A 57,671-nucleotide genomic window follows, 5' to 3' on the forward strand; every position below is an offset into this window, starting at 1 on the left:
AACAGTTTGACAATATTTTCTACTGCAGTACCTCTATCATAGTGTAGTACATCTTGTATATTTCTTTGTAGTTCTGAGTTAATATCTTTCATTAGCTAGTCCTTTATTTTTTCTTTCAACTTAATTATAAAGTCGACTAGCTACAGACACAATTTAGTGGACACTACCCTATATATTTCATAGTTTAATTCCTGAGATAATTCATAAAGTTATCATTTTATGATATCAAAAATTATATATTAAAAACAATTCCAAACTTAATGACTATCTAACATGATTTTTAGAAAAATTTTACTGCTTCTTTATAAGTACAGGTAAGTATCCAACTATAAAAATAATAGGAATACATAAAAAGGCCCAATAAAATACAAAGTTTGCTTGATCAAAAATCAGATACAAAACTACGGCAATAACTATTCCAACTATCGTACTTAATACAGCACCTATAAGATTTTTGCTCTTACCATAGAAACCATATATTAGACTAAAAGATAATGCTGCTATAGGTATATTAAAAAGTAGCATCTTATCAAGAATATGATCAATAAAAAATGTTGCTATTAAATAACTTAATATAGCTATAAATAGCACTAAAACTCTATTTGAATTTGTAGTTTCTGTATGATTACTATGAGCAAAAATTACTGAAGCCATAGTATTCCACAAAGCAGCGATAGTTGTTGTAGCAATCAAAAATATCACTATATAAAAATAAATCTGAATAGCCAATGGTAACTTTTTTGCAATAATGCTTGCTAAAGCTAAATCTGGATTTACTAGATCTAACTGCTTAGCAAAACAAGCTGTAATAAAAATAGCTATTACATAAAATAAGCTAACTAATACGGCTGTAACAAGCATTGAATAAAAGGCTACTTTTGATGATTTTGCAGAGAAAATCTTTTGACCATACCATGGTGATAAAATATAAGTAAAACAAGTTAATACGGCTAAAGACAAGGTAAATGAGATTGGTAAGTTAGCATGGCTTTTAATATTTATAACACCTCCTTGCTGACTATATTTGTAAAAATAAAAGCCTAAAAATATAAATAATATCAAACATAAAATAAAACTTATCTTATCAATCTGGATGATTGATTTGAGTCCTGAGTTAATAGTTGCTATAAACATTACCAAACAAGCAATAAAAGTAATTAATGCTTGAGAATATCCTGGAAATATCACTTCTAAACATACAGTTATTGAATGAATAAAATTTGCTCCAAAACCTAACATTGCGATCCATAAACATATAGCTGCAAAAACTCCAAAAGCTTTATTATAGCGATAGCCAAAATACTCTGTGACACTTATTGCATCAAAATTCTTCCATTTTTTTGCTACTGTAATAGCGTAGAAAAATAATCCAAATAAAAACACTAAGCCAAGTGAAATTGCTGAAAAACCATAATTATAGCCAAGACTAGAAAAGCCAATAAGTGTTGAGGTATTTAGCTCAGTCATTACTAAAGTTGCTGTTAGAGCAAAAAAGCCTACCTTTTTACCTGCTGTGTAATAATTTGATACTGGTGAATTATTATTTTTCATAAGTAGGTAGCTGATTTAAATTCCAGTTATAGTTTTGATAGTAAATAGTTTTACTTTTATCTAATATTACTTCTTTTTTAACTTTGCTTGTTAAATATTCAGCAATAAACTGACGCATCTGTTTCTGATCACCAAAATCACTACCATACCAATCAAATATTTTTGATATATAAATATTATTATCTTTTAACTCAAAACCATTGGAGCTATTTATCCAAGTAGTAAAAGACCTGTTTAATTGTGCATTTATTTGATCGCCTTGATAAGCTTGTCTAGATAAGTTTGGACAACTAATAGAAGCACAATTAACAGCGGAGTGAACTCTTGGATCATGCCATATTGGACGAATAATTCGATGTTCGATATCATTTAGAGTTAATTCTTTATCATTAATTTTGACAACATTTTGATCCCATACTTTTGAATATCCAAGCCAACTTTTATCAATATCTGTAATTGATTTAACTGGGTAATGTTGCAAAATAACTCGAATAGTCAACATATTGTACATATTTATCCAATACGCTAACTGTTGGTTTTTATTATATTTTAAAATATCTAGCTTAGAATAAGTATTTATTGCTTTATTAAGTATTTGCTTATCTTTTTTTGAAACAGCACTATAATTAACAAATGTTTGATCCCCCTTCTGTACAACGTATTTATCTAAAAAACTCTGCCACGGTTTAAAATCAATCTTTGCTTTTGATGATGAGTTTGACTTATCCCAATAGCCCCACAACTTCGCATTTGGTGCAGCATTTAAAGATGTAGTTATCAAAGCAAGTATAACTAACAGAAGATATTTGGATATATTTATTTTTCTCATCTTTTAGACCTTTGTTTGATTATAAAACTCATAAACTCTGTAAAAAGTTGTCCATAACACTAAAACAGTAAATAAAATTCCAAGAGGCAATACAGTCGATGGTAATAAAATCATCACAATAAAGAATATAAAAGTCTCGGCTCTTTCCATTAATCCTGGTGAATAGTAAAAGCTTTTTGATGATTGTTGTTGACTAAATATTCCAACAAGTAAAAAACTACTTATACAAACAATTATCGACATCATCATAATTAATCCAACCCAAGCAATTTTTGGCTGATAAATAAAAATAGCGATAATAATAAAAGACTCGACAAAACGATCAGATAAAATATCAAGCATTGTGCCTAATGGTGAATTAGATTTTTGTAATCTTGCAACACTACCATCTAAGACATCTAAATAACCTGAGATTAATAGAAATATCACAGCTAACCATGGTACCCATAAGACTAATATAGCACTTATAAAACCTGTAATAAGAGATAGTATAGTTAAAGTATTTGGCTTTATATTTAAAGCTGATAATGATGTCGCTACAGCATTTATAAAATACTTTTGAAACCAGGGTCTAACACTTTGCTCTAGCATAATGCTCCTAATTAAAATTTTAATAACAAACGTACTATTTTTTTAACTTTCTCACTATAAAGAGACGGTGTAAAATATGATCCAGCTATGCGCTTATTTAATTCACTAAGAGTTGGGTATGGCACAATATGTGAAGCTATTTGCTTGATTTTTAGTTTATTTTTAATAGCCAAAGTCCACTGAGTAATAAGCTCACCAGCCTGCTCTCCGACAATACTAGCTCCTAGAATATAACCTCTTTTATTAACAGCGATTTTAAGCAAGCCATTTGTTGAAAGGTTTGCCTGAGCTCTATCATTACTTTCATATGGTAGTGTTAATATTGTTGCACCATTTTCTTCAGCTTGTTTAATAGTCATACCAGTATGAGATATCTCTGGAGTTGTATATACCGCCCATGGAAAACTTGAGTAATTAACTTTTGCTGGTAGCTTAAATAAAATATTTTGAATAACAATTCCAGCATGATAACCCGCTGTATGAGTAAATTGATATTGACTAGCTAAATCACCAATTGCATATATATTTTTATAATTAGTCCGTAACCTTGTATCAACATCAATCCCTTTAGCAGAATGTTTAATACCAACTTTATCTAAGTTAAGCTTTTCTATATTAGGCTGTCTTCCAGTAGCTACTAATAGATGAGAGCCACTATAATTGCCAACATTAGTTTCTAGCTTTACTTGAGCGTCTTGTTTAGAAGCTTTCGAAACTTTAGCATTTGTAACCACATCTATATCAAGCTTTTTAAACTCATCTAATAGCACCTGTCTGCAATCATTATCAACTGGTCCTAATATAGTTGACTCTGCTTCAAAGATTGTTACTTTCGAGCCTAACAGGGCATGAGCTTGAGCTAACTCAACTCCAATCGGTCCACCACCCATCACAAGTAAATGCTCAGGCAGTTTATCTAAACTAAAAATTGTCTCATTTGTTAGATAATCAATATCTTCTAAACCTTCTATTGGAAATATTTTTGCTCGTGAACCAGTTGCTAAGACTATATATTTTGCTTTGATCTGTATATCGCCAGCTTGGACAGTCTTTTTATCTATAATATGAGCATAATCTTGGATAACATCTACACCCAAAGACTCAAACCTCTCAACAGAATCATGTGGTTCTATCTTTGCTATCACATTAGCAACATGAGCTTGTACTTTTTTGTAGTCCGCTGCAAAACTTTTAATATCAACACCAAACTCTTTAGCTTTATTACAGCTATGTATAATTCTTGAAGCTTCAATCATTGCTTTAGATGGTACACAGCCATAGTTTAAACAATCACCGCCCATCTTCCCACCTTCACAAAGGACAACTTTTGCACCCATTTGCACTGCTCCAGCAGCGACAGATAGGCCACCAGAGCCTCCGCCAATTACACAAATATCTGTTTTTATTTGTTTCATGCCTTGGCTCCTTTGATTTTTTTGTATATGACTGGAACAAGCGATAATATTGCTAATGCAATTATTGGTAGAATAAATTGAGGTGCGAAAATAATACCCATGTCTAACTCTTTACCTTGGCGTAATACAAAGCCTAATCCAGTACCAACCCATGTATAGACTAATGAGCCTGGTATGATTCCCAATAAAGTTGCCCAGAAAAATGTTGATAAGCGAATACCGATAGCTCCACAAGCTATATTTATTGCAAAAAATGGAAATAAAGGTATCAAACGTAGTATTAGTAAGTAGTTAAAAGCATCATTTTCAAAGCCTTTGCGCAACTTCTCAATACTACCTTTTGCCTTAGCCTTTAACGTTTCACCAAAAGCTGTTTTTACAGCTAAGAATAATAGACAAGCCCCAATAGTTGCACCTAGATTTACCCAAATGACTCCTGGGAACAAACCAAATAAGAAACCTCCTAACAAAGTCATAATAGTTGCTCCAGGTATTGAAAATGCTACGACTATAATATACACAACAATAAACATTAATGAGCTAAGCCAAAAATAAGAATTTGTCCAAGCAACTAAATCTTGATAATGTTGCTTTATAACAGCTAAAGATAGATATTTCTGACCGCCTAAAGCAAAAAATATTATTAGACCTAGTATCAAAACTAAAATAGGAATATAACTTTTAAATTTACTCATCTAATATAACCTTAAATATATAAATCATAAGAACTTCATATTCTAAATAGTATACTAAATCAGTCTAAAATATAGTTAAAGTGTAAAATAAATATATGATTATTCAAAATTCACTCATCTGAGACAATTACATATTTAATACTGAAATCTACACCCCATATTTATTTATTCAAAACCCTAAATTTAACAATATGCTAGATAAGAAATAAAATAGAGATATAAATAGATGATATCCTGAACCTAGAGTAAAACGAATAAATATTTTCTAAGAAATTATAAAGGAGAATTATTATGAATAAACTGACTGAATTCTTAGATTTTTCAACTTGTAACTATGCAGATTTCTTAGCTGATAATGCATTTATGAATATAGATATAAGACCATTATGGTCAAATATGCCTAGGTTAGTTGGTAGAGCCTTTACAGTTAAATGTGAAGCTGGTGACAATTTAATGGTACATGCTGCAATTTATAAAGCTCCTCCTGGCTCTATTTTAGTTATTGATGCTGGTGATAGTCGATTTGCTGTTGCAGGTGGCAACGTCTGTGCTACAGCCGCTGAAAGAGGAATACTAGGTTTTATAATTGATGGTGCAATTAGAGATATTGCTGAGATTAGGGAAATGAAGTTTCCTGTATATGCTCGGGGAAATGTACCAAAACCTGGAAAAAAGTTAAAACTTGGAGAGATGGAAACTCCTATCAGATGTGGAGGTGCTAATGTGGATAATGGTGATATTATTATTGCAGATGAGGAAGGAATAGTTGTTGTTAAACCTGAAGATGCTCAAGACTTATTAGATAAAACAAAATCTAAACAAATTAAAGAAACTAAACAATCTCTAAAAGAATGGCAGGCTGAACATTACCAAAAAATCTCATCATTAGTATCAGATTTAGATATTTCAGCATAAATAATATACCTCTAAAAATTACCGATATAGTACACCCTAATCCTTAAAGTCATCCAATCCAAGAATAGGATACTTTATAATTTCAAAAAAAGGTGAGTAATCAAAATCAGAAGGAACAAATAGTCTAGGATTTCTAGTATGCACTTTTAGTTTGCCATCAGTTGTCTTTTCTAACAATGGTAAAATAGGAAACTTTGCTTTAATAAACGCCGTTGCAATTAGTAAAGAACAAGTTAGTTTTGTCGGATTTTGTGCATTATGATTAAATAAACTAGAATGCCACTTTCTTGGTAAAATCCACCAAGGACAGAAGAATCTAGCTAAATCAAATACCTGTTGATTATCATAAGGTAATCCTAATTCAGAGAGTACATACTTAATAATTATATTTTTTTGAGTTCTAGAAATATTTCTTGGTCTACAAATTCTTAAGTGGTCTGATGCATAAATATTTAAACTCTTTATAACAACACCTTCGCCAATATTACTTTCTATAATAAGTGGTCCAGACCCTAACTTGGGATTATATTTTAAAACTAACTCCTGAATATCCTTTGCTAGCTGCTCAAAACTACCTATATATAGTACCGAATGAGTCCAAATACTTCTTGTAATTACACTAATAGCTCTAGCTGCGCGACTTCTACCTTCTACAAGAATTACATCACAGACTTCTAGATGCTTAATTAACCTATTATAATCAGATAACGGTGATATTCTAGGCTCACTGATATTAAATAATAAGAAATTACTAATTTCCTTATATATTAAAGTTTTTACTTTTTTCATAACCCTAGACTACCTAAGGATAGTATGACATAAAAATATCTTAGTAATTATTTAGATTTTTAAACCTTTAGCTATCGCAAAAATAGCAATTGGATTTTAAAGCTTTTTCTTTAGCTGATCTAAATAATCATTTGTTTTTCTTAAGCCTTCTTCTGATTCATGGGATATTTCTGGATGCATATTTTGTTCAACTGCTGCCATTTCTTCATAACAATCTGCCGCATTTTGTTCCAATAATTTAATTTTTTCTTTTATAGAAATATCCATAGAATATATTCTTTCAGCTTCTTTTTTTAGATTCATAATGCACACCTCTAAAATGCCTTGATATATTAAAATTATATCAAAAAGATATTACTTAAGCATATACCCTTGCATGATTATATCAAATAAAAATAGTACTCTATTTCAAACTAGCTAACCCACTATATTTAATTTCGTCATTATTATTTTTAGCTCATTTAATTTATCTTGAGAAAGTGGGGAAATAGGCAAACGTGGGTTTCCTACATTAATTCCCATAAGACTTAATCCACTTTTAATTGTTTTTGATAAACCTCCCTCCTCAATTATAAACTTCAGAAATCTATATTGTTTATTAAAAAGTTCAGAAGCATGAGCTAAATTTTTACTTTTAATAGCTTTATAAAGATCAATATTTAACTCTGGAATAATATTTGCCGCAGCCGTACACCAACCACTTGCTCCGGATATTAGCATATCTATAGCAATAGGATCATAGCCACAATAAATAGGTAATTTATCTTCAGTAAGTAAGCGAATTTCATGCACTCTCTGTATATCACCTGTAGAATCTTTTACCATTTTTACATTTTCTATCTCGTTAAAAAGATGGGCAATAAAGCTAGGTTTCATATCAAAGCCACTATTTGATGGATTATTATAAACAACTATAGGGATATCTATTGCATCTGAAATATACTTATAATGATTAAAAATATCATCTTCAGATAATTTCCAATAAATCATTGGAATCACCATAATAGCATCTGCTCCTACACTTTGAGCATATTTAGCTTTCTCAATACAATTTGCTGTTGTCATATCAGAGGCGCCAACAATAACAGGAACTCGTTTATTCGTAAATTCAACAGTTTTTTGGGTTACACTCTTCCATTCATCTAAACTCAGATAGGCACTTTCACCTGTACTTCCTAAAGGAGAGATTGCATCTACTCCTTTCTTAATCAATCTATCAATAAGAATCTCTAAACTCTTTAAGCTTATTTGATCAGACTTATCAAATGGTGTTGGAATATAAGCAACAATGCCTTCAATATTTATATTTTTCATAATAACCACCTTTACCAAGAATTAATTTAAATCACGATAACCAATTTATGTACTCCTAAGAGAACATATTTGAATTACTAACAAATTCTATACCATGAGGTATATACTCATTATTAGCACAAAAGAATATATAAAATAATAATAAATCTAGCAGATATACAAATTTAAACTTTAATAAGCTTTTTTGACATATATCAGATAGCTGATAAACTAAAAAGAATATTTATCAAATACGAGAAAACTATATTTTATAGAAAGAGTTATTAAGAGGTTTTTTTGAATAATTAAGTGATTCTTTAGCTACTTGATAAGCATTTACATATTTTAATACAAAAAAATCTCTTGTTTGAGATTTTATCACTTTAACTGCTATAGATACGGCTTCACCATTATCAACAAGATCGTGGAATTGCTTAATAAAATTATTCTTTTCTGAGTTACTCATAACCTATACATTTTAAATAAATTTGCACTATTATAATCACTTATTTACTGTAAAAAAATACTGTTTACAGCATTATATTTTGATTATTTAAGTTTTTTGATACCCTGTACCATTTAGAATCATATTCATATAGATTCTCATTATATATAGGTAAAACTTAGATCATAAATCTTTATTTTTTAGATTAAAGTGAGTTACTATTTGTTATGTCCACCTGTCTAAACTTAATGATAATATCTGTATTTTTCTGAATAGACTTAACAACATCTGAATTCTTATCATTTGCGGCTATATTAGCTATTATAGAAGTATTTAACCTAAGGGTTGTATTTTCATTCTGAATAGTATTATATATCAAACCTATCTCGTGGCCTACAGTATTATTTAATCCATACCAAAGATCTTTTATCCTATCTCTAATACAACTTCTATTAACTTAATGTAACACATCTGATAGATAAGATTCAATCATACAATTATACTCACTTGGTTTATAATATTTGTTTATTAAATCTTCTAATTCTTTAACCTCTTTACTATTGGTCAAGACACTGAACCTTCTAGCCATTAAGCTCCTTTTATATTTCTAAATATAAAATAATATATAAACATTAACTCTTATATTCTAGTATGTTTATAGCTTTTAATACTTAATTAATATAATTATTGATTTTATTTGTAAGTTAGAGTAAATTTTTATACCTATTTTCTAAAAAAGTATCCTATATTTAAAAAGACCTATTAAGATAACATATTTATAAATAAATTAGCAATACAATATATATAATATAGTTTTAAAGTCTTAGAGCTATATCTTTTTAGTCAGCTTTAAAATAATTTTTCATAAAAAATTGCAGGTATTGCAAATCCAAAACTTTACTTCATATGAGAATTTGTAATATATTAAACTTAGTAAGCATAATAATAAATTTCCAACTTATACAGCAAAAGTATGTAATGTTTATTAAATATAAAATAAATCAAGGAGGATTTCAGTCACTAAAATGTTCGTTTAAACAAATATAGTAATGGAGAATCATTATGCAGTTAGAAAATAAAGATAAAGTTTTTGAAATTCTAAATAAAATATTAGAAACAGAAATGGCTGGGGTTGTAAGATATACTCACTACTCTCTTATGATAATTGGGCACAATAGAATACCAATCGTAAGCTGGATGCAATCCCAAGCAAGTGAAAGTCTAACACACGCCACAGAAGCAGGTGAAATGATCACTCACTTTGATGGCCACCCTTCTTTAAAAATTGCTGACTTAAGTGAGACATACCAACATAATATTGACAATATCCTTAGAGAAAGTCTCGAACATGAAAATAAAGCAAAAGATTACTACTACGAGCTGCTAAAACTAGTAGAAGGCAAATCAATCCTTCTAGAAGAATATGCTAGAAAACTAATAGTTGAGGAAGAAACTCATATTGGTGAAGTAGAAAAAATGCTTAAAAGGTCCTACTAACAAATCTAATAAAATCATTAGAAAATTATTTTACTTCTTTTCTTAGAATCAAAAAATAATAACTATCCCAGCTATTAATAAGTAGATATAAAATATTACTTGCATAGCACGGATAGGAATTTTCTTTACAAGTTTTAGTCCTAATGGCGGAAAAAGAGCTAATGGAAAAAAATGGTGCCTATTTTAGAATTTTTTACCATTATTTAGCATAAAGAAATCTACTACTTTTTTCTTTAGCTCTTTTGATAGACCTCTATGAACTCTGATTCTATTTTTGAGATCCGAAAACTTTCCACCCTGATGATTTGTAGTATTTGGTATCGATAAATCAGGAAGGTTTTTATACATAAATAAGTAATCCAAATTTGAACACAAACTAGCATACGCTGCTCTGAGTTTGTAGTGGGTATAGGTAGCTTCTCCAGTATCATAATTTACAGTCATTTCATTTAAGAAATCTTCATACTTTGCATACCAGTTGAGTAGTTTATTTTTAAACTTGATTTCTGTTGTTTTGGTAATCCTGTTAAGTATTTTTTGTAACTCTATACTGGCTTCTAATTTTGGATTCTTGGTAATATATCTATCTACTATTTTCTTTGATGAAAATGGCACATCTGTATTGGATACACCTTAAATACTGTGTTTAAGCCTCTCTTGCCATCTATAGTTACAGCATTTATTGTATATCCTAAAGATAATAATTCTTGTAACATTTCTTTGTAATACTTAGACTTTTCTGAGTCTACATGCCTCCAAAGCAAAAGCTCGTCTTCTAGCGTATCATAGAAAGTTACTGTAGCTAACTTGTCTTTTCTCTTACCATAAAACGTAGTATCACACACTAGTGTTACTGCTCTTGGTTTATGAGATTTCTTTGATAATTCATGGCTATGAATTTGAGTGTAAGCCCATCTTTTGGTTTTGTCATATTCAATAGCCAAATCTGTTTAAGTTTGATGTCTAAACACATACTTATAAAATAATATTTCTAGTAGCTTTTTAGGTCTCCTATTTGAACTAAATGATAATCTACAAGCATTACATTTATACCTCTGAACTCCATCTCTTTTCCCTTTTTTCTTAGTGAAATTAGAACTGCAGTTTGGGCATTTTTTAGTCTTTTTTTACTGACATTTGTAAATAATCCTTTTTAAAACCTTATTCTACAATACTTATAGCTATATTTTAGGCACCATTTTTTTCCATTAGCTCAAAAATTATCCTCAAACAACACGCATCCTCATCTTTTGCTATACAATATTTGAACTAAACTAAAATAAAACTTATGATTAAAGTATCATAGTTAAAATAAATCGCTTATGATAGAGATTCTAGACTGGCTACATCTTAAGCGTCGGAAATGGTCTGCTAATGATAGCTACTGGGATCTGAAATTTAAGCTCCGTAAAAACTCTAACTACATATATACTCTACAGCAAAATATAAAAACTGCTCAATATAACTTCTCTCCAGCTAAGAAAGTAAAGAAACCAAATGGACAAACATCTATTCTTTGGGATGCCAAAGACTCTTTAGCTCTTAAATATTTAGCTACAAGTATCCAAGATAAATATAGATTTAATAAATTTTGTTATTCAAATAAAAATCGTGGTGGCGTTCCTAGAGCAAGAAAAGTAGTCAGTCAACTACTAAAAACTCATAAATACATTTACAGGTCTGATATTTTTAAATTTTATAATTCTATTGATCATAATATCTTACTTTCAAAACTCTCTCGCTTTGTCATAGAAAACGAACTTAAACTAATTGCTAATCATCTAGATAGAATCCAATGGCAAGATGGCTACTATACCGAAATCAAAAAAGGGATATCCAAATCTTCCCCTTTATCGCCAGTATTGGGATGCATTTATCTAAATGAGCTAGATCAAACAATGCAAAGACTAAATGTAAAATATCTAAGATATGCTGATGATTGGATTATTTTAGCACAGTCAAAACCTATGCTAAGAAAAGCTGTTAAAATAACCAAGCAAATATTAGCTAAACTAAAATTAAAAGAGCACCCTGATAAAACAGATTATCGCAATTTTAATAATCCAAGTGCAAAACCCTTCACATTTTTAGGACAAGAGTTTGTCCGTAAATAATAGAGATGTTAAGAATAAATATAACATATTAATAATTATAAATATGGCTTTATGAGTCATTCGAACCTATTGAGAAACACATACATTTGGCTGGTCGAGGGCAATCGAGAATCTCCATTGATCCTGAAGTGCACCCGTTTCAACTGAAGTTCCACTATCGATCTGAGATGCAATGACACCTGTGTGATTAACTTTGCAAATGCCCAGCCCCCCATTCGTCTTAACATGAATATCGACACTTCCCTATGTGCAAAATTAAAATCTGATGGATGAGAAAGGTTATTATATTTCTCATAAGCGTCTTTTGAAATAAAGTAATTCCCGGTACATTTAATCACAACTTTATGGTTGACAATGGTTGCAATAGAATGTTTAGGCAAATTGTCCGTATATTCTAAGGTTGGAAGCACAAGCTTATTTTCCAAAATCATTTATATCCATTGATTGCACTCTACCGGTCGGGTTCCAAGAAATCTGATTCCCTAAGAATGCTTACCGTGTCTGAACCTATTGGGTTCCATATTCCTTGATCTGTTTTAATCTTGGCGTTCCAATTCACAGAAATATCATCTTGATCGTTGTTGTGGTAATCGTTTGTAACACTCGGAACGAGAGGATCTGTGGTGCTCACCGACCATGGATTACCTTGTGGATCATCCACAGATAGATTTAAATCTACCTTCGTGACTTGATCATTATTAACTACTACCCCTTTGTCGTTTAATCTCAAATAATTCGTAGTATGTAGCGCACTCCAAACGTCTGATGCCAACTTATAAGTATAATCGTGCTCATCCTTACCATATACTTTTAAGAACGCAGAACTCGGTAGTGCAACGTCTTCTATTGAACCATCGGGGTAGGTTATAACCGCCGAAATATCATCAGAATCGATTGAAAATGAATTAGACCTTTGATCAAGTTGTAATTCTATTGACCTACTACCGTCCTTATCGAATTTATTGAGTACCTTCTTTTTTAAGTTAGATGATAACTTCCAATAAAACTGCGCGTTTCCTAGACCACCGTTTTTATTAAGGGTAAATTGGATCTTTTTACTAGTTGGAGCGCTATAATCGTAAGTAATGACATTATTTAGACCACTCTGACTATTCTCAATCACAGCATCATCTCCAACGGAAATGTCGGAGCTTGAATTTTTTGACTTACTAATATTTCCCTTATCATCTTCAACTACCACACTAATCGCACTCCTAGGAATTATGAACGGTGCCGATAGGCTTGATCCTATAGTTAAAAATAACTGATTAGAGTGATTAGTTTTGTATCTTATAAGCCTCTGTTGGTAATCAGTTAAAGAACTTAAATCGACACTCCATGTGAAACCGGTATCCTTATCAATAGAATTACCGTTAACTGCGTGGGCTTTAGCTGTGAATTGTACAAATCCGCCTAAAGATGAAATTTGTGTATTGTCAGGGTCTACAGATGTTATAACAGGAGCGGAAGCGACACCAAGAACACTCACAACGCTATCAGCGCTCTTCGAATCGCTCACATTCCCCTTATCGTCTTTAGCAACAACATTAATAGCATCGGAAGGTATATTGAATGTTTCTCCGGTATTAGCAGCTATGGTCAATTTAAATTTATTTGTATGATTAGTCGATACATCATCATGATTTATTAACGCTTGCTGATCTGGTGTAAGACTACTCAAATCAACTGTCCATGTATATCCGCTAGTAGCATCTATATTATTATCACCTGTCGCTGTCGCTGTATATGTAACTGTGCCTCCAGAAAGACCTACTTGATTAGGATTCGGAGTAACTGTTGATATCACAGGTTTAGATGAAGCTCCTGCTACACCAACTGCACTATCAGCATTCTTCGAATCACTTTGATAGCCCTTATCATCCTTCGCCACAACACTTATTGCATTTACTGGGATACTAAACTGTTTATCTGTGTTAGCAGCTATAGTTAAATTAAATTTATTTGTATGATTAGTCGATACATCATCATGATTTATTAACGCTTGCTGATCTGGTGTAAGACTACTCAAATCAACTGTCCATGTATATCCGCTAGTAGCATCAACTGTATTGTCACCTCTCATTGTCGCTGTATATGTAACTGTGCCTCCAGAAAGACCTACTTGACTAGGATTCGGAGTAACTGAATCAATAATGGGATAATCTCCTAAAGCAATCACATTTGATTTATCCGAAAGATCTCCATTCTTATCAACAGCTACCATATACAAACTATTATTAGTCAAGCTTCTAAACTTATGATTAAGCTCGCCTTTATTTTTATCATTACTCTTTGTCTGAGCTAATTGCTTACCATCTATATACCATCTATAATCATATGGAGCTTCGCCTGCATTAGGCGCTTTGTCAACCTTAAAACTACAGTCAAGATTATTGTTGTCACACTTGCCAACCATAGATATAACAGGAGCTGCAAGGTCCGCAAACCTTATCTCTTTTGAGAGATTAACAGGATAATCTATACCATTTACTGTAATATCACCCTCGATTGCTATATTTGTGCTTTCTTTTTGGGTATTAAATTTAAAGCCAGTGGGATCACCATATAAAGTACATCTAGACTCTCCATTAGATTTACAATCTTTTAAACCTTTAGCTTCTAACTCATCATTATTCTCAAGCACAGGATTATCTGACTCATTAGGGTACCATTTAATATTACTACTTATCTGGTACTTAGGAATAGGTTTAGAATATAATAATTGATCCTTTATTAAATCTTGCTGATAAACACTATCAAGAGAAGTAATCGCAATACTACATACCTTATCATTACATTCTGAATCAATTTTAAACCTAACTTCATCATGCTTCCCACAAGCAACCAAAAAAAATGCGATAATCACCAACAAACACACAAAAGTGATTTTACTTGACAATCTCTGTCTAACTATTAACTTCAACATTTTCAACACCCATACTTTCCTTTTTTATCGGGACTATTTACACCCATATAATTATTCACTTGATAATTTATGGCCTAGCTCAAAAATTATAAAGGGATTAAGAACTTAATTGGTCATCCAAAATAAATGGTGGCGATCAATTTTAAATACACCCATGTATTTATGATCAACGAATAGACGCTGTCCCAAAGATTGATAAATTGATAAATTGATAAATTGATAGATTGATAGATTGATAGATCAGTTTTACACTTTTTTTGAATTTTCTCCTAAAGACTGTTGCATAAATCCTCTAATTTTCCATGGATAGTAACATTTTTGCTATTTTTAGTAAAAACGTAACCTTAAATTGTCTTTGTTATTGTTGTATATGTCATTTTTGACATATATAGATACACTTGTCCTAATTAAGGCATTAAATTTACTGCTTTTAAAGAGTTAAAACATATAGCTTTCAGTATTGCTTGAGCATTTACTTTAACTGTAGAAAAGTAACTAGCTCTAGCAAAGTTAAACTTTCTCTTTAACGTGCCATAACATTGCTCAACTTTATATCTAACTTTTGATATTAGAATATTTCTTGTCTTCTGCCTCTTCGTTAAAGATTTATTCCTGAGTGCTTTTTTAAGTATACGATTTTTGATATTTTTCTCTTTGAGCATGGCTTGGTTAGCAGTAGTATCGTAAGCTTTATCTGCAAGTACATGTTTACAATCCAAATCTTTTAATATCAGCTCTAGGCGGTGTGCCTCATAAACTTCAGCTGACTCTGTATGTATTGTTTGTATGAAACCATACTCATCATCAACGCTAGTAAACACCTTATAACCATAATGACTTTTATTACCTTTCTTAATCCATTTAGCATTTTTATCTTTACCATAAGATATATCTGGATTAGATGACTCATTTTCATATCTATCTTCAACTGGATTATCTACAAACTTATCAGCTCTACCTGCTGACTCAATCAAAGTAGCATCTATGATTGCTCCTTTGGCTGTATTTATTGATAAACCTAATGATTCTAGCTGACTATTTAGTTCTTTAAACAGCTTCTTTAGTTTCTTCTTTTTTATCAGTAAATTACGGTACTTATTGATAGTACTATAATCTGGCAACTTCGATGTCGGTGTAAAGCCTGTTAAAGTACATAAAGTCGATTCTCAATCTTAAGCTTAAGGCTAATTCTCTATCACTGAGGTTATACCATTGACCTAGTAGCAATAGCTTAAACATCATTACACAATCATACGCAGGTCTGTCTTGACGAGTCATATCTTGAGTATATATACCTTTGGACTTTTACGGAACTTCTCAAAGTCTACTAACTTATTTAATTTAACAAATTTATTATCACTACCTAGCGTCTCTTCTAAGCCTAAAAAGAAAAAATCCATAAAAATTAAAATATCAATATCTGTAACATTTGTATTTTACAAAATATAGCTAGTGAACATCAACTTGCCTCGTATGGTTGTAGTATAAATAGGATCATTCAGACCTATAATACTAACATCTTCACTTACCAAATTATTAATTACTCTTATAAGATGATCGAATATCTTCCATACAATCAATCTTTGCAACAGTGCCATAACTAGTCTACAAAGTGGCTAAAAAATATACTTACCTCCTACTCTAGCTATTAAGTACTTAACTTTAATAACCTCAAAATATCTAGAATCCCCTAAATCCTTTAAATTAGCTCCTATTAATAAATATCCATGCATCTCATTAGTTGCCTTTTTAGGGTTTAAATATCTATCTAAATTATCTACTTGCGATTTTTTATAATCATAATATTCTCCATTCACAGTAATGCCGTTTGTATTCATTATTACTTTATCATTTGGCACAGCAATGATTTTCTTAATAACTGGTTCATAACCATTATCACATGATCCATAAACCATATATCCTCTCATATGTGCAGACTGTGCTAGCTTTGTTGGCAAACATATAATAACCAAATCATTTCTATGATACTTATGGGTTGGAATGATTTGATATAATCCTTCTGGCATTGATGGTGTCAAATTAATACGATATCCATCTGTATATGCAGCTATAAATATAACAAATATCATAATAAATATTAATCCAATTATTTCAGCTAGTAACTTTAACATATTAACTCCTATCTAGTGCTTTATGAGAGCAAAGTTATACAGACACTTAAAGCTATCTAATTGACCTGCAACATTAATTGTTTTATCCCATTCTAAAGTATAAATATTCTTAGCTTCAGATAATTTTATTGGGCGTTTTGTGAATAGTGCATCCAAATATGTTACTCTTGTTGAACTAAAGAAATCATTCATCTTAGATAAATATAAATTCTCACAAGAACTTTTTGCTAGGTTATATTTTTTATATTCCCTATATTCATAACTACCAAGCACTGATATAAAGATAACTATAATTAAAAAAATTTTCTTAAAATGCCAAATTAGCTTCAATACTCCTTTTATAATTTTCATACCAGTTCCAAACAGCTATTTATAGGTTTTTGATATTCATATCAAACAGTTGCAACAGTACCTTCAAGTCTTATCATTTTTGCAGCATGTATCTCATATGATTTACCATTGATAACAATACTACCATCAACTTCTATGGTAGTAGTTTTATTGTGAGTCTGGAACTTAAAAGCTGTAGGATTACTACTTAGCGTACATGTGTGACTAAGGCAATCTGGCAAACCTATGCTTTTCAATTCATTACCATTTATAAGAGTCGCATCATCTACCGTCCACATTATGTTACTTTTTACCTGATCCTCAGGATATGGTTTAGAATAAAGCAACTGATCAGTTATTAAATCCTGCTGATATGTTACCTTCAAAGATTCTAATTTGATATAGCAAACCTCACCCTTACATAATGATTTAATCTGAAACCTTGTCTCATCATGAGTACTACACGATCCCAAAAGCAAAACTAAAAAAAACATTATGAAAAAACCGGCTACTTTACGATAAAAATTACAGCTTAATATATACATCCTAATACCTCATTCTGCATGTAAAAATTAATATTCTACTATTACTTATAAGATATAGTGCAATCCATAATTGACTGAGTACATCAATTTTAGATTGACATTTTTTTACACCAATATGAATAAAATACATATCTTCACATAAAAGTCGAAATCTAATTTAAATGCTAAAATTACGATGCTACAACTGGCTATTATTTTTAATAATGTTCGCGCTTCCATTACAGCTTAGTGCTGCACGGATTATGAGTGGAAATCCTACTAAGCAAAATTGGACATGTTCAGCTGGTAAGAGTGACCAATGGAATTGTCAACGTACAAAAAAACCCAAAAATGTCTTTAATCAAGAGCTTAAAGTTGCTCAGAAAGAAAAAGCTCTAGCAGATGGTTTAGGATGGGTTAGTAAACCTTCAACTATGGAAGGAGGATATTATAATAACGATAATCAATTTACAAAAGCCCTATGTAAATCAAAAGAAACAAAAATATCCAGTGAAAGTTCACAATATGGTCCAGATGCAAATTTGATTACTTCTGGAAATGTTGAATTTCTCGAGTGTGATCAAGAGATTTATGCTGATAATGCTATTATTGGATTTAATAAAGATCTAAGTTCTGTTAAGTCTCTAGTAGCTATTGGCAATGTAAGAGCTAGTCAGCCATCAACAGGTGTTGTCATTCTTACTAAAGATTTGAGCGCAGATCTAACTAATAATACATATAGTGCTGGTCCAACATACTTTAGAATGGCTTTACAAACTCCTCAAACTCGTATGTATAATAGAAAAAACTTTAGTGGATATATGCGCGGTTATGCAAACTCATTTATCAAGAAAAAGAATAACACCCTTTTATCTGATGGTTATATAACGACAGGCGAACCATATGATAATGATTGGAGGTTAACTGGAGATAATATTGACATAGATACTAAAACTAACATGGCATATGTAAGAGACGGTTATTTTGAGATCAAAAATATACCTGTTATGTATATACCATACTACTCTCACCCTCTTGATGATAAAAGAAGATCTGGATTTTTATTCCCTAGCTTTATTCAGAATAGCAACGTTGGTTACGGCATATCTATTCCTTATTATTTTAACCTCGCACCAAATTATGACTTATTATTAGATACAGTGCTTTGGTCACAGAGAGGTTTAATGGAGAACGGTACCTTTAGATATATGTCAGAAAATACTCAAGAAGAGTTTGATGGCTCAATAGTTCCTTATGACCTTGAAACTAAAACTATGCGTGGAGCATTTACTCTAACAAGTCAGGGTGATTTTGGTAATGGCATATCAACAAATTTTGAATATGACTATGTAAGTGATGCTGATTATTACAATGATTTCTCAGTCGGCAACATTGATTTAGTCACAAAAACTCTACTTGATAGAGAGTTTGATTTAGACTATAGAAATAGCTATATTGACTCAAGTATCACAATCCTTGACTATGGCAAGGTAGATCCAACCTTAACAGTTGATAACACCCCATATGCTAAACTACCTGAGGTGAAATTTAATGTCACATCCCAAGGGTATACTCCAGATTATATAACAATCAGTGCCGACACACTTAACACCTTTTTTCAGAAGTCTCCCGGTCCAATATCAGGAGACCCGGGCGCAGCACAGGGAACAAATGTAAATGCCTTTAGAGCTTATGAAGCACCAAAAATTGCTGGAAACTTTACTAGTACTTGGGCATATTTTAAACCATCTCTGGAAGTACCTATTCGTTATTATCAACTAGAAACTAAACCAACAGATACTATTAAATTTGATAAAAATTCTATAACAAGTGTGCTACCAATTTTTAACATTGATGCTGGAGCTTATTTTGATCGTGATGTTACAACTAGCGCAGGCTCATTCACTGAAACGCTGCATCCTAGACTATTCTACACTTACATACCATATCAAGATCAAACTGACATTCCACTATTTGATACAAGCTTGCAAAATGAAAACTATGATCAAATGTTTCAAGTTAACCGTTTTACTGGCGATGATAGGATTAACAATGCCAATCAAGTAACATATGCTTTAGAAACTTCAATAGTAAATAAGGCTAGTGGAAATACTATCGCTACAGCAAAAATAGGACAAATGATGTACTTTGCTAATAGACGAGTAACATTATGTCAAGGTAACTCAAAATGTGATAATCCGGGTATGATGGATGAGTTTTCAAATGACACTTTTTCTCCAATAACAACTTCTTTTGGCTTATATATAACTAAGCATTTATACTTTAATGGTCAAGTAAACTATAGAGCTGACAAAAATGATGTTGATTACCAAGTCTATCAACTAAACTATAAAGACAGTCATGAGAATATCTTTAGTGTTTCATATAATAATATTGCAAATAATTGGGATGCTTTGACACAACAACAAATAGATGATGGTGTTACACCTCAGCCTCAAAGAACAATTACTCTATCTGGAATATTAAATATCACAGATCACTGGGCTATTGCTGCTTTATGGAACTACGATTTTGAGCAGAAACAAATTGCAAATGCTTTTATAGGAGTTCAATACAATACTAAATCATGGGCTGTTAGGTTATTATACCAAAAAAGTGCTTATACTAATCAAGATCCTAACGACCCTACAACATTAGGTGCCCTGTCTGATACTGTACTATTTTCTTTTGAGCTTAAAGGCCTTGGAGACTCTGCAGGTAGCGCAAATGATTTATACTCTCGACTGGAGCAGATACCTGGCTATGAAAATGGTGAATGGGGTGGTGAATAAATAATTTGGAGCTGCCCTAGATAATTCTACTTTAAACTCTCCTTACACCCGTTATACTTCTTTGCAAAGAGGTTTAAAATTAAAATATCCTCTTAATGATGGTCATCTAAAATAAATACTGATACTCAATTTTAGATATTTCTATATTAATCTGTTGCTTAAATATTTATTATACGACTCACTAAATAAATTTGTAAAACATCAAAGGGTTAAAATAGTGAAATCTATAATAAATACAATGGTAGTCGGATCTATGCTATGCGCATCTGTTACAATGTCTTTTGCGACATCCTCAGATAGTAAGATTAATTTTTTATCAAATAAATCTGATATTTATAGCAATGTTCTTATCAAGCCTTTTAAGGTCACCTATGATTCAATAACAAATAAAGACAATAGCTGGGGGTCACAGGATAGATCTGGTCAATGGTATCTAGGTATTGATGCTAACGGTATCGCTATTGGTGGCAACTATGGGTCAAATGCAAAAGGTGGAAGCTCAGGTTGGAACGGTATATTAGGTTATAGTATTAATAAGTACTTAGCTGTACAGTATAATCAATTTGCGACATATAACGGTATGTTTGGAGGCTTAGGCGAAGGTGTCATAAATCTGAGCAATCACACCATGCTCACTCCATATGCTGCTGGTGGTGCTGGTTGGGCTAATCTAGCAGGTGATGCTACAGGTGCATGGGATGTGGGTGGAGGTCTTAAATTTGAACTATCTAAACACTTGCAAGCGAGTGTTGATTATAGATATATACAAACAATGGCTCCTAGTGATATTGTCGGTCATAATGCTAGAGCAGGCATCAACATGATTGGCGCTGGTCTAACATGGTTTTTTAATAAAAATAATTAAAATAATACAAGGTTTATATATGAAAAGTGAAGTAAAATACATCTCAGATGTTTCAAATATGCTTTGCATATCAACAAGGGAAATATATGACCGACTTAGAATGATAGGAGGTTATAGTCATGAACTTGCAAAGGGCTCTGAAAAGGCTACTCTATGTCAAGAGGATGTGGAATATATTATTAATTTTAAAGTATTCGAAAAAATTCATAATAAAGGATATAATGCTCTAGCAGAAAAAATTAGGAGACACCCTTATAAATATAGACTCTTCACCCATAGTCTCTTCTGTAAAGCTTAGAATGCCAATCACAAACATATTAATAAACATGTTTAATAATAAGGTTATTTTTCAATGAGAATATTTTATTTATTTATTTTACTAGGTTTATACTATTTATCAGCATATTCCTATTCAATTTATAGTTATAAATCAGATGCAGAGCTTGCCACAGGTAACGTTATAATAAAAGCAAAGAAAGCAGTAATATATAAGAACAATCAAGGAATGTTAACAGCAGTATTTCCAAAAAATGATAGATCTATAGAATTTAGTGCTAACAAAGTTACAAATCTATATTAACCCCATTACTTTTATAATCAGATATCTATTTCTAGCAATAGATAAAGACCTCATTCTATCCATATCCCTACAAAATATATATCTTGTATTTCTAAACTATTCAAGCCTTATCTTATGATAATTTTCTAAGGTAAAATATCTTGATAATAAACTAAGATCAAGTATCCATGTATTGATTATTATATAAGTGTTAATGCGAGAATACTTTGAATTCGGCAATACACAACCTATACATCATTAAAATACGCTCTTTATACTGAGACAACTACCTAAGAGCCTTCCTTTACTATCCATAAATATCTCCTTATAAATTAAGATTATGCTTCTTTACGAGATTAGTTATGTAATGCTTAAACTATTATAATATCTACGTCATGATCTGATATGGATAGATAATATTCGTACGCTAAACATTAACTAATTATATCTATTTGCGATAAAATCCATCTATGACCTCTCTCTTAATAATGCGCTCCATGACGATACAAGAAATCATGCCTTTATTTCCTTTACCAGAAATATTTACTGAACTACCAAAACATAATTTGTTATATTTTATCGATAGCTCTAAAATAACTTTCTCTCAAAGCTCTCCGGGCTTAATAACAAAACAACTTGTTGAGCGTTTGTCCATAACAAGCTCTTCTGCTCCATAGGGAATATATTTTCTAGCACTATCTTTCCAAGGTAAAATATACATCCTAACAAGATATCTTCTTTATAATGTTTCTCATAAAAAGATAGTATCTCTGAATTTATTTCTGCCAAACTTTTCAGTTGCTCTATTGATGAACATAAAACAACCCCGGGCTTATTCCTGTTGCGGTTTTTTATTTGAAACTTCTTCTCTAAACCAACTCCATCAGTGGCAATAATTACATAGCCCACTTTTGTGGGGCTAACAACTATTTTACCAGGAGTAGTCAATACATTAATTATTTCTTCGCTTACTCATGCTGAATCCCATTCTAATCGTTTACTAAGTATCTAATAACTCCTTGCTTTCTTTACACGTATACAGACATATCAAGTGTGATAGTATTCATATGCTGTCCACCATATAGTTTTTGATACGAATATTCTGGACCAAAAAGAACATTATTATCAAAATATGCACGCTGTGCCGAAACGATAAGTTGTTTTTTTATTCCTGTAGCAGACTCTGGTCCTGATACAGCAGATGCGGATAAAGTCATTGGTATATCAGTAGCATTATATGTTTGTCCATATGAAACACCAAGGTTAGTATTTCTCCCACCTAAGATTAATGAATAGTTGGCTGCGCCATACCATCCGCCAGCAAGGACATCACTCCCATCTCCATTAAAGTTCTCTGAATTAGTAGTTGTTGACCACCCAGCTCCTAAGTTTAGAAAGCCTCCCCATAAACCATAAGTTAAGTTAGCATCGATATTAAATGCTCCTACCTTGGCATTTTCTGAACCTGTGTTATTTAAAAAATCCTGTATTGGGTCATTTCCTGAACCATTCAGATTATAAACATAACCAACATTAAATGAGCCTATTAAATTATTAGTCCAACTATCTGTATAGAACAATCCCGCTGAAAAGTCGGCTGATTGATCATTTGATCCGAAAACACTGATATTAGCATTCCAAACGTCATTTTTATAATTTAAAGAGATATTTGTAACCTTATCTGGAGATAGGAACTTTGTCATCCCATCCGTCCATGGACCACCTCCTCCATAAGCACCCACAGAAAGCTTATTTCTTCCCGCTGTTACAAAAAATGGTGACGTATCTAAGTTACCGAAAATCACAAAAGCATTACCCAAACTAAACTTACCTGATTCATCTGTATCAAAATCAAACTGCGCTGTCACATAGTGCCCAAGGTTTGATAAGAAATACAACTTAGCATTAGTTAAATAGATATTTTGCCCTGTTCCTGACAATCCTTTCCCTGCAGTACTATTACCAAACCATGTTTGAGCATCTGCCTCTATATATCCACCAAAGAAAACCGAATAATCATCAAATTTATCTCTCTGTCCCAGCAAAGTCGATGCAAAAAGGTTTGATGAGATCTGGCCAATAGGAATGCTATTGTTACCGGAATAAGAGCCTAAAAAAGTAATCTGACCTTGTGTTGTGATCGCTGGTGCTCCTCCAACATCAATGGCTCCATTTTGATTAAACACCCCTCCTAAAGACTTATTTTCTAAATTTATTATTGAATTTTTTGAGTTAACATTATCTGCAATATCAATATCTGAAGAGGTAGCTTGACCAACTAAAGCTTGTGTTAGGTCTCCCTCTACTTGAGAAGTATTAGGAGCATTATTATAAACCTTTTTACCATATGTTGTAAATGAAGAGCTGTTCCCAGATGTAGTCATAATAGTACTTTTTTGAGATGCTATCTTTAATAGCTGTGCTTGCAGCTGTTCCACCTGATTTTGTAGTTTTAAAAACTCTTTTTTACTAATGTTTCGGGTACTTGATTCTTGGTTTGGTGATCTCATTATCGTTGAACCACTCGTCACAGTATTATTAAGAGATTGATCACCAATACTCGTCACCCCTAAAGGACCTCCTTGAGAACTAACTTTTGGAAAATTTTCAGAAGAGTACCCATTTCTACAAAATATTAATATACTCCCTATTAAAATGACAGTTTTTATTCCCCGAACCATAATCAACCCTCTTAATACACAACCAAAAGTTTATAAGCCTTTACCATGAGATAGCAGTAACCCCAAAAATAAAGAGATCTCAAAAATGGAATCAATCTAGGAAGTATAATTCAACAAAAAACTTTGATATAAGCTGAAAACTAGCATACTCTACTCTTAGTTTACTAATCTTCACAATATGTAATATCAATTTTCTTCTTATACATGAGTACATCCTAGACCATCTTCTTAAAAAGTCTATAGTCAAAAAAGATAGATGCATATATCGGAAATAAATAGAGTCAGTCAATTTTGAATGCCTCATATACGAGACTTTAAAAGGTAAATATATTAGAGGACTAATATTTGAGCAAGAGTAAATTTATATGCTTAATCTAAAACTACACAACCTTGCCCATACTACAGCATCTAGTAAAAAATACTTTATATTTTCAAATATTTATTATTTAGTTGCTAAATGAAGATATAATGCTTGTATTTTCTGTATTTCAGATCTAATAATTCTTATTAGTTCATCTCTAAAGTCAGAATGTTTATAAACCAGTATAAAATAAGGGTATATAGGGAACTCTATTTCAACATGTTCTATTTTAGTTATATTCTTAAAGTCTTTTAAGATCGTATCATGATAAGAGATAGGCATAAAACCAATTACATTTTCATTTATAATAAGGTTTGCCTTTTGTATTTCATCATCAACAATATATTTTATATTATCAAGGTTAAACTTATAAGTTTTAGATTTATATTTGAATTCAGTAATTCTCTGAGTTAGATTATGACTACTAAAAACAAACGGTGCATCAATAATTTTTTGAGGATCATCATGTATACTTTTTATAGTAGTATCATTTCCATAAAGATATGCTGGTATCTTAATCGCATCTATAGATGCGCAAACTATCCAGTCATCTAAATCTATATATTCAAGGTGCTTAGTAAAGATTTGAATAACACTATATGAATCAAACTGATATTGATGCCCATTTAAATTATCCGCTTGATATGTATTTAAAGTAAAGTTAATAGATTTTTTATTAGCTTTTTGAATTTCTGGTAATATCCGATTCATGAAAATTTTCATGAATAACGGAACCCCGAGAATATTTAATGACTTACGCTCTTTAAACCCTCTTTTTTTTACAGTTTGAAGAATATTTTCTAAATCTTTGACAGTTCTATTGCAAGAGTTATAAAATTTACCCCCCTCTTCTGTTGGAGTAATACGGTTTTGTACATTCTTTATGAGCCTTATACCCAAAAACTCCTCTAAGCTCTCAATCTTATATTTTATAGTATTAACCTCTACTAAGAAATATCTTTTAACGCCCCTATATGAGCCTAGTTCTACTAATTTAAGAAAGTAGCGAGTTGCTTCAATAATATCCCTATGAATAAAGTCCATATCTATAATTAATCCAATCTATCTGTAATGATTTTATCATATTTATATTAGATTCTGGCATAAAATGAAGAAATATTATTTTTAGCTTTAGAACAACCATAATTAAGCCTTTTATTATAAGATTGATTACTATTTATTGAGCCTCTGAATTATTACCAAATCTATTAAGAAGTATAACCTTATTAACAGTACCTTAGCCATTTACAGTTTCCTTAAGAAGGTCACCTTTTTAGAATATAAAAGTCAATACCGTTAGTTACATAATTAAATCAAGTTTTAAACTATGATATATACGGCTGCTATAACCATAGGTATAAAAGTTATTCCAAAACCAAAGGCTCTATATATAGGAAATTTTAAATATCCTAAAATAAAGAGAATCCTACCAATGATAAAAAGTCCAGTCATAACATATAGCATACTTAAATGATTAAGGGGTAAAGCATATGCAAGAGCAAATATCATTCCAAAGAAAATAATAGTATGTTCTATAGAGTTTATTAAAAGAGCTTAATGTATTCTTATCTTATCTGTAACAATACCATCTCTACCATCATCACAGGCATTAAACCTTCTCATCCCTACATTGAGTACTAAACATATAATCAAAATAATAGGGTAGATTGATAAATTGCATACAATCGCTAATCGGTCTGTAGCATCATGATGAGATGATAAATACACCCATGATATAATAAGTATTGGCACAATGGTAATCAGTGAAAATAATGTATGATATTTAATTATTTTTTGTTCATACTCTTTGTTTCTAGTTTGTTGCATAGTTGTTGTTACCTTTCAATTACTATTTATAGCTTCTTTAAGATTTTTACCTGCTTTAAAATGAGCAACTGTTGCCGCTTTAATTTTAATAGTTTCACCAGTCTTTGGATTCCTACCATCTCTAGCAGCTCTTTTTTTAGCTTGAAAGGTACCAAAACCAACAAGAGTTACATCTTCTTTCTTTTTAAGTGAATGTGTTACTGCATTAATAAAAGCTTTTAAGCTTTTCTCTGCATCTGAGATAGTTATATCAGCTTCTTTAGCAATTTTATTTACTAATTCATTTTTATTCATTTAAAATATCCTCTTGTTATTTAAAGTTAGAATACTTAGTTTATAACAATAGTAAAGTTACTAGGAAACCTAAAATAAACTGGGGGAATTAATATTAAACACACCTATATATTTATAATCACTAAAATAGGTACTGTTGCAAACTTTAACTGACTAATTTTATATTCTTTCAATTTTCTTCTGTTTTATGGATGCGTTTAAATATAAGCAATTTAAGGGTGATATAATACTTTGTGTCATAAGATGGTATTTAAAATACGGTACAAGTCATAGAGAATTAGAGGAGATGCCTAAAGAGAGGAGGAAATGTAGATCATACAAACATTTATAGATGGATTACCCAATATTCTCCTGAGTTAAAGAAAAAGCTAAGTTGTATAGAAGTATAATATATTTTAAAATCTTAAAAGTAGATGAGACCTATATAAAATTAAAGACAAATGGGAATATTATAAAGAACTGTAACTAAGGATGGTTATACTGTAGATTTTTATCACATACTAGAAATACTTAAGAAACTTCAAATATGATATCCCAAATTGGAGGATATGATCAAGCATATAACAATACTATATTTGAATTAAAAACTGAGAATTATAACTATAGTCATATTAGAATATAGGAAAATAAAATATTTGAATAATATCATTTAGCAGGATCATGATAAGTTTAAAAGATTCATAAAACTAATGCTTGGTTCTAAATTTATGAAAACAGCTAATGCTACTATTGTAGGTTATGAGTGGATGAGGATATTTAAGAAAGGTCAGTTTGATATTTGAACTAAAATGAGAAATAAGACTGAAGCTAAATTTATTAATGAGTTATTTGATGTATATAGCACTAATTTGTAAAAGTCTAGATCTGATGTGACAGTTACCTATTTTAGATAAGCCTTTACTGTCAGTTCAGATTGAGTTGATCAACCTTCTCCATCCAGGTTTTTTTTACCATCTCTGTGTATTTTAGGCTTTTTATCTTGGCATCACTGACTTTCTTGAACATATTTACATACTGACATTATATCAAATACTATACACATGAGTACAGTATGTAAATTGTCAAGCGATACTATAGTTTCTGATGAGATTTAATGAGACTGCTAACATCCATTAAAGCCTTGATCTTAAAAGATTTTGATATATCTTGAGATAATATAAGAAAAGTTAAATGGTGCCGGAGGCCGGACTCGAACCGGCACTCTGTTGCCAGAACCGGATTTTGAATCCGGCGCGTCTACCAATTTCACCACTCCGGCGTATTATTAGATATCCTCAGGCCAGTTATCTATCGCTGTACCAAGAGATAAGCCTAGCTCTGATAATTTTTGTTTAATCTCTGTTAGAGATTTCTTACCAAAGTTTGGAGCTTTTAGAAGTTCATTTTCAGTTTTTTGTACAAGTTCACCAATAAATCTGATGTTTACTGCTTTTAGACAGTTAGATGATCTAGCTGTTAGATTTAGCTCTTCAACATGTTTTAATAAGATAGGATCAATATCTTTTGTTGGATCTTCTACAAAGATACCTTGATTGATATCTTCAACATCAACAATATTTCTCAATTGATTTTGAATCTTTGTAGCAGCTAGTCTTAAAGCTTCTTCACAAGTGATATTACCATTTGTCTTAATGTTAAAGTTAAGCTTATCAAGGTCCGTACGTCTACCTACACGAGCATCCTTAACCTCAAAATCACAGAAAGTAACAGGTGAAAAAGTAGCATCTAAAAGGAACTCACCATCTTTGAAATTTTCAGATGTTTGTCTATAGCCAACACCTTTTTCAACTTTAGCTTCTATTTTTAGTTTTCTGCCACCATTATAGCTACAGATAAATACTTCTTCTGTTATTTTCAAACCTTCTGATAGTTTAGCTTCCTCAGAGAAAACCTCTTCTTCAGAGCCAGAAAGATCAAAGATTATAGTACCTGTTTCAACATTATCAGCTAATGCTACAGGGAGAGCCTTAACATTTAAGATAATATCAGCAACAGTCTCGTCACATGGAATTACATCTTCTAAAGATGTAATTTTTCCATCATTAATTTTTATACTAGTAACGCATGCACCACCAACAGAATAAAGCATAGTTTGCTTCAAAGCATAACCAAGTGTATAACCAACACCTCTTTCTAGTGCTTCAAAAGAAAACTTAGTCGCATTTTTAGCATAGTCATCAATTTTAATATTAGTAGGATGTAGTAAATTTTCTAGTGCCATAGCAGTTTTAAAACCTAGTTATATTTTATTCGATATAATTTAATTCCAAAGATTATAACATACAAATGCAAAATTTTAATAGCTTTATTATAACTTCTTGATTTTGTTTATACTTTCAAGCTTCACTTTAATCTTACTCTCGAAACCACTGCCTGATGGAGAGTAGAAAGTTTGCTTGATATTTTTAGGTAAATACTGCTGATTAACATATGAGTTTGGATAATTATGTGGATATAAATAGTTGCTATCCTTATAATTTTTTAGATGCTGAGGTACTTCTATATGACCTAAGCCTTTAGTTACTTGCTGTGCTTCTGCTAATGCTTTATAACAAGCATTACTTTTAGGCGCAACAGCTAAATATATGGCAGCTTGAGATAGAACTAACCTACCCTCTGGTAAACCTAGTTTTTCATATGCATTCCAAGCATCTATTGCAACTCTCAAAGCTTGTGGATCAGCATTACCAATATCCTCTGAAGCTATACACAACATTCTTCTAGCAACAACTAATGGATCTACGCCATTATCAAGCATCAAACCAAGCCAAAAGATAGCTGCATCAGGATCAGTACCTCTTACAGATTTATGGAAAGCTGAGAGTTGTTCATAAAATTCTTTACCCTCACGATGAAAATCTCTTGATGCTTCACCTACTGCTTGATCAAATAAATCTTTAGTTAGAACAATATTCTCTGCTTGATTACTAATCAAAAATATTCTCTCAAGCAAGTTTAAAATTTTACGGCAATCGCCCTCACTATAATTATGAATGGCATCATATAAACCCTCACCTATTTCAAAAGTGTGACGTGCTAAAATCTCATCCTGTTTCAATGCTCGTTGAATTAGTTCTTTAGTTCCTGTAATACTTAAACGTTTAAGACGTAGTACAAACAATCTCGAAACTAAAGCATTATTCAGATAATATGTCGGATTTTCTGTAGTTGCTCCAATCAAAATAACCTTGCCAGACTCAACATACGGTAAAAGTAAATCTTGTTGTGATTTATTAAAGCGATGGATTTCATCTAAAAATAGCACAAAGCTATCTAGATCTTTATTATCTGCAATAAGCTTCTTAACTTCTTTAACGCCTGAGTCTACAGCTGATAACTCAAAGAACTCCAGATTCTTAGAACTTGCTATAATTCTTGCTAATGTTGTCTTACCAACCCCTGGTTTGCCACATAAAACCATAGAACAGATACCATCACTAACAAGTATTTTTCTTAACACACCATTTTCGGATAATAGGTGTTCCTGACCTATAATATCATCGATTTTATTGGGTCTTACTCTGGCTGCTAGTGGTATATATTTCATTTACTAAATCTCATTATTTTTTTGATTATCACAGCACATTGCGATTAGCTGTTGCGATATCAATGAAAAGTTGCTACAACTGTCTGAACATGGTGAGTTTTGTAGCAACCATTGATTAGCAACAAAGCGATAGCTAAGTGCTAAGCAGTTTTGCATACTTTTCCTGCTATGAAAAAAGTATGTCGCAATAACTGGCAAAGCCAGTTGCGAAACTATTAACATAAACCTTAGACCTAGTCCATGATTTTCTAATTAATAACAATCTTATACTTACTTTTAACAAGTTCATAAAGCATGCCTTCACGCACTGCGCCATTTGATAACTTCATTTCAGCAATACCCAAACAATCAAATATCGCATACAAGATAGTAACACCTCCAGCAAGGACACTTTCACGATCCTCTCTTAATCCTTCAAAACGTATATTCTCAACTTGTCTTTTATCCATCATCATAGTTATTAGATCATTTAAGAATTTCTGTGTAACAATAGAGTTATTATTAAGCATTTCAGAGATATTTGTAACTGAGATAATTGTACCAGATGAGCCTAAAACATGATTCCAGCCTATTTTTTTATATTTTGATAATATTGGCTCAAGTGTCTGTTTGGCTTTAGCTGTGGCAGCATGAAAGTTTGCAAAATCAAGTTTCTCATTTGTAAAAAAATCTTTTTGCATACCGACACACCCCATATCCAAACTACGCGCTATCAATATCTTATCACCTCGACCAATTACAATTTCTGTTGAGCCGCCACCGATATCAATAACTAATGTCTTTTGCTTTATATCATGATTATCTCTAGCTCCAACATAAACAAGCCTTGCTTCTTCTGGTCCAGAAATAATCTTAATCTTTGCTCCCAAGGCTTTATCTAATTTCCTTTTAAAACCTTTAATATTATTTTTTGCTTTTCTAAGTGTATATGTTCCGACCGCGCGTACATGCTCAACTTTATATTTCTGTATTTCTTGGGCAAAAAACTCTAAGCATTTAATAGCCCTTTCTTGGACATCCTTACTTATAGTTAGGTTATTATTTAAACCTGCTCTTAATTGTACTTTTTGCTTTTGTTTAGATAATGTAACAACCTCTCCATCAGGTTTGATTTCACTAATAAGCATATGAAAACTATTTGAACCTAAATCTACTGTTGCTACTATTTTTGACATATAATCCAAAAGCATGAGTTTTATAACTAGTTCTATTATAAAAAAATATAGCTAAAATAGCTAAAAAAATTTGTCTAAGAAGTTTTTTTGTTTATAATAACTAGCAATTAGTTTAACTTCTTATAAAACATCAAAATACATAGTAGCAAGGCTACTTAATCGATTTTAAAATCAAAATTTAAAGGAAAATCAAAGCATGTCAAAATGTATCGATATATCAGATAGTCAATTCGAAAGTGAAGTTTTAAATAGTGATACTCCTGTATTATTAGATTTCTGGGCACCATGGTGTGGTCCTTGTAAAATGCTTTCTCCTATACTTGAGAAAGTGGCTGATCACTATGGTGATCAAATCAAAGTTTGCAAAATCAATATCGATGACAATGAAGAAACTGCTATGAAATTTGGTGTTCGTGGCGTACCTACTCTTATGGTTTTCAAAGATGGCGAAAACAAAGAAACTAAAGTTGGTGTGGTACAAAAAAGTCAATTAATTTCAATCATAGACAAATATCTATAATTTAGTTATATCAACATATCTTTACAAATAGAGAATCAAATGAATTTAAATGAATTAAAGTATAAATCTGTTAATGAGCTAATGGACATAGCTCAAAGCCTAGATCTTGAATCACTGCGTGCAAGAAAACAAGAACTTATCTTTTCAATCTTAAAATATCATGCTGATAAAGGTGAAGATATTTATGGTGAAGGTATTTTAGAAGTTTTACAAGATGGTTACGGTTTTTTAAGATCTTCAGATAGCTCGTATTTCGCATCTCCTGATGATATATACGTTTCACCAGCTTTTATTAGAAAACTAAACCTGCGTACTGGTGATAGTATTGTTGGTAAGATTCGCCCTCCTCGTGATAATGAAAAATACTTTGCAGTTAAGCACATCGACAGTGTCAACTTTGACTCTCCTGAGCTAGCTAGAAAGAAAATCTTATTTGAAAACTTAACTCCTGAATATGCTAAAGAAAGACTTACAATGGAGATTGGTAATGGTTCAAATGAAGATATTACAGCAAGAGTTATTGATTTAGCTGCGCCATTTGGTAAAGGTCAGCGTGGTTTGATTGTTGCACCTCCTAAAACTGGTAAAACAATTATGATGCAAAATATTGCAACATCAATAGCTAAGAATCACCCTGAATGTAATCTAATCATGCTACTAATTGATGAACGTCCTGAGGAAGTTACAGAAATGCAACGTTCAGTACGTGGTGAAGTTGTTGCTTCAACATTTGATGAGCCTGCTGCTCGTCATGTTCAACTAGCTGAAATCGTAATTGAGAAAGCAAAAAGATTAGTTGAGCATAAACAAGATGTTGTAATCCTATTAGACTCAATCACAAGACTTGCTCGCGCATACAACACAGTCTCTCCTGCTTCTGGTCGTGTACTTTCTGGTGGTGTTGAGGCAAATGCTCTACAAAAACCTAAGAGATTCTTTGGTGCTGCACGTAATACAGCTGAAGGTGGTAGTTTAACAATAATTGCTACTGCTCTTGTAGAAACAGGATCTAAAATGGATGAGGTTATCTTTGAGGAATTTAAAGGTACTGGTAATATGGAGCTTCATCTTGATCGTAAAATTGCTGAGCGTCGTGTTTATCCTGCTATTAGCTTTGATAGATCTGGTACGCGTAGAGAAGAGCTTCTTACATCTCAAGAAGAGCTACAAAAACTTTGGGTTCTACGTAAGATTCTTGGAGGTATGGAAGATGTTCAAGCTATGGAATTCTTAACAGAAAAAATGAAAGGCTCCTTAACAAATGAAGAGTTCTTCCAAACTATGAAAAGAGGCGCCATTTAATTTTTCTATAATTCTAAATATTTACTATCTAACTTATATCTCAAAATTACAATTTCTAAAATAGGTATAAGTCGAGCTTGATTTATTATTTGATAAATTAATATAGTTAAGCCAAATGTCCTTTGTAACTATTTTCTTTATCCTGAACCTACTCATTAAAAATTAGATTTTATTCTCAAGTCGTAGAATGATATATCTTTCGGATTAACTATAATAGAATTTTCAAAAGTTAATTAGCTTTTTATTAGAGAAGTACAGTATTTATTTAACTCTTCCGCAGATTCTTTAGAAGTAGCTTCAGTATAACATCTAAGCTCTGGAGCATTGCCAGAAGGTCTTAAATGTAAAACATCCTGATTCTCCAAAGTTATTCTAACACCATCTGTAGTATCTATATGTTTAATATCGTTCTTACCATTAAAATACTCAGAAACTATCTGATCTAAAAGCTTCGATTCACCTGCTAATATTGTCTTTAATATTTCGTTACTTTTCTCAGTTGCAAAATCATCAACCTTACTACTAGCGGTGTAGCGTGCAGGTAAGTCAAATAATAGTTCAGATATTGTTTTATTTGAAACTATCGATAACATAAGCACAGCTAACATCGGTATCACGGCGTCACGAGTAGGTAATGCTTTTAAAGTAGTATCTTTTAGACAAATATCCCCAGCCTGTAAAAAACCTCCATTAGCCTCATAGCCAACTACACCACTATGACCATCTAAAAGTAATTGATTCATTGCAGCAATTACATATGGCGAACCGATTTTAGTTCTAATAATATTCTTAAAATATCCTATCTTTTCAACTATAGTGTTACTACTAACTGGAGTTGCTACAGACTGTGTCTGTAGATACCTAGCAGTTAAAACACCTAATACATCACCTTTTAGCCAATTACCATACTCATCACTAACTAGAGGTCTATCTGCATCACCATCTGTTGAAACTATACTATCGATCTTGTACTCACTTGCCCACTGGTTTGCAAGTTTGACATCTTCTTGACGGATTGCTTCAGTATCTACTGACACAAACCTTTCAGAGAATCCCAATAAGATAACTTTAGCTCCTAATTTTTCAAGAATTTCTTTAACTATCTTACGTCCCACAGATGAATGCTCATATAGTCCAATAGTCTTACCTTCTAAACAGTTATTAGGAAAAAATTCTGTATATCTATCAACATATTGTGAATGAGCTTGATTACATATCGTAGGAAGTTCTATTTTTTGTAAAAACATTCCATTATAATCAAAATCAGCATCATTAACTTTTATAGCTTGATTAACTATTATCTCTTCATCTTCTTTAAGAACTTCACCATAAGGAGTATTAAACTTAATACCGTTTCTATCTTCTGGAATATGACTACCAGTAACCATAACTGACGGTATCTGATTAGATACCCCATACAGCATAACTGCTGGCGATGGTATTTCCCCACAATATACAGGTTCATAACCACTATCTATAACAGCTTTGACAACTGCTTTTGTTATTCTAGGACTACTATCACGCAAATCATGTGCTATAGCAATTTTTGTACCTTTAGTTATAGAATATTTTTGTTCTAAAAACTGAAGAAAAGCTTTTGTATATAACCAACAAATTTTGTCAGTCATAGCTGATACAAGACCTCTAACACCACTAGTACCAAACTTAACTCCACTAATTTTTATAACATCCTTAATAACTACTTTTTCCACGCTAATCTCCTAGAATAGTTTTAATATTATAAATTTATTTTTTCTTACGATAGTTTAACATTCGCCCTTTTAGTATTTCCAGTAGTTTAACTACATATTTTGTTGAAATACACCAGTAGTTAGCCTTAATGCCATTTATTTTAAGAGCCTTCATTGTCTCTTGATTGATAATCTTTTTACTTTGTAAATTGCTTGTACTAACGCCACCCACTAACATCTTAATTATACATTTATTCAAATAAGTATATGAAAGCCTATTTACAAGTAGAAATCTCACAAAGATTTCATAATCTGCAGCTATTTTAAAATCTAAGCGATACACACCATATTTGTCATAAACAGACTTTTTAACAAAAAGTGTTGGATGTGGTGGCATAATCCCAAATTTAAGTTTGTTTGGAGTAAACCGCTTAGCTGAATAATAACGAAGAATTTTACTACTCTCATTTACAAACATTAAGTCTGCAAAAAGCATATCTTTATCATTTTGCTTAAATTCTTTTACAATGTTATCTATCACACTACTATCACTGTAGCAGTCATCACTATTCAAAATACCAACGATATCTCCAGTAGCTAAAGCAATGCCTTTATTCATAGCATCATATATACCATCATCTGATTCACTTATAATCTTTGAGATTCTAGATTCATATTTTGCTAAGATATCTAAAGTAGTATCATAACTACCTCCATCTACTATAATATACTCAATATCCTGATAAGTTTGTAACAACACTGATTTTATTGTATTTTCAATAGTTTCTGCTGAGTTATAACAAACGGTAATTATCGATACTTTCAAATTATCAACCTTCCAAAATATTTTTATAAATATCTAACTGCTTTGCTATTATATAATCATTTTGATATTGCTTCGCAGTATTTTTTGCATTTTGAGCCATCAAATCATAATTAGCATAATCATATGACTTCTTAATAGTTTCTTGTAAACTATCTTTAGTCGTTAAAAAACCATTTTGTTCATTCTTTATAAAATCTTTACGCGTACCAATATCAAAGCCAATAACTGGAATACCAAAGCTCATAGCCTCTATTATTGTTAAACCAAAAGTTTCATACAATAAAGCTGGCTGAATCAAGTATTTTGACTGAGAAATAAGAGATAAGGTTTCTTCTCTAGAACATTTACCTCTAAAAATAATATTTTTCGATGAGTATTTATTAATTATTTCATCACTATCGGGACTATTACCGACTACCGTCAGCACAAATTTATCATCTAAAGATAACCAAGTATCTAAAAGATCAAATATGCCTTTAGATTCTTCTAGTCTACCTACATATATATAATCTTGCCTATCAACTTTGTTATGTCGCTGTGTTAAAGAAGCTATACTATTAGGCTTTAAAATTATTTTATCTACGGCTATACCAAGTTCTGTAACTTTCTGCTTTTGAAAATCAGTCAGTACAAAAAAATAATCAATGTTTTTAAACATTCTTGAAAGCTTATAAAAACTAAATGCTAACTGAGCCACTAAACTTTGTAATCGTGACTTTCTATAACATTTATTTTTGATGCCAGAAATAGGTAATTTATTTTTAGTGCATAGTTCACATACACCAAACCCATCTCTATATAAAATCCCAGATATACACCATAGCCTATAGTTATGAAGCGTATGTACTACTTTCGCACCTGACTTTTTAGCTGCCTTAAATATACTTGGTGTTAATAGTGGAAAAAAATTATGCACATGGACTATATCAATATTATTATCTTTAACTATTTTTTTAATATTCCTATAGTGCTTAAGTGAAAACCATATCCCAAATAATAGACTAAATTTACTAATATCATCATTAGAAACTTCATATGCTAAGACTTTATCTCTGCCATGTAGCTTTTGTAAAGACTTTAACTCATTATCATAAACTATATCTTCGCCACCGATATTATTTGACTGATAGCGGTTATGGACAATCAAAATTTTCATAAATAAGCCTCAACTTGCTCAATATCCTTTGTATTTAGAGAGAATTTCTCCACACCAGTGATAAGCTCATGATATTTATCTGAGTTAATTGCTTGTATCAATGAGATTAGCTCATCAATATTTTCTGGGTCTATCCAATAACCATTTATATCATTTTTAACAATATCTCTGGCTCCGCAGCTTTGACTAATAACTACAGGCAAACCAAAATAGAATGCCTCTTCAACAACCAGCCCCCATGGCTCAACTAAGCTAGGTAAAATAAAAATATCATGATTAAAAAACTCTTCTTTAAGTTTTTTATTTTCAATAGCATGTTTGAATACAATGTTATTACTAGTAGCAATTTTCTGTAAGTATTCTTTCTGCTCACCTTCACCAATTATAGTTAAATTATAGTCCTCTATACTATTAAATACCTTGACTAATCTCTCCAAATTTTTAACTTCAGATAGTCGACCAACATAAAGAAAATTTCTACGGAACTCTCTAGCTTCTTTATCAAAGCTTGGCTTATTAATAATACCAACACCTTTAGTAACTTTGACATCTCCTTTATATCCAAGCTTAACAAGCAACTCTCGGTGAAGGGTCCCAGAAGCAAAAACTTTAGAAACTCGTGATAAAAATATTTTTTTTATTATTGCTTGAGGACCAGTTGTCTTACTTTCATTGATGGTTGACTCAAGAGCTAAACAGTTCTTACTTTTACTATTAGTAAAAATAACATACCAAAATTCACGCAAATCCCAGCCACTAACTAATATTCTCTTATATTGAAAACTTTTTAAAATACTTCTTAAGAGTCTAATATTTGCAGAAGAATTTCTCTCTTGTAAATTTCCAGGAAATAAAATTTCATATTCGAAGGACACGTCATTTAAGGCAACAAAATCATTAGCCCTCTTTTCATTTGTATTTGCAGCTAAAAAAATAACAAAGATATTTAATTTCTTCGCTAATTGATTATACAGATTAACTTTATAAAAAGCTGGTATGTGAGTAACTATTACGTAATCATACATAAGAATTTATCTTGCCTTTTATCAAATCTATACCTTCATCTATATATGTATATAATATAACAATACAAGCCTTTAGTAACCCCTAAAGTAGCTTCGTAGCTTAACTAATATAGAGATAATATAACTTTTTATTACTGGAATATACGAAAGTCCATAAGATCTATTTATCTGAAACTTTTCTTTTAAAATTTTATTTAGATTCTGTGAGGAGATACCATCAAGATCGTACTTAGAAATAACAATATCTAAATATTTTGATTTTTTGCCAAGTTTAAAATACTGCATCGTAAAATCTTGATCTGCACATATCCTATATTTAAGATTGTATTTTATTGAATCATTTAGCTTATAAAAAGTAGACTGATGACATAGCCTCATTCCTAGTGCCATATCTTTTAAATTTAAATCTGGCTTATATTTTAAGATTTTATGACCAATATCAGTATTTCCATAAACGACATTTATATCTTGCAAAAACTCCTGATCAAACACTTTCTCTAGCACATCATTAGAATAGAAGCGGTCACCTGCGTTCATAAAGTTCAGCCATTTTCCTTTTGCCAACGCTATACCTTTATTCATAGCATCATATATACCATGATCAGGTTCACTTACATATTGATTAATATGATCTTGGTATTTTTTAATTATATCTAAAGTACCATCAGTAGAACCCCCATCAACAATAATATACTCTACATTTTGATATGATTGATTTAATACACTTAAAATAGTCTCTTCTAAAAGTTCTTTAGCATTATATACAACTGTTATAACTGAAACTAATGGATAACTACTTTCTTGAGTTTGAGAATTTGACAAGGATAGCTCCTAAGATTAATTACTCTTTCTACCTAGTTTTTCTCTAAGTTTAAAACCTATATGACGGAATATTCTTACATACTCATTATGTCTTCTAATCATATTGTCAGATGTATATTTGACGTAAAACTTATACATAAAGATATGCCATAAATCAAAAACATTCCTTCTTGGTTTGCCTCCAACAATATCATAAAACTCATTCATATAGCCACTTAAATCATGGCTTTTATTAGTTTCATGATGTCTAAAACCGGAAATATTACTATTACATATATGCAAATTTGCATACTTTGCAAACTCATGCCACATAAAAAAATCACCTGCTAGTTTATATTCAGCAAACTTTTTCATATTCATCTTATCTTGCAGAGATTTTGTCCAAAATGTTGATTCTTGTTGGATAGATGGCAAACTAGTACCATGGATTCCCTTTAGAATTCTTTTTCTTGAAGGTACCAAAGGCAACATAGAATTCTCAATGATACCATCCTTGTTATACCAGGTATTTTTAGCATTGATCCATTGTGCCTTTTCGCCATGTTTTTTCATCTCAGCAGCGATCGCTTTAAAAGCATTTGGTAGATAGAAATCATCTGAATTTATATATGCAACAATATCACCTGTTATTATTGAAAGACCTTTTGATAAAGCATCATACATTCCATCATCAGGCTCACATATAAATTTAATATCTAGATTATTACAGTAAATATCTAGTTCACCCTTATTATGTTTATCAACATATTTTTGAATAATATCACAAGTACGATCCTTTGACTTACCATCTACAAGAATATATTCGATATCAAAATTACCTCTTTGAGTAATTACACTCAAAATAGTTTCTTCAATATACTTCTCAGAATTATATGATACCGTTACTATAGAAAACTTCATTCTTTCTAACCTATTTAGCTTATTTATTAGAATTATTCTTTTTTATTAATACTCGATACAGGTTCTTTACCTACAACTCCAGACTCAAACCTTATTTCAAGCTCATGATCTAATAGACTGGCAGAATAACGCTCATCACTTTTATCTATAATCTCCAGCTTAATTGAATATTTACCTATGAAGACCATATTTTTAAATCTGGTTTTAAATATATATGAAGTGTCTTTATTAACATTATCTATGCAACTTTCATAGACTGAATCTAAGAAATTAAGCTGCTTACCTGTTATATCAGATGCTCTAAGTTTAAGATCAATTTTTTTATAGTCCCTTTTAAATTTAATCAGAGCCTTAACATCATAAAAATATCCTGTCTCTAAAAAACTAGTTTCTGCCCCATCCATATCATAAAGAGTAAACTCATCAACAACAATATTTTCATTATTAATATTTGATAAAACACTCTTTTCTTCAGATGTATATATCAACTCCATAGGAATACCTTTCAATTCAGCTATAGTCCTATCTCTATCATTACTAAATAATATTTTTTGATAATAATGCGCAATCTCTCTTGGAGGTCCATCAAATAAAATCTCTCTATCATATAAGAGAATAGCTCTATTACAAAACTCTATCATTAACGATATATTATGTGATACAAAAACGACTGTTGTTCCACCTTTCAAGAGCTCTCTAATCTTTACAAAACATTTATTTTGAAAAACGACATCTCCGACAGCTAATACCTCATCGACAATCAAGATTTCAGGCCTGGTTGCTGTTGCAATACCAAATCCTAATCTAGCTCCCATCCCACTACTATAGCTTTTGACAGGTTGGTCAAGATGTTCACCAATATCAGCAAAATCAATTATATTTTTAGTTACATCCTTTCTATCATTATCTGGAACCCCATTTAAACTTAAGTTAAAATCTATATTCTGTCTCCCAGTAAGTTCTGGATTCAGACTTCCTGTAAGCTCCAGCATAGCGTTAATATGACCATTAGTTATAACCCTTCCAACCGATGGAGTAACTACACCTGCTATCATTTTTAATAAAGTTGATTTACCAGCTCCATTTAATCCAAAAATTCCTAAAACTTCTCCTTTTTTAATTTCTAAATTAACATTACTTACAGCACAGAAGTTTTTATGGTATTTTTTCCTAAATGGATTAAATGCCTCCTTAACTCTATCTCTAGCTCTGTCATAAATCTTATAGTATTTTGATACATTATCTAACTTTATCGCTATATTTTTTTTCATCAGATCACATCTCCAAAGTGTGGAGTAAGCTTTTTAAAAGCTAGTGCTCCTAAAAATAAAATAAATGATAACATAATAATAAAAATAAGAGTTGCTACACCACGATCCCAGAACCATACTTTATTAATAAGAGAATCTCTAAACCCTTGGATAATATATGCCATAGGATTTAAGTCTAAAATAAATCTAAATCTCTCAGGAATTTTATCTGGTGACCAAAACACTGGAGTAAACCAAAATCCAAATTGAACAATTAGACCGACAACTTCACCTATATCTTTAACAAAAACCTTAATAGCTGAAGTAAGCCAACCTAAGCCCAATAGCAAAATTATACTAAAAAACACATAAAGAGGCAGTTGCAACCAATACAAATTAGGAGAGTATCCATTCAAAAGAACAACAGTTAATACTAATAACAATAATATTAAATGAATTATTAAACAAGATAGAATACTAACAAGAGGCAAAATATTAACACTAAACGCGACTTTTTTCACTAAAAACTCATTCTCAGTTATTGAATTACAACTTTTAACAAGAGCTTCCGAAAAGAAAAACCAAGGTACCATTCCTGTTAATAAGAACAAAATCATATGTGAACTAGTTATTCCAGCACCAGGTTTGATTCCATAGGTAAAAACAAGCCAAATAACAAAAATAAAAGCAGATGGTCTTATAATAGCCCAAACAATACCTAAATATGAACCCAAATATTCTTCCCTAAAATCATTATAAGCCAATATAAGTAAAAGCTTATAGTTATTTTTTAGGTGCTTCATAAATCTATAGAATTCTTTTAAATAAGATACCATTTACTTTAATATTTTATATATTTAGATTTAACAGAATTATAGCAGAAATAAAGTTTAAACACTATTTTATTCAAGTTGAACTTATTAAAAAAAACAGCCATTTCAATCTTACTATTCAATCTCTTATATGATAAACAATTATGTTAATTAAAGCTTTGTTTTTGATGTTTTTCTACTCTTAAACAATATCAGCTCTTTCTTCTTAACAAATCATAAATTCGACTTACTTTTAATAGTTTTATCAACATCGACTTAAAACTATTATCATTCACTTGCTTTTCAAGGAAATTTATATACTCACTACACTCTTTAATAGTTTCATTATCTCTTTTCTTAAATCTTGCAAAGCTTTCCAATACCGTTTTAAAGTCTTTTTCTGAAAATTGATATAAAACTTCCGATACAAAGTTAGATGAATTAATATCTACATTCTCACTAAAGGTATTTACAAATGAATAAAGAAACTTATCTTTGTATTTGTCTCCAAAAATATAGCTAAAAGCTATACAGCCATGCAAAAACATTATAAGTTGAGACTGCTCATTTACACCACTCCAAATACCACCATCATTCATCCTATAAACAGACATAGTTCTATCGATATATTTAATAGGCCCAAACTTTGAGAATACAAGTAACATATAAACATCATTACGCTTAACTGACGAGTATTTCTTTAAATATTCATCAATTTGATGCTTATACTCACAACCATACCTAAAAACTAAAGATGTTGTATGTAAATAAGCTGAGTCTATAAAGTCTTCAAATTCATAACTATTTTTTTTATTGTTTGAATTTACAAATAGTCTATTTGTTAACTCTCCATTTACTAGGAATCTTGTATTATGGCCACACCCCATAAATTCTGAATTCTGCTTCAGAAAGTCAACCTGCTGCTGTAATTTATTAGAGTCTATCCAATAATCATCTCCTTCGCATAAAGCTATATATTTACCCCTAACCTCTGGTAAAATAAAATCTCTAATAGGTAAAGCTCCTTTTGAATACTGATTTTCTTCTTGATAAATCAATCGAATTATATTCGGATACTCTTTGACATAATTTCTTATAATTTCAGCAGTCTGATCTGTTGAACAGTCATCACTTACAATTATTTCAAAAGAGAAATCTGTAATTTGGGATAAAAAACCAGTTAAGGTTTCTTCAATATACTTTTCTTGATTATATGCTGTACAACAAATACTAACCAAAGGCTCATGATTCTTCCAACTTGATAATATTTGATTTTCACTTCTTAATTCAGACATTAGCTATAAAACTAGGATAATCTCCACATGATAAATATTATAATCATAAACAATGCGAGATTAAATAACTCGTTAGTATTACTCTCATACTTTTTATTTTTCATAAAATTTATTTTAAAAATAATCTTTAAAATGTAATAACTCAAATACTATTAAATAAAGAGCTAAGTAGAATAAAAGTAGTTTAGCCCTTTTTCCACCATTAATAAAATCATCAACATGAAGATTCTTTATTATATACAGTTACGTACGAGTAATTATTTTTTTCAACTACATAAGGTATAATTCTTTCTATAGCATGCATATAGCTACCATCATTAGATAGTGGTTCTTGTTGCAATACGCTATCTTTTTCTAAATAAAAAAGATCTCTTATTGCATCAACCCTAGCCCAATACATATTCCCAACAGGGAATAAAGGAGTATTACCAATCTCACTCATTTTTAACATTCTACAAAGTAAATTTATATACTTTTTATTATCTCCAATATCTATATAATTTTTGCTTTCTGGAAAGATTAATCCTACTTTCTCATCATCAAATAAACTTAAAATAGATCTAGCATAATTCCGATTTCTACCTATAAGGTTATTTAACAAATATTTTCTCCATCGATTGCCAACATCTCCCTCAATAGCGACTGATTTTTTACTATGGAAATGACCAATAATTTCATACTGTCCATTCAGTAAAGTATTTTTTAAATCAAACAACATTGGTGCTATGTCCCTACCTATATTTTCAACAACATGAATCGCAATTCTTTTAGCTCCAGAACTACTAAAAATAGCTTTAAGGTGATTAATATCACTGGAATTAACTATAGTAACGTATAAGTCATACTCATAAGGAATATTACTTAAGAAATCACAAAACTCCTCTGCTAACTCAATGTAAAATAAATGAATATGAATGGCTAACTTTCTTTTTACACATTCCTCAATAGCAAATGGAGGAAATAAACAAATATGTGTTGAACATTCCCCTCTGTCCATAGCATCATATAAAGGAATATTTTCTCGAGATTTATGCTCATACACCCATTTAGATGTTGAAAAACCAGGAGCTGGATTAGGACACAACTTATATAAGTTCTTTCTTTGTGTTCTTATATAGAAAAAAGCAGACTCTTCTCTTGAGCTTAATACACCCATATATTTATGATCAAAACACTTTGATTCACATAATACTTTTGATATTTTAATATTCTCTAGGTTAATAGTCTCTACTTCAAATATTTGTTTTTCTAAAAATCTAACATCATTAAAAGAATTCTCAACAATACCTGCTAAAAGAATTTTAGCAGGTAAGTACTCAGCAACAAAATATTCTAGAGAATCACGCATCTCTCCAGAATTTACCGCTATCTTATCAAATAAAATAATAGAGTTAGTCACTTGCTCTTTAGGCACCTGCTTTATACTATAGAGGTCTCTAAGAATCGCAAGGGTTGCTATCCTCAAGGACACCGCGTTATTAATTGCAGGCTCATTCATAATAGAATTAGATATAATAACTTTCAATCGATATTTACTTTTTAGATTAGATAAAATAGCAAAAGATTTTTGTCTGCTGATATCTTTTGCATTTATTATTAAAAAAGAAGATTTTAAAAGTGTTTCACAAACTTCAATATCTAAATCTAAATTTAAATAATAAATAATATTATACTTATCCCCTAAAGAAGATAAAACATCTCCATTGTTAGTTAAACTACCTAAAAAAATAATAGTTTTTTTTTCTTTGTCATATTTTTTATTAGTAAAAATAAAGTTTTTTTTCACCATAGCCCACATGAAGAACCCTAACCTCAAGCGTATCATCAATAAAAAACTTTTTATTCTAATTAGCATCGATAATAACAACCTTTTAATGTAATTAACTTTAATTTATTAGGTTTTGTGTCTTTATTTTAAGAGTTTTTTGATAAGTCGTAGAGGTTTCAACAACTTCCAACCAAAAGACTTATAAATACAATTTAATTGAATCTCATTAGACTGATTTTTATGAAGTAAGTATTCCAATAACCATTCAGCTTGAGATTCTTCAATAAATAGTTCTCCACCATCTTCAATCAACATATCTCCCAAGAGTTCTGATGCCATTTCACTATCAATACTTACTGTTTTATTTAACTGATAACGCTTGACTTTTCCAGTGTAATAAAAATCATATACAATCTTTTGATGCTGTTTTATATCAAAATAGGTCAAGTAATCTTCTAGTATTGTTATAATTTCTTTTGATTTTTCTAACTGACAATTATCAATTGTATATGCATATGCACTATTCAACCAAAGCAACATCATTTTATTAGGTTTTCTATCACTAAAATATCTTTTAAACCACTGATACGTTAATATAGACTGTCTGTATGTGTTTTTATGTACATTGCTATCATGCATCCGGTATCGCACCCCTACCGTATCAAGAAGTTTAAAATTAAGGCTCGGCTCTTTATTTGCAATATATTGATATATTTTTGTTCTAAGTATAATATCATCACCTAATAAATCATTATCAAAACCACCTACAGCATCAATAACACTTCTCTTAAATATTCCACCCTGAATATAAAATGAACCTATTGAATTAAACTCCAACTCTAATAAATCACTGATATTAGATATATTTTTATATTCATCATGCACATAAAACTGATTTAAAATCTGACTAGATTCATCTATAGATTCAACATAAGTATTAAGCACAAAGGCTAAATTTTTATCAGAATCAAAAAAATTTATCTTGGATGTAACAGAATCAACTACAACCTCATCATCACAAGATATAAAAAATAAGAACTCTCCTGAAGACTCACTAATCAACCTATTAAAATTACTACCAACTTTACCCCCTGAATTTTCTTGTGTAAGAACAATAAATTTACATGGGGATTCATATTGACATTGCTTAATAACATCTAAACTATTATCAGGTGATCCATCATCTAAAACAATTATCTCAATTTTTTTATAAGTTTGATTCCATATACTCTCAATACATCTTCGAATATACTTTCCATGGTTATATGATAAACAACAGAAAGATACAACTCCTTTTGAATATCCCATTATATTTCACCATAACTATTTAACACTCTAACAACTTCTTGTATTTCTTTTTCTTTCAAGTGTTGACCAATAGGAAGACTTAAAACCTGCTGATGAATTATCTCTGATATTTGATAATTATCACTATTCCACTCTGCATATGCTTGTTGATGATGTGGCGCAATAGGATAGTGTATAACTGTCTGAATACCTCTATCCAATAGGTATCTTTGCAGCTTGTCTCTATCTTCTGCTCTAATAACAAATACATGCCATACATGGTTTTGATAATTCTGAATGTTTAGTTGCGAATTTTTAATTGGTAAAATAATTTTTTGATTATTTATATTTTTAATATAGTAATTTGCAATCTCTCTTCTTGCTTTAATATCTTGCTCAAGATATTTTAACTTGACTCTCAGCATAGCAGCCTGAATTTCATCGAGACGACTATTAGTACCTTTATATAAATTTTTATACTTCTCATGGCTACCATAATTTGCCAAAGCAGTAATAGTATCAGCTAATACTTTATCATTAGTAGTTACAGCTCCAGCATCTCCTAATGCCCCTAAATTTTTACCTGGATAAAAACTAAAGCCACTAGCATCACCAAGGTTACCTGACTTTTTATCACTGAAATATGCTCCATGTGATTGAGCTGAGTCTTCTATTACCTTTAAATTATATTTACTTGCTAAAGCATTAATTTTATCCATTTGGCATGTCTGTCCATATAAATGTACTGGCATAATCGCAACTGTTCTAGATGTAATAGCCTGCTCAAGCTTATCTACATCAAGCAGATAATCATCAATATTAGGCTCTACTAGTACAGGTACTAAATCATTTGCTGATATAGCCAATATACTTGCTATATAAGTATTTGCAGGCACTATAATCTCATCACCAGTTTCAAAAACTCCTAATTCTTTGTAGGCTCTTATAATAAGAACTAAAGCATCTAAACCGTTAGCAACACCTACTGCATATTTACTACCACAATATTCAGCAAATTCTTGCTCAAACTTTTCACATTCACTACCACGAATATACCAGCCACTATCTATGACTCTTGTACAAGCATCTTTCAGCTCTTGCTGGTATAAACTATTTATTTTTTGCAAATCTAAAAATTTAATCATACACTTTAAACCTTTTTATAAAACCTAGCAGGATTTCCTAACCAAACTTCATTAGCTGGAACATTTCTTGTAACAACACTACCTGCGCCTATCATTGCATTTTCATTAATAGTAATACCTGGTAGAACTGTTGAATTAGCACCTAAAGAAGCTCCTTTCTTTATTATCGTTTTTGGCCACTCTTCAGGATAACATTTTGACCTTGGAACTTTATCATTTGTAAATGTAACATTAGGTCCTATAAAAACATTATCTTCTAACCTAATACCATCCCAAATTTGAACACCGGACTTAATTGTTACATTATCCCCAATAACTACATCATTCTCTATAAGACAATGCGAACATATATTTACATTTTCACCTATTATAGCATCGCCTAAAATCACTACAAACTGCCAGATTTTAGAGTCTTTACCAATATTGGAAGATTGCACATCAGATAACTTATGCACAAAGTAATTAAGCATTATTAATCTCTCTTAAGAATAAGTCATAATCTCTAATATAATCCCTCTCATCATAAAAGTCACTAGCCAAAACCATAAGTACACAATCAGAAGAAAAGTTGTACATTTCTCTCCATACTAATCCAGAGATTAACAGGCCTCTCTTAGGGTCATTTAGTAAAACATTATTCTTATTATTTCCATCATCAATTAAAATCTTACAACTGCCAGATATACAAACCAGAACCTGCTGTAAGTTTTTATGGGCATGAAACCCTCTTCGAACATCCTGTCTTGTATCATATATGTAATAAACTCTCTTTATATCAAAGGGTATATTTTTATTCTGCTCAAGAGATACAAGAGACCCTCTACTATCTCCCATAACTTTAAAATCTAACAAACTTATCATACTAAAAGCTATTCCGTTAAAAATAAATCTTATAACTCAGATTATATACTTTAGACCAATATATTAGAAGTTAAGATTTGTTCTTAAAACTCAATATTGCCCTAACAAACCTTAACGGTTTAGTAATTCTCCATGATAAGCTATTTTCATATGATGCTGTTAAACTTCTAATTTGACTCTCTCTTTCACTTAACAGTTTATCTTTTTCTAAAATAAACTGATCCCAATCACCTTCAGCTATTAAGCTTTCATAATTATTAGAGTAATGTTCATAAAGCTTATCAACTTGCAAGAAATTTATAAAATGAGACGGCAAAGAAACTTCCCTTGTACGAGAGTCTCTCAAAGTATAAGAACTCATAAGTCCTAACAACATCTGCTTAAAATACTTATAAGATTGGTTAAGCATAAAATCACTAATTGTTAAGTCCTTAAAAAAAACATTCATATCACGATACAGCTGTGCTTGCATTAAATCCTTTTTCACATCAGGAAGAGATGTCCATACTCCATCGTGAGTCACTCGATATACTGCCACAATTTCAGCACTGAAATAGCCTGCCCCTTTGCTTAAGTGAAGGAAGTTTCTAAAGCCATCTCCTTCAAAAGATTTTTCAGAGTAAGTATTAACTGCATTATAAAGATCGGCAGGAACACACTCTCTAAATACAACATTTCTAAATACAGTAGATGTTGTATTAGCTAAAATAGCATTCCCCTTTACTAAATCCTCTAGCACAAAAGTTTTTTCACTATGATCCGAATGGATAAACTTTTGTTTCTTTTGTGTTTTTGTATCAAGAACATAACTATTATTACAATATAGCGTGTATTTTGAATTTTGATCTAAAAACTCTATTGCCTTTTTAAAAAAATCATCTTTAATATAATAATCATCTGGATCTAGTACACAAAAATAATCAGTCTTTGTAATTTCATAACCTTTGATAGTTGCAGCAAGTGTCCTCATATTTACATCATTTTTGATAACTGCTATTTTTTCAGGGTACTTTTGTTGATATTCTAAAGCTATTTTCAATGTATTATCTGTGGATTTATCATCAATAATTAATAATTCATATTCAAAATCCACATTCTGCATTAAAACAGACTCAATAGCTTGAGAAATATAATCTTCCACATTATATGCAGGCATTAAAACAGTCAGTTTTTTCATCATTTATCCTTGTATATCAAAGCTTCACTTAGATAAGATTTTCTTTATAATTTTTTTTATGTATTTAACCAAGCTTAAATTTTTATTTTCACTCTCTAAAAGCTTTATATATCTATTACACTCTTCAATCTTCTCAGAATATTCATTGATTTTACTATGATCAGCTGAAATTGATAGCATCAAATATTCAAGTATATTTATAGCATCTTCTTTAGCTAAGCCAGCAGAAAAAGTTTTTGCTATATTATTTATATTACTAGCATCAACTCCATATATTGATAACAATATAAGTCTTAAGAAAACATCTTTATGCTCTTCAAAGATTCTACTATATGCAGTATAGTCCTCTAGTTCTCTAAGATACTTAGTTTTTTTATTAGCTCCACTACAGAAACCTGAATCATGTATTCTATATACCGACATTACTTCATTTATACATTTGATTGGTCCAAATTTTGAAAAAACAAGAAGCAAATACCTATCACCACAATATAGGTTCAAATATTTATCTAATTGCTCCTTAAACTCACAATCATATCTAAAAACATGAGAGCTAGTATGTATATAATTATCTATAATATCTATAAAAGTATATTCTTCCTTAACACTTTCAATCACAAGCTTATCTGTTTCTAAATTATTCTCCAAATATCTTGTATTATGCACACATCCCATAAAATTTGGATTCTGCTCAAGAAAGTCTACTTGCTTTTGTAATTTATGAGAATCTGTCCAATAGTCATCACTCTCACATGTTGCAATATACTTACCCTTTGACTCAGGTATCAAAATATCAATAAATGGTGTTACTCCTTTACAAAATTGATTTTCTGTTTGAAATATTGACTTAATAATATTTGGATATTTAGCTTGATATTCAGAAATTATCTTAGCTGTATTATCTGTTGAGCAATCATCACTTATAATTATTTCAAATGGAAAATCTGTTTTTTGCATTAAGAAACTATCAATAGCTTTGTTTATATATGCTTCATGATTATAAGCTGCACAGCAAACACTTACCAAAGGTTTCTCAGCATTCCAGTTCTTTACAATATCTTTTTCTGCTATTTTCACTACTTTCTCCTAGGAATTCCAACCACCACACGACCTTTCTATTAAAAAAGGATTCATTCTTACTTAATAACTTATATTGGCTAATACTTAACTAGTTTCTAAAATAGCGTAACCAAAGCCTGACTGGCCGAAGCCATTACCATTATAAAACATATATATCCCATATGATGTTTCAACAATGTATGGATATGCTATCATCTTACTATCCCAACCATCATAGCTTACATCAATACCCACCTTTTTATCATCTCTATTCCAAACTTCCAGATCTTTTGACCAAGCATAACCAATTCTATAAGCATCTAAACCATCTCTAAAATCATCTGAACCTCTATAGCAGAACCACATATGATATAAATCATTTTTCTTCAATATTGTAGGTCTTGTAATTGCCTCTCCATCATTCTTAGGGGTAATTAAACTCTTTCCATCCTGTAGAAAATGAACTCCATCCCTTGATGAAGCATATTTAATATCATAAGTATGCTCATAGCGACTGCTTTTCCTTACCCATCCAGTACCAGAACAATAAAACATATTAAACAGTCCATTATCAAAAAACACATATGGACATGTAGCAGAGTACGGTTCATAAATATTTGTACTTAAAATAGGCCCATCACCTATTCTTTCAAATGTCACGCCATCATCATAACTGACCGCAATTCCAGTTAAATTAGTGTAGGGAACACTGGCTCTTTTGCTCCACCCACTATAGTACAGGTAAATCTTATTATCTTTTCTTATCACTCCAGAAGGCATGACACCGTGCTCATCAAAAGTTCCAGCTTTACCATTTTCTAAAATTGGTTTATCATGAATATACAATATTTTTTTAGGATTCTTTATATCCAAATCCAAAAATGTAGTTTTACTTTCTGTTGGGATATATCTTGTAGAAAAATATACTCTTAACCTATCTTTTAAAACCAAAACACTAGGTATCTGTGCATGGGTTTTCATCCAACCAAAATTATCATCTACAGAAAATATCTTTCCTTGTTTTACCCAATTCATTTTTTACTCCCCAAAACTTTTAAGGCCTCTTTCTTCACGATATCATCAAGCCACTTATGCATACTAAGACCTGCTTTTTCTCTAGCTTGCCATGCAAGCTTCTTTGTTTCTTCAGTAACACCTTCGAGCTGCCCATAGTATCTTGTTTTATGCGTACCCCCTCTTATCCCGGGAATTTCAAAGTCAAAATTTGCATAAGGTTCTCCCTCTCCTACCCTAAAGTCAATAAGATAGAAAACTCCCCCTATAATCCACTGACATCTAACTTCTCTAGCATCAACAGGAAGATCTTTAAAAGGAACATCTGCTAAAAATAGTTTATTATAATTTGAAAGTATCTTTCCGAAAAGAGTATTCCTTTGCCAAACAGGTAAACTTTCATCTCCCACAACCACTTTCGCTCCTGTTTTACATACTCTAATTACCTCCTCAAAAAACTTCTTTTTATCAGAAAACTCTCCCACAGCACCAAATGAATAAAAAGCATCAAAATAATTATCAGGATATGGTAAATACATAGCATTAGATCGACAATAATAAACTCTCGAATTTGACTTTTTAAGCTTTTGCTTTGCTCTTGTTAGCATATCTGAAGATATATCAGTCAAATGTAACTCTGCATCTCCAGATAATCGTTGATCAATAAGGACTGAATCACGACCTGTTCCACAAGCTAGTTCTAACACTTTAAAATCTTCTTTAAGCTCAAGTAAGTCAATCATATTACTTCTTACTTCTTTTTCATCTTCATTATAAGTCTGAAAAGTCAAATGTATATATTTATCATAATCATCAGCTATCCCCTCATAAAACAAATCCTCTTCATTTATACTTTGAGGATAAATGAAGTTTGGAATCCCATCAACAATATCAAAATCTAAATTTCCGTCAGACAACACATCTTCTTTAATTTCTAATTTTTTTCCACTATCAGGTGAAATCCACTTATCAAACATTTTAACTCTCCATCTTAATTCAAAATAAACATTCACCACATGTATTTTACAAAACATAGTTATTTAAATACTACTTATACATCATGAAACACATTAATATTATTCTATATATTTCTCAACCTATTACTTGGAACTCTTGATTTTTCAGTTCCTTTAGGAGAATATACGGCATTAGCATTGGTATTAGAAAGAATAACAGAACCAGCTCCTATCACATTACCATCTCCGATCATTACATTATCCCTAACAGTTGAATTCACACCAATAAAACTATAATCGCCTATTGTTACACTGCCGGACACAACAATATGAGAAGCTATAAAACAGTGATTACCTACCTTACTATGGTGTCCAATATGATTACCACTCCACAAAATGCAGTTATCACCAATTTCAGTAAATGGTTGAATAACATTACCCTCTAATATAAAACAATTCTCTCCAATAGGGGTGTCGTAATAGACTGCCTTCGAGCTTATATAACTTATACATTCATAGCCTTTTGCTTTAACATCATAAAACTTTTCAGCCCTAAGCTTATTTACTTTTTTATAACTAATTGGAATAAAAAGCTTAAAATCACTAGGTGGATATTTCTCTAACAACTCTTCATAAGCTACCACAGGCAAATCATGAAAGCTTCGAAAGGATAGGAATTCTTTATCAACAGTAAAAGCAACCACTTGATGTTCACTATCGTTAGTCAAGTAAAAATGTGCTATATCAGCTATCTGACCAACCCCAAAGATTATAACTTTAGCCATAACGCCCCTTATATAAGTTTATAATTATTCAGCATTTCTTTAATATTATTAACATTATTAAACATCAAAATATCTATAATTGAAAGATATGGACAGAATTCTATATCAAATTGCTGATATTCCACAATACAAGGATCTATAAAACTTAGGCTTATATTTTTATCAAAGAATATATCCTTATCATAAAGCTCTCTACCACCAATTGCATTTATATAAACATCTGCACTTAATATCTGACAAATTTGTAATATCTTATCTTGTCCTCTAAGGTTATTATCTTTGTCAAGTTCACTAGACTTTTTAAACTTAGTATTTATACCTATATAGTTAGATATACTTTTAATCAAATTCTCTAAAAATAATGCTAAATTTTTTTCTTCAGTAAGCATAATCCTTTCTAATAAATTATAAACATCATGAAAATATGGAGCTTTTGAATATGCTTGCTTAATTACTTTTAATATCTTTGATCTATTATTACCCAAAGAAATTTCATTAATTAGCTTATTTTGACTGGCTCCTAAAAGTTCCAAAGTAATTTTATGTTGTTTCTTATCAAGTAAAATACTATTTCTGTTTATATAGCCTTTCTTAATAAAATTAACATCATCATATATTACAAAAACGTCTACAGAATTAATAAGCTGCCAATAACCAATATATGGAAAAAAATAAGGCTGCATTATTGCGACTTTCATAAAGTCTCCTTAATAACAGATATTATCTGTTCTTGAACATTTTTTTCAAGACCATAGTAAATAGGTAAACACATTATTCTTTTTGATATATCCCTTGATATTGGCATATACTGTTTAGGTTCGATATAACTAAGAGTATCTAATGAGGGATAGAAATATCTTCTAGGGAAAATTTCCCTACCATTCAAAGCACCCTGAACCCTTTTTAGATGCTCCTCTGATCTAAACAATACAGGGAAGTAACTATAATTCTCAATAGCATTGCAGTTAAACTTTTGAAACTGAACTATATCTTTCAATTCTGCTTTATATTTTTCTGCAACAACCTTCCTAGCGTCATGTATGATAGTTATATCATCTAGCATACACAGTCCCATAGCTGCTTCAAACTCATTCATCTTAGCATTAGTTCCAAGGTGAGGTATATTTTCAGCATCTTTAATACCAAAATTAATAAGAAATCTAGCCTTCTTAGCGAGATCATCATCATTTGTAATAAGAGCCCCACCTTCTATCGTATGAAAAAGTTTGGTAGCATGAAAACTTAGAGTAGATATATCACCATAGTTTAGAATACTCTTACTTTTATACTTCACATCAAAAGCATGTGCTGCATCGTATATAACTTTTAGATTATGTTCCTTAGCGATTGAATCAATTACTTCAACATCACAAGGATTACCAAATACTTGCGTTGCTACTATTGCTGAGGTATTTGGGGTTATTTTATTTACTAATTTATTTGCATCAATATTAAATGTCTTTTCATCGATATCAACAAATATAGGTTTAATGCCATTAGCCACTAAAGAACTAGTTGTAGCAACAAAGGAAAAAGGAGTAGTAATAGCAAAGCCTCTAACTTCTAATGCCCTATAAGCTATCTCCAAAGCTACTGTTCCATTTGACACCAAAACAATATTTTTAACTCCTAAATAATTTGCCAAACGTTGTTCTAACTCTTTAACCAAGGGTCCACTATTAGTAATTTGCCCACAACTATATATTTGATCTACATATTGTTTATATTTTTCAATACTTGGCAGGTATGTTTTAGTTACATTTATCATAAAAAAACTCAAGTTTTACACATTACTCTTACAATAATACAAAGAATTATAGAACATTTAACTACTATTTTAGCATTTATAATTAAATATGACTAATGCTGATGAGTGAAATATTACGTTCACGAAATATCTTAAGCTAAATTGTTCGAGCTATTTCTTAAATAAGTTTAAAACTCTAGACTTTAAAATGCGAATTATACTTTTATTTCTTTCTAACTCTAATGATTCCTTCAAGGTTCTTATGTATTCATTACACTCTTTTATAGTAGATTCTCTAGAATCAATAATTTTATTTATAGGGCCATCACTATCTATTATAACAGTTGCTAACATAGTAATGATTTTTTGAATATCCTTTGATTGATAATTTTCTATCACCAACTTCGAAAATGCTTCTGAACTAATATTTTTAATTGTGTAATAAAACTGTTCATAGAATTTATACTTATACTTTTCATCAAATTTATAAGCATAGTCAACAAGTGCGGCTAAGATTTCTATTGTTTGGTGATCAGCAGAATTTTTACTCCATTCTCCTTTATCGTGTACTCGCCAAACTGACATCACCTCATCAAAATATTTAACAGGTCCTAAAGTCATAAAAGCCAATGTCATATAGACATCTCCTCCACAACCACCATAAAAATAACCATTAATTAAAGATCTGAAATTAGTATCATATCGATAAACCCAAGAACTTGTTTGAAAATAACAGTTTCCTAAATACTCTTCAAATGTATATACATCTTTATTATGAATATTTTGAGACGCCAATTCAGCATTTTGACCATTTCTTAAATATACACTAGCATGTGCAGAACCTACAAACTCAGAGTTTTTTTCAAGAAAGCTTATCTGTTTTTTTAACTTTAATGAATCTGTCCAGTAATCATCTCCATCACAAAGAGCTAAATACTTACTATCCACACCTTTCATAATTCGTGGCAACTCAGAAGGTATTAGCTTAACTCCTTGACTCCACTGATTCTCTAATTCAAATATGGGTTTAATAATGTTGGGATAATTGAGACAATACTTTCGAATAATATCAGACGTAGTATCCGTTGAAGCATCATCTCTAACAATCACCTCAAAAGCAAAGTCTGTTTCTTGCATAAGAAAGCTATCTAACGCCTGGCTTATAAATTGTTCTTGATTATATGTTTGGCATAGAATAGTCACTAAAGGGTTTTTATCAGTATTTTTCCAACCTTTTACAATATCTTCTTCACTTCGTGTAATCAACGTTATATCTCCTAATTATTAAATCTCATTTTCATTATGTTTAACTTAAACTTTAAATTCAATAGCTTAACATTAAGTATACTATTTTAAAATTATTCGTATCTAATAATTAAAAAATAACTTCTTCTGCTCTCAACAAAAAAGAACATTTAATACAAATAACTTTTTGCTATTACATCAGTGGATAGTCTATAATATTACTAAGCTATTACACACATATCATATTATCGTTAGCAGAAATTTGACTTTGTGCGAGTCTTTCTTATTTAAGAAAGATTTTTAAATTTTTTATATAAAACTTATCAAAGAGGTTTAACAATTCTTTATGCAAAAAAATATTATTATTTATGGTAAGGGTGATTTTGCAAAACAAATGTTACACTATTTTAATACAGACTCAAATTACAAAGTCACTGCTTTTTGTGTGGATAATAATTATTTAACAAATAGCACTTTTTGTGACTTGCCTATAGTTTCTTTTAATGATGTTGAACTTAGATATCCTCCTAGCAGATTTTCAGCATTTGTAGCGATAGGTTACTCAAATATGAGAGCAAGAAAAAAGCTATTTGAAAATATTAAAGCAAAAGGCTATAGTTGTATAAATTATATAAGCTCTATGGCGATTATAGACTCTAGTATCCAAATAGGCGAAAACAATGTTATATTACAAAACTCAGTGATCGAGCCTCACGTTAAAATTAGAAATAATAATATAATTTGGTCGTCTTGTAATATATGTCATGATGTTAATATTCATAGCAATTCATTTATAGCTTCTCAAGCTTTAATAGGAGGTTTTTCTATCATTAAAGATAATTGCTTTATAGGTTTTAATAGCACTATTATTCAGAATATTA

Annotated in this window: 59 protein-coding genes, 1 tRNA gene and 1 pseudogene (1 of these 61 running past the window's edge); 10 read left to right on the top strand and 51 right to left on the bottom strand. The window is 30.8% G+C overall.

The features are described 5' to 3' along the window. Window positions 1-291: 291 nt before the first annotated feature. Genes F3D62_RS09480 through F3D62_RS09500 form a run of 5 tightly spaced genes read right to left on the bottom strand, consistent with a single transcriptional unit; the run spans window position 292 to window position 5,081 of the window. Complete coding sequence (locus F3D62_RS09480) at window positions 292-1,551, bottom strand: sodium:solute symporter (RefSeq protein WP_150468011.1); 1,260 nt, start codon at window positions 1,549-1,551, stop codon at window positions 292-294. Further along, complete coding sequence (locus F3D62_RS09485; RefSeq protein ID WP_150468012.1) at window positions 1,541-2,380, bottom strand: DUF547 domain-containing protein; 840 nt, start codon at window positions 2,378-2,380, stop codon at window positions 1,541-1,543. The genes F3D62_RS09480 and F3D62_RS09485 overlap by 11 nt, the downstream gene beginning before the upstream one ends. 3 nt (window positions 2,381-2,383) lie before the next feature. Then, window positions 2,384-2,971: a CDP-alcohol phosphatidyltransferase family protein gene (locus F3D62_RS09490; RefSeq protein ID WP_150468013.1), complete on the bottom strand. Its 588-nt coding sequence runs from the start codon at window positions 2,969-2,971 to the stop codon at window positions 2,384-2,386. A gap of 11 nt (window positions 2,972-2,982) precedes the next feature. Next, window positions 2,983-4,386 (bottom strand): dihydrolipoyl dehydrogenase family protein, encoded by a 1,404-nt coding sequence (locus tag F3D62_RS09495; RefSeq protein ID WP_150468014.1) that lies wholly within the window; start codon window positions 4,384-4,386, stop codon window positions 2,983-2,985. Next, window positions 4,383-5,081, bottom strand: coding sequence for a TVP38/TMEM64 family protein (locus F3D62_RS09500; RefSeq protein ID WP_150468015.1), 699 nt, complete (start codon window positions 5,079-5,081; stop codon window positions 4,383-4,385). Before F3D62_RS09500 ends, F3D62_RS09495 begins: the two co-directional genes overlap by 4 nt. A 291-nt stretch (window positions 5,082-5,372) precedes the next feature. Here F3D62_RS09500 and F3D62_RS09505 point away from each other — a divergent pair, with 291 nt between their 5' ends. Further along, a complete protein-coding gene (locus tag F3D62_RS09505) occupies window positions 5,373-5,996 on the top strand; it encodes an RraA family protein (RefSeq protein ID WP_150468016.1) in 624 nt (207 codons plus the stop codon). Window positions 5,997-6,032: 36 nt separating this feature from the next. Here F3D62_RS09505 and F3D62_RS09510 read toward each other — a convergent pair whose 3' ends face one another. The 5 genes from F3D62_RS09510 to F3D62_RS13055 all read right to left on the bottom strand — a co-directional run bounded on the left by F3D62_RS09510 (window position 6,033) and on the right by F3D62_RS13055 (window position 9,112). Continuing rightward, the gene (locus F3D62_RS09510) at window positions 6,033-6,785 is read right to left on the bottom strand and encodes a YiiX/YebB-like N1pC/P60 family cysteine hydrolase (RefSeq protein WP_150468017.1); all 753 of its coding nucleotides are present in this window, start codon (window positions 6,783-6,785) and stop codon (window positions 6,033-6,035) included. A gap of 96 nt (window positions 6,786-6,881) precedes the next feature. Further along, window positions 6,882-7,088, bottom strand: a complete 207-nt coding sequence (locus F3D62_RS09515) for a hypothetical protein (protein ID WP_150468018.1) — start codon at window positions 7,086-7,088, stop codon at window positions 6,882-6,884. Between the two features lie 114 nt (window positions 7,089-7,202). Further along, window positions 7,203-8,099: a 4-hydroxy-tetrahydrodipicolinate synthase gene (gene dapA / locus F3D62_RS09520; protein ID WP_150468019.1), complete on the bottom strand. Its 897-nt coding sequence runs from the start codon at window positions 8,097-8,099 to the stop codon at window positions 7,203-7,205. Between the two features lie 241 nt (window positions 8,100-8,340). Next, window positions 8,341-8,544, bottom strand: coding sequence for a hypothetical protein (locus F3D62_RS09525; protein ID WP_150468020.1), 204 nt, complete (start codon window positions 8,542-8,544; stop codon window positions 8,341-8,343). Between the two features lie 436 nt (window positions 8,545-8,980). Further along, a complete protein-coding gene (locus F3D62_RS13055; protein ID WP_263478760.1) occupies window positions 8,981-9,112 on the bottom strand; it encodes a hypothetical protein in 132 nt (43 codons plus the stop codon). 473 nt (window positions 9,113-9,585) lie between these two features. Between F3D62_RS13055 and F3D62_RS09530 the strand changes: the two genes are divergently transcribed. Continuing rightward, on the top strand, window positions 9,586-10,020 hold the full coding sequence (locus tag F3D62_RS09530; RefSeq protein ID WP_150468021.1) for a bacterioferritin: 435 nt from the start codon (window positions 9,586-9,588) through the stop codon (window positions 10,018-10,020). Between the two features lie 183 nt (window positions 10,021-10,203). Here the strand turns inward: F3D62_RS09530 and F3D62_RS12775 are convergent, their stop codons facing one another. Next, window positions 10,204-10,635, bottom strand: coding sequence for a hypothetical protein (locus F3D62_RS12775; protein ID WP_191092595.1), 432 nt, complete (start codon window positions 10,633-10,635; stop codon window positions 10,204-10,206). Next, a complete protein-coding gene (locus F3D62_RS09535; RefSeq protein WP_191092596.1) occupies window positions 10,611-10,964 on the bottom strand; it encodes a hypothetical protein in 354 nt (117 codons plus the stop codon). The genes F3D62_RS12775 and F3D62_RS09535 overlap by 25 nt, the downstream gene beginning before the upstream one ends. A 378-nt stretch (window positions 10,965-11,342) precedes the next feature. Here F3D62_RS09535 and F3D62_RS09540 point away from each other — a divergent pair, with 378 nt between their 5' ends. Then, a complete protein-coding gene (locus tag F3D62_RS09540) occupies window positions 11,343-12,134 on the top strand; it encodes a reverse transcriptase/maturase family protein (RefSeq protein WP_150468022.1) in 792 nt (263 codons plus the stop codon). 451 nt (window positions 12,135-12,585) lie between these two features. Here F3D62_RS09540 and F3D62_RS09545 read toward each other — a convergent pair whose 3' ends face one another. The 6 genes from F3D62_RS09545 to F3D62_RS09565 form a co-directional block, all read right to left on the bottom strand. After that, the gene (locus tag F3D62_RS09545) at window positions 12,586-15,060 is read right to left on the bottom strand and encodes a hypothetical protein (RefSeq protein ID WP_150468023.1); all 2,475 of its coding nucleotides are present in this window, start codon (window positions 15,058-15,060) and stop codon (window positions 12,586-12,588) included. 407 nt (window positions 15,061-15,467) lie between these two features. Next, window positions 15,468-16,181, bottom strand: a complete 714-nt coding sequence (locus F3D62_RS09550) for an IS5 family transposase (RefSeq protein ID WP_224732675.1) — start codon at window positions 16,179-16,181, stop codon at window positions 15,468-15,470. Beyond that, window positions 16,168-16,338, bottom strand: coding sequence for a transposase (locus tag F3D62_RS12965; protein ID WP_224732676.1), 171 nt, complete (start codon window positions 16,336-16,338; stop codon window positions 16,168-16,170). The genes F3D62_RS09550 and F3D62_RS12965 overlap by 14 nt, the downstream gene beginning before the upstream one ends. Window positions 16,339-16,676: 338 nt before the next feature. Further along, complete coding sequence (traF, locus tag F3D62_RS09555) at window positions 16,677-17,192, bottom strand: conjugative transfer signal peptidase TraF (RefSeq protein WP_150468024.1); 516 nt, start codon at window positions 17,190-17,192, stop codon at window positions 16,677-16,679. 12 nt (window positions 17,193-17,204) lie between these two features. Beyond that, the gene (locus tag F3D62_RS09560; RefSeq protein ID WP_150468025.1) at window positions 17,205-17,543 is read right to left on the bottom strand and encodes a hypothetical protein; all 339 of its coding nucleotides are present in this window, start codon (window positions 17,541-17,543) and stop codon (window positions 17,205-17,207) included. A 41-nt stretch (window positions 17,544-17,584) separates the two neighbouring features. Beyond that, on the bottom strand, window positions 17,585-18,016 hold the full coding sequence (locus F3D62_RS09565) for a DUF3281 family protein (protein ID WP_191092587.1): 432 nt from the start codon (window positions 18,014-18,016) through the stop codon (window positions 17,585-17,587). A gap of 212 nt (window positions 18,017-18,228) precedes the next feature. On the opposite strand from F3D62_RS09565, the gene F3D62_RS09570 reads away from it, so the two are divergent. The 4 genes and pseudogenes from F3D62_RS09570 to F3D62_RS09585 all read left to right on the top strand — a co-directional run bounded on the left by F3D62_RS09570 (window position 18,229) and on the right by F3D62_RS09585 (window position 22,283). Continuing rightward, a complete protein-coding gene (locus tag F3D62_RS09570) occupies window positions 18,229-20,838 on the top strand; it encodes an LPS-assembly protein LptD (RefSeq protein ID WP_191092588.1) in 2,610 nt (869 codons plus the stop codon). Window positions 20,839-21,076: 238 nt separating this feature from the next. Beyond that, window positions 21,077-21,688, top strand: a pseudogene (locus F3D62_RS09575) (OmpA family protein); the annotation flags it as partial. Between the two features lie 34 nt (window positions 21,689-21,722). After that, on the top strand, window positions 21,723-22,001 hold the full coding sequence (locus F3D62_RS09580; RefSeq protein WP_150468028.1) for a hypothetical protein: 279 nt from the start codon (window positions 21,723-21,725) through the stop codon (window positions 21,999-22,001). A 54-nt stretch (window positions 22,002-22,055) separates the two neighbouring features. Beyond that, a complete protein-coding gene (locus tag F3D62_RS09585) occupies window positions 22,056-22,283 on the top strand; it encodes a hypothetical protein (protein ID WP_150468029.1) in 228 nt (75 codons plus the stop codon). Between the two features lie 567 nt (window positions 22,284-22,850). Here F3D62_RS09585 and F3D62_RS09590 read toward each other — a convergent pair. The 11 genes from F3D62_RS09590 to F3D62_RS09640 all read right to left on the bottom strand — a co-directional run bounded on the left by F3D62_RS09590 (window position 22,851) and on the right by F3D62_RS09640 (window position 32,147). Beyond that, complete coding sequence (locus tag F3D62_RS09590) at window positions 22,851-23,210, bottom strand: Sua5/YciO/YrdC/YwlC family protein (RefSeq protein ID WP_191092589.1); 360 nt, start codon at window positions 23,208-23,210, stop codon at window positions 22,851-22,853. An 80-nt stretch (window positions 23,211-23,290) separates the two neighbouring features. Continuing rightward, window positions 23,291-24,943 (bottom strand): DUF3573 domain-containing protein, encoded by a 1,653-nt coding sequence (locus F3D62_RS09595; protein ID WP_150468031.1) that lies wholly within the window; start codon window positions 24,941-24,943, stop codon window positions 23,291-23,293. Between the two features lie 442 nt (window positions 24,944-25,385). After that, window positions 25,386-26,348 carry a LysR family transcriptional regulator gene (locus F3D62_RS09600; protein WP_150468032.1) on the bottom strand — a complete coding sequence of 321 codons (963 nt, stop codon included), beginning with the start codon at window positions 26,346-26,348 and terminating at the stop codon, window positions 25,386-25,388. A gap of 276 nt (window positions 26,349-26,624) precedes the next feature. Next, window positions 26,625-26,849: an MAPEG family protein gene (locus F3D62_RS13250; RefSeq protein WP_411961321.1), complete on the bottom strand. Its 225-nt coding sequence runs from the start codon at window positions 26,847-26,849 to the stop codon at window positions 26,625-26,627. A 9-nt stretch (window positions 26,850-26,858) separates the two neighbouring features. After that, window positions 26,859-27,131, bottom strand: coding sequence for a hypothetical protein (locus F3D62_RS09610; RefSeq protein WP_150468034.1), 273 nt, complete (start codon window positions 27,129-27,131; stop codon window positions 26,859-26,861). 15 nt (window positions 27,132-27,146) lie between these two features. Continuing rightward, window positions 27,147-27,425, bottom strand: coding sequence for an HU family DNA-binding protein (locus tag F3D62_RS09615; protein WP_150468035.1), 279 nt, complete (start codon window positions 27,423-27,425; stop codon window positions 27,147-27,149). Window positions 27,426-28,596: 1,171 nt separating this feature from the next. Beyond that, window positions 28,597-28,683 (bottom strand) — tRNA-Leu (locus F3D62_RS09620). 6 nt (window positions 28,684-28,689) lie between these two features. Then, window positions 28,690-29,646: a DNA-directed RNA polymerase subunit alpha gene (locus tag F3D62_RS09625; RefSeq protein ID WP_150468036.1), complete on the bottom strand. Its 957-nt coding sequence runs from the start codon at window positions 29,644-29,646 to the stop codon at window positions 28,690-28,692. Between the two features lie 87 nt (window positions 29,647-29,733). Continuing rightward, entirely contained in the window at window positions 29,734-30,972 is a 1,239-nt protein-coding gene (locus F3D62_RS09630; protein ID WP_150468037.1) for a replication-associated recombination protein A, read from the bottom strand. A 3-nt stretch (window positions 30,973-30,975) separates the two neighbouring features. Continuing rightward, window positions 30,976-31,194, bottom strand: a complete 219-nt coding sequence (locus F3D62_RS09635; RefSeq protein WP_150468038.1) for a hypothetical protein — start codon at window positions 31,192-31,194, stop codon at window positions 30,976-30,978. A 26-nt stretch (window positions 31,195-31,220) separates the two neighbouring features. Beyond that, a complete protein-coding gene (locus tag F3D62_RS09640) occupies window positions 31,221-32,147 on the bottom strand; it encodes a Ppx/GppA phosphatase family protein (protein WP_150468039.1) in 927 nt (308 codons plus the stop codon). A gap of 196 nt (window positions 32,148-32,343) precedes the next feature. On the opposite strand from F3D62_RS09640, the gene trxA reads away from it, so the two are divergent. Further along, the gene (gene trxA / locus F3D62_RS09645; protein WP_150468040.1) at window positions 32,344-32,667 is read left to right on the top strand and encodes a thioredoxin; all 324 of its coding nucleotides are present in this window, start codon (window positions 32,344-32,346) and stop codon (window positions 32,665-32,667) included. 39 nt (window positions 32,668-32,706) lie between these two features. Further along, entirely contained in the window at window positions 32,707-33,969 is a 1,263-nt protein-coding gene (gene rho, locus F3D62_RS09650; protein ID WP_150468041.1) for a transcription termination factor Rho, read from the top strand. 233 nt (window positions 33,970-34,202) lie between these two features. Here rho and F3D62_RS09655 read toward each other — a convergent pair whose 3' ends face one another. From F3D62_RS09655 to F3D62_RS09760, 22 genes are all read right to left on the bottom strand, one after another. Beyond that, window positions 34,203-35,681: a phosphomannomutase gene (locus F3D62_RS09655; RefSeq protein ID WP_150468042.1), complete on the bottom strand. Its 1,479-nt coding sequence runs from the start codon at window positions 35,679-35,681 to the stop codon at window positions 34,203-34,205. Window positions 35,682-35,715: 34 nt separating this feature from the next. Next, entirely contained in the window at window positions 35,716-36,486 is a 771-nt protein-coding gene (locus tag F3D62_RS09660) for a glycosyltransferase family 2 protein (RefSeq protein ID WP_150468043.1), read from the bottom strand. Window positions 36,487-36,490: 4 nt separating this feature from the next. After that, complete coding sequence (locus F3D62_RS09665; RefSeq protein ID WP_150468044.1) at window positions 36,491-37,642, bottom strand: glycosyltransferase; 1,152 nt, start codon at window positions 37,640-37,642, stop codon at window positions 36,491-36,493. Continuing rightward, window positions 37,639-38,667 (bottom strand): glycosyltransferase, encoded by a 1,029-nt coding sequence (locus tag F3D62_RS09670; RefSeq protein WP_150468045.1) that lies wholly within the window; start codon window positions 38,665-38,667, stop codon window positions 37,639-37,641. Before F3D62_RS09670 ends, F3D62_RS09665 begins: the two co-directional genes overlap by 4 nt. Before the next feature lie 72 nt (window positions 38,668-38,739). Continuing rightward, window positions 38,740-39,489 carry a glycosyltransferase family 2 protein gene (locus tag F3D62_RS09675; protein WP_150468046.1) on the bottom strand — a complete coding sequence of 250 codons (750 nt, stop codon included), beginning with the start codon at window positions 39,487-39,489 and terminating at the stop codon, window positions 38,740-38,742. A gap of 15 nt (window positions 39,490-39,504) precedes the next feature. After that, window positions 39,505-40,389: a glycosyltransferase gene (locus tag F3D62_RS09680; protein ID WP_150468047.1), complete on the bottom strand. Its 885-nt coding sequence runs from the start codon at window positions 40,387-40,389 to the stop codon at window positions 39,505-39,507. Between the two features lie 32 nt (window positions 40,390-40,421). After that, the gene (locus tag F3D62_RS09685) at window positions 40,422-41,660 is read right to left on the bottom strand and encodes an ABC transporter ATP-binding protein (RefSeq protein ID WP_150468048.1); all 1,239 of its coding nucleotides are present in this window, start codon (window positions 41,658-41,660) and stop codon (window positions 40,422-40,424) included. Further along, window positions 41,660-42,442 carry an ABC transporter permease gene (locus F3D62_RS09690; protein ID WP_224732677.1) on the bottom strand — a complete coding sequence of 261 codons (783 nt, stop codon included), beginning with the start codon at window positions 42,440-42,442 and terminating at the stop codon, window positions 41,660-41,662. The genes F3D62_RS09685 and F3D62_RS09690 overlap by 1 nt, the downstream gene beginning before the upstream one ends. 221 nt (window positions 42,443-42,663) lie before the next feature. Beyond that, window positions 42,664-43,746, bottom strand: coding sequence for a glycosyltransferase family 2 protein (locus F3D62_RS09695; protein WP_150468050.1), 1,083 nt, complete (start codon window positions 43,744-43,746; stop codon window positions 42,664-42,666). Window positions 43,747-43,960: 214 nt separating this feature from the next. Further along, window positions 43,961-45,571 (bottom strand): rhamnan synthesis F family protein, encoded by a 1,611-nt coding sequence (locus F3D62_RS09700; RefSeq protein ID WP_191092590.1) that lies wholly within the window; start codon window positions 45,569-45,571, stop codon window positions 43,961-43,963. Window positions 45,572-45,655: 84 nt separating this feature from the next. Further along, window positions 45,656-46,822 (bottom strand): glycosyltransferase family 2 protein, encoded by a 1,167-nt coding sequence (locus tag F3D62_RS09705; protein WP_150468052.1) that lies wholly within the window; start codon window positions 46,820-46,822, stop codon window positions 45,656-45,658. After that, window positions 46,822-47,946, bottom strand: coding sequence for a DegT/DnrJ/EryC1/StrS family aminotransferase (locus F3D62_RS09710; RefSeq protein WP_150468053.1), 1,125 nt, complete (start codon window positions 47,944-47,946; stop codon window positions 46,822-46,824). Before F3D62_RS09710 ends, F3D62_RS09705 begins: the two co-directional genes overlap by 1 nt. A gap of 5 nt (window positions 47,947-47,951) precedes the next feature. Next, on the bottom strand, window positions 47,952-48,416 hold the full coding sequence (locus F3D62_RS09715) for an acyltransferase (protein ID WP_150468054.1): 465 nt from the start codon (window positions 48,414-48,416) through the stop codon (window positions 47,952-47,954). Beyond that, complete coding sequence (locus F3D62_RS09720; RefSeq protein ID WP_150468055.1) at window positions 48,409-48,807, bottom strand: sugar 3,4-ketoisomerase; 399 nt, start codon at window positions 48,805-48,807, stop codon at window positions 48,409-48,411. Before F3D62_RS09720 ends, F3D62_RS09715 begins: the two co-directional genes overlap by 8 nt. 70 nt (window positions 48,808-48,877) lie before the next feature. Continuing rightward, window positions 48,878-49,984: a glycosyltransferase family 2 protein gene (locus F3D62_RS09725; RefSeq protein WP_191092591.1), complete on the bottom strand. Its 1,107-nt coding sequence runs from the start codon at window positions 49,982-49,984 to the stop codon at window positions 48,878-48,880. 24 nt (window positions 49,985-50,008) lie between these two features. Next, window positions 50,009-51,061, bottom strand: a complete 1,053-nt coding sequence (locus tag F3D62_RS09730) for a glycosyltransferase family 2 protein (protein WP_150468057.1) — start codon at window positions 51,059-51,061, stop codon at window positions 50,009-50,011. 87 nt (window positions 51,062-51,148) lie between these two features. Beyond that, window positions 51,149-52,078: a hypothetical protein gene (locus F3D62_RS09735; protein WP_150468058.1), complete on the bottom strand. Its 930-nt coding sequence runs from the start codon at window positions 52,076-52,078 to the stop codon at window positions 51,149-51,151. Beyond that, window positions 52,075-53,034 (bottom strand): class I SAM-dependent methyltransferase, encoded by a 960-nt coding sequence (locus F3D62_RS09740; protein ID WP_191092592.1) that lies wholly within the window; start codon window positions 53,032-53,034, stop codon window positions 52,075-52,077. The genes F3D62_RS09735 and F3D62_RS09740 overlap by 4 nt, the downstream gene beginning before the upstream one ends. 104 nt (window positions 53,035-53,138) lie before the next feature. Continuing rightward, a complete protein-coding gene (locus F3D62_RS09745) occupies window positions 53,139-53,798 on the bottom strand; it encodes an acetyltransferase (RefSeq protein WP_150468060.1) in 660 nt (219 codons plus the stop codon). 8 nt (window positions 53,799-53,806) lie between these two features. Further along, window positions 53,807-54,496 (bottom strand): WbqC family protein, encoded by a 690-nt coding sequence (locus tag F3D62_RS09750; protein ID WP_150468061.1) that lies wholly within the window; start codon window positions 54,494-54,496, stop codon window positions 53,807-53,809. Further along, window positions 54,493-55,566 (bottom strand): DegT/DnrJ/EryC1/StrS family aminotransferase, encoded by a 1,074-nt coding sequence (locus tag F3D62_RS09755; RefSeq protein ID WP_150468062.1) that lies wholly within the window; start codon window positions 55,564-55,566, stop codon window positions 54,493-54,495. Before F3D62_RS09755 ends, F3D62_RS09750 begins: the two co-directional genes overlap by 4 nt. Window positions 55,567-55,716: 150 nt before the next feature. Beyond that, window positions 55,717-56,811, bottom strand: a complete 1,095-nt coding sequence (locus tag F3D62_RS09760) for a glycosyltransferase family 2 protein (protein WP_191092593.1) — start codon at window positions 56,809-56,811, stop codon at window positions 55,717-55,719. Window positions 56,812-57,136: 325 nt separating this feature from the next. Between F3D62_RS09760 and F3D62_RS09765 the strand changes: the two genes are divergently transcribed. After that, a protein-coding gene (locus F3D62_RS09765) for an acetyltransferase (RefSeq protein ID WP_150468064.1) crosses the window boundary here: on the top strand, window positions 57,137-57,671 show its 5' portion. The gene runs 131 nt beyond the window's last position; the window shows 535 of its 666 coding nt (coding positions 1-535); its start codon is at window positions 57,137-57,139; its stop codon lies off the right edge, out of view.

It is taken from the genome of Francisella sp. SYW-9 (assembly GCF_008711465.1).
Lineage (GTDB): Bacteria > Pseudomonadota > Gammaproteobacteria > Francisellales > Francisellaceae > Francisella.

Bases quoted from the DNA above. Each gene is read 5' to 3' on its own strand.
- F3D62_RS09480 (WP_150468011.1), bottom strand. From the start codon at position 1,551: ATGAAAAATAATAATTCACCAGTATCAAATTATTACACAGCAGGTAAA.
- F3D62_RS09485 (WP_150468012.1), bottom strand. From the start codon at position 2,380: ATGAGAAAAATAAATATATCCAAATATCTTCTGTTAGTTATACTTGCT.
- F3D62_RS09490 (WP_150468013.1), bottom strand. From the start codon at position 2,971: ATGCTAGAGCAAAGTGTTAGACCCTGGTTTCAAAAGTATTTTATAAAT.
- F3D62_RS09495 (WP_150468014.1), bottom strand. From the start codon at position 4,386: ATGAAACAAATAAAAACAGATATTTGTGTAATTGGCGGAGGCTCTGGT.
- F3D62_RS09500 (WP_150468015.1), bottom strand. From the start codon at position 5,081: ATGAGTAAATTTAAAAGTTATATTCCTATTTTAGTTTTGATACTAGGT.
- F3D62_RS09505 (WP_150468016.1), top strand. From the start codon at position 5,373: ATGAATAAACTGACTGAATTCTTAGATTTTTCAACTTGTAACTATGCA.
- F3D62_RS09510 (WP_150468017.1), bottom strand. From the start codon at position 6,785: ATGAAAAAAGTAAAAACTTTAATATATAAGGAAATTAGTAATTTCTTA.
- F3D62_RS09515 (WP_150468018.1), bottom strand. From the start codon at position 7,088: ATGAATCTAAAAAAAGAAGCTGAAAGAATATATTCTATGGATATTTCT.
- dapA (WP_150468019.1), bottom strand. From the start codon at position 8,099: ATGAAAAATATAAATATTGAAGGCATTGTTGCTTATATTCCAACACCA.
- F3D62_RS09525 (WP_150468020.1), bottom strand. From the start codon at position 8,544: ATGAGTAACTCAGAAAAGAATAATTTTATTAAGCAATTCCACGATCTT.
- F3D62_RS13055 (WP_263478760.1), bottom strand. From the start codon at position 9,112: ATGGCTAGAAGGTTCAGTGTCTTGACCAATAGTAAAGAGGTTAAAGAA.
- F3D62_RS09530 (WP_150468021.1), top strand. From the start codon at position 9,586: ATGCAGTTAGAAAATAAAGATAAAGTTTTTGAAATTCTAAATAAAATA.
- F3D62_RS09540 (WP_150468022.1), top strand. From the start codon at position 11,343: ATGATAGAGATTCTAGACTGGCTACATCTTAAGCGTCGGAAATGGTCT.
- F3D62_RS09545 (WP_150468023.1), bottom strand. From the start codon at position 15,060: ATGTTGAAGTTAATAGTTAGACAGAGATTGTCAAGTAAAATCACTTTT.
- F3D62_RS12965 (WP_224732676.1), bottom strand. From the start codon at position 16,338: ATGACTCGTCAAGACAGACCTGCGTATGATTGTGTAATGATGTTTAAG.
- traF (WP_150468024.1), bottom strand. From the start codon at position 17,192: ATGTTAAAGTTACTAGCTGAAATAATTGGATTAATATTTATTATGATA.
- F3D62_RS09560 (WP_150468025.1), bottom strand. From the start codon at position 17,543: ATGAAAATTATAAAAGGAGTATTGAAGCTAATTTGGCATTTTAAGAAA.
- F3D62_RS09565 (WP_191092587.1), bottom strand. From the start codon at position 18,016: ATGTTTTTTTTAGTTTTGCTTTTGGGATCGTGTAGTACTCATGATGAG.
- F3D62_RS09570 (WP_191092588.1), top strand. From the start codon at position 18,229: ATGCTAAAATTACGATGCTACAACTGGCTATTATTTTTAATAATGTTC.
- F3D62_RS09580 (WP_150468028.1), top strand. From the start codon at position 21,723: ATGAAAAGTGAAGTAAAATACATCTCAGATGTTTCAAATATGCTTTGC.
- F3D62_RS09585 (WP_150468029.1), top strand. From the start codon at position 22,056: ATGAGAATATTTTATTTATTTATTTTACTAGGTTTATACTATTTATCA.
- F3D62_RS09595 (WP_150468031.1), bottom strand. From the start codon at position 24,943: ATGGTTCGGGGAATAAAAACTGTCATTTTAATAGGGAGTATATTAATA.
- F3D62_RS09600 (WP_150468032.1), bottom strand. From the start codon at position 26,348: ATGGACTTTATTCATAGGGATATTATTGAAGCAACTCGCTACTTTCTT.
- F3D62_RS09610 (WP_150468034.1), bottom strand. From the start codon at position 27,131: ATGCAACAAACTAGAAACAAAGAGTATGAACAAAAAATAATTAAATAT.
- F3D62_RS09615 (WP_150468035.1), bottom strand. From the start codon at position 27,425: ATGAATAAAAATGAATTAGTAAATAAAATTGCTAAAGAAGCTGATATA.
- F3D62_RS09625 (WP_150468036.1), bottom strand. From the start codon at position 29,646: ATGGCACTAGAAAATTTACTACATCCTACTAATATTAAAATTGATGAC.
- F3D62_RS09630 (WP_150468037.1), bottom strand. From the start codon at position 30,972: ATGAAATATATACCACTAGCAGCCAGAGTAAGACCCAATAAAATCGAT.
- F3D62_RS09635 (WP_150468038.1), bottom strand. From the start codon at position 31,194: ATGTTAATAGTTTCGCAACTGGCTTTGCCAGTTATTGCGACATACTTT.
- F3D62_RS09640 (WP_150468039.1), bottom strand. From the start codon at position 32,147: ATGTCAAAAATAGTAGCAACAGTAGATTTAGGTTCAAATAGTTTTCAT.
- trxA (WP_150468040.1), top strand. From the start codon at position 32,344: ATGTCAAAATGTATCGATATATCAGATAGTCAATTCGAAAGTGAAGTT.
- rho (WP_150468041.1), top strand. From the start codon at position 32,707: ATGAATTTAAATGAATTAAAGTATAAATCTGTTAATGAGCTAATGGAC.
- F3D62_RS09665 (WP_150468044.1), bottom strand. From the start codon at position 37,642: ATGAAAATTTTGATTGTCCATAACCGCTATCAGTCAAATAATATCGGT.
- F3D62_RS09670 (WP_150468045.1), bottom strand. From the start codon at position 38,667: ATGTATGATTACGTAATAGTTACTCACATACCAGCTTTTTATAAAGTT.
- F3D62_RS09680 (WP_150468047.1), bottom strand. From the start codon at position 40,389: ATGAAGTTTTCTATAGTAACGGTATCATATAATTCTGAGAAGTATATT.
- F3D62_RS09685 (WP_150468048.1), bottom strand. From the start codon at position 41,660: ATGAAAAAAAATATAGCGATAAAGTTAGATAATGTATCAAAATACTAT.
- F3D62_RS09690 (WP_224732677.1), bottom strand. From the start codon at position 42,442: ATGAAGCACCTAAAAAATAACTATAAGCTTTTACTTATATTGGCTTAT.
- F3D62_RS09695 (WP_150468050.1), bottom strand. From the start codon at position 43,746: ATGTCTGAATTAAGAAGTGAAAATCAAATATTATCAAGTTGGAAGAAT.
- F3D62_RS09700 (WP_191092590.1), bottom strand. From the start codon at position 45,571: ATGATACGCTTGAGGTTAGGGTTCTTCATGTGGGCTATGGTGAAAAAA.
- F3D62_RS09705 (WP_150468052.1), bottom strand. From the start codon at position 46,822: ATGGGATATTCAAAAGGAGTTGTATCTTTCTGTTGTTTATCATATAAC.
- F3D62_RS09710 (WP_150468053.1), bottom strand. From the start codon at position 47,946: ATGATTAAATTTTTAGATTTGCAAAAAATAAATAGTTTATACCAGCAA.
- F3D62_RS09715 (WP_150468054.1), bottom strand. From the start codon at position 48,416: ATGCTTAATTACTTTGTGCATAAGTTATCTGATGTGCAATCTTCCAAT.
- F3D62_RS09720 (WP_150468055.1), bottom strand. From the start codon at position 48,807: ATGATAAGTTTGTTAGATTTTAAAGTTATGGGAGATAGTAGAGGGTCT.
- F3D62_RS09725 (WP_191092591.1), bottom strand. From the start codon at position 49,984: ATGAAAAAACTGACTGTTTTAATGCCTGCATATAATGTGGAAGATTAT.
- F3D62_RS09735 (WP_150468058.1), bottom strand. From the start codon at position 52,078: ATGAATTGGGTAAAACAAGGAAAGATATTTTCTGTAGATGATAATTTT.
- F3D62_RS09740 (WP_191092592.1), bottom strand. From the start codon at position 53,034: ATGTTTGATAAGTGGATTTCACCTGATAGTGGAAAAAAATTAGAAATT.
- F3D62_RS09745 (WP_150468060.1), bottom strand. From the start codon at position 53,798: ATGGCTAAAGTTATAATCTTTGGGGTTGGTCAGATAGCTGATATAGCA.
- F3D62_RS09750 (WP_150468061.1), bottom strand. From the start codon at position 54,496: ATGAAAGTCGCAATAATGCAGCCTTATTTTTTTCCATATATTGGTTAT.
- F3D62_RS09755 (WP_150468062.1), bottom strand. From the start codon at position 55,566: ATGATAAATGTAACTAAAACATACCTGCCAAGTATTGAAAAATATAAA.